At 51.7% G+C, this 45,031-nt stretch carries 51 protein-coding genes, 1 pseudogene and 2 riboswitches; of the genes and pseudogenes, 37 read left to right on the top strand and 15 right to left on the bottom strand.

All coding sequences use genetic code 11. The features are described 5' to 3' along the window. Positions 1-53: 53 nt before the first annotated feature. The 5 genes from ACI7RC_RS24635 to ACI7RC_RS24655 all read left to right on the top strand — a co-directional run bounded on the left by ACI7RC_RS24635 (position 54) and on the right by ACI7RC_RS24655 (position 4,700). Positions 54-962, top strand: coding sequence for an ABC transporter permease (locus tag ACI7RC_RS24635; RefSeq protein WP_408110879.1), 909 nt, complete (start codon positions 54-56; stop codon positions 960-962). Positions 963-977: 15 nt separating this feature from the next. Further along, positions 978-2,276, top strand: a complete 1,299-nt coding sequence (locus ACI7RC_RS24640; protein WP_408110830.1) for an ABC transporter permease — start codon at positions 978-980, stop codon at positions 2,274-2,276. Between the two features lie 13 nt (positions 2,277-2,289). Continuing rightward, on the top strand, positions 2,290-2,967 hold the full coding sequence (locus ACI7RC_RS24645) for an ABC transporter ATP-binding protein (RefSeq protein WP_408110831.1): 678 nt from the start codon (positions 2,290-2,292) through the stop codon (positions 2,965-2,967). 16 nt (positions 2,968-2,983) lie between these two features. After that, the gene (locus ACI7RC_RS24650; protein WP_408110832.1) at positions 2,984-3,655 is read left to right on the top strand and encodes a response regulator transcription factor; all 672 of its coding nucleotides are present in this window, start codon (positions 2,984-2,986) and stop codon (positions 3,653-3,655) included. Between the two features lie 376 nt (positions 3,656-4,031). Beyond that, positions 4,032-4,700, top strand: coding sequence for an RNA-guided endonuclease InsQ/TnpB family protein (locus tag ACI7RC_RS24655; RefSeq protein WP_408110833.1), 669 nt, complete (start codon positions 4,032-4,034; stop codon positions 4,698-4,700). On the opposite strand, the gene ACI7RC_RS24660 is transcribed toward ACI7RC_RS24655, so the two are convergent. Then, on the bottom strand, positions 4,681-4,920 hold the full coding sequence (locus tag ACI7RC_RS24660) for a hypothetical protein (protein ID WP_408110834.1): 240 nt from the start codon (positions 4,918-4,920) through the stop codon (positions 4,681-4,683). The genes ACI7RC_RS24655 and ACI7RC_RS24660 overlap by 20 nt on opposite strands. Before the next feature lie 168 nt (positions 4,921-5,088). Between ACI7RC_RS24660 and ACI7RC_RS24665 the strand changes: the two are divergent. After that, positions 5,089-5,466, top strand: a pseudogene (locus tag ACI7RC_RS24665) (IS1595 family transposase); the annotation flags it as partial. A gap of 207 nt (positions 5,467-5,673) precedes the next feature. Here the strand turns inward: ACI7RC_RS24665 and rlmD are convergent. Beyond that, entirely contained in the window at positions 5,674-7,065 is a 1,392-nt protein-coding gene (gene rlmD / locus ACI7RC_RS24670) for a 23S rRNA (uracil(1939)-C(5))-methyltransferase RlmD (RefSeq protein ID WP_408110835.1), read from the bottom strand. Positions 7,066-7,183: 118 nt separating this feature from the next. Between rlmD and ACI7RC_RS24675 the strand changes: the two genes are divergently transcribed. The 3 genes from ACI7RC_RS24675 (at position 7,184) to ACI7RC_RS24685 (ending at position 8,571) form a co-directional block, all read left to right on the top strand. Next, positions 7,184-7,546, top strand: a complete 363-nt coding sequence (locus ACI7RC_RS24675) for a hypothetical protein (protein WP_408110836.1) — start codon at positions 7,184-7,186, stop codon at positions 7,544-7,546. 206 nt (positions 7,547-7,752) lie between these two features. Continuing rightward, a complete protein-coding gene (gene yhfH / locus ACI7RC_RS24680) occupies positions 7,753-7,905 on the top strand; it encodes a protein YhfH (RefSeq protein ID WP_408110837.1) in 153 nt (50 codons plus the stop codon). Between the two features lie 120 nt (positions 7,906-8,025). Next, positions 8,026-8,571, top strand: coding sequence for a hypothetical protein (locus ACI7RC_RS24685; protein WP_408110880.1), 546 nt, complete (start codon positions 8,026-8,028; stop codon positions 8,569-8,571). A 79-nt stretch (positions 8,572-8,650) separates the two neighbouring features. Here ACI7RC_RS24685 and ACI7RC_RS24690 read toward each other — a convergent pair whose 3' ends face one another. From ACI7RC_RS24690 to ACI7RC_RS24700, 3 genes are all read right to left on the bottom strand, one after another. Further along, on the bottom strand, positions 8,651-9,991 hold the full coding sequence (locus tag ACI7RC_RS24690; RefSeq protein WP_408110838.1) for a sensor histidine kinase: 1,341 nt from the start codon (positions 9,989-9,991) through the stop codon (positions 8,651-8,653). 1 nt (position 9,992) lies between these two features. Beyond that, entirely contained in the window at positions 9,993-10,715 is a 723-nt protein-coding gene (locus ACI7RC_RS24695) for a response regulator transcription factor (RefSeq protein WP_408110839.1), read from the bottom strand. A gap of 172 nt (positions 10,716-10,887) precedes the next feature. Continuing rightward, the gene (locus tag ACI7RC_RS24700) at positions 10,888-11,373 is read right to left on the bottom strand and encodes a C40 family peptidase (protein WP_408110840.1); all 486 of its coding nucleotides are present in this window, start codon (positions 11,371-11,373) and stop codon (positions 10,888-10,890) included. 12 nt (positions 11,374-11,385) lie between these two features. Further along, a riboswitch (cyclic di-AMP (ydaO/yuaA leader) is annotated at positions 11,386-11,516 on the bottom strand. Positions 11,517-11,800: 284 nt separating this feature from the next. On the opposite strand from ACI7RC_RS24700, the gene ACI7RC_RS24705 reads away from it, so the two are divergent. The 7 genes from ACI7RC_RS24705 (at position 11,801) to prpE (ending at position 17,101) form a co-directional block, all read left to right on the top strand. After that, on the top strand, positions 11,801-12,211 hold the full coding sequence (locus tag ACI7RC_RS24705) for a hypothetical protein (protein ID WP_408110841.1): 411 nt from the start codon (positions 11,801-11,803) through the stop codon (positions 12,209-12,211). A 63-nt stretch (positions 12,212-12,274) separates the two neighbouring features. Next, positions 12,275-12,988 (top strand): PspA/IM30 family protein, encoded by a 714-nt coding sequence (locus tag ACI7RC_RS24710; RefSeq protein ID WP_408110842.1) that lies wholly within the window; start codon positions 12,275-12,277, stop codon positions 12,986-12,988. A gap of 64 nt (positions 12,989-13,052) precedes the next feature. Next, positions 13,053-13,607: a class I SAM-dependent methyltransferase gene (locus ACI7RC_RS24715; RefSeq protein WP_408110843.1), complete on the top strand. Its 555-nt coding sequence runs from the start codon at positions 13,053-13,055 to the stop codon at positions 13,605-13,607. A gap of 37 nt (positions 13,608-13,644) precedes the next feature. Next, positions 13,645-14,403, top strand: coding sequence for a cell wall-active antibiotics response protein LiaF (gene liaF / locus ACI7RC_RS24720; protein ID WP_408110844.1), 759 nt, complete (start codon positions 13,645-13,647; stop codon positions 14,401-14,403). A gap of 13 nt (positions 14,404-14,416) precedes the next feature. Next, positions 14,417-15,541, top strand: coding sequence for a sensor histidine kinase (locus tag ACI7RC_RS24725; protein WP_408110845.1), 1,125 nt, complete (start codon positions 14,417-14,419; stop codon positions 15,539-15,541). After that, entirely contained in the window at positions 15,538-16,167 is a 630-nt protein-coding gene (locus tag ACI7RC_RS24730; protein ID WP_408110846.1) for a response regulator, read from the top strand. The genes ACI7RC_RS24725 and ACI7RC_RS24730 overlap by 4 nt, the downstream gene beginning before the upstream one ends. 103 nt (positions 16,168-16,270) lie before the next feature. Beyond that, positions 16,271-17,101, top strand: coding sequence for a bis(5'-nucleosyl)-tetraphosphatase PrpE (gene prpE / locus ACI7RC_RS24735; RefSeq protein WP_408110847.1), 831 nt, complete (start codon positions 16,271-16,273; stop codon positions 17,099-17,101). A 1-nt stretch (position 17,102) separates the two neighbouring features. Here prpE and ACI7RC_RS24740 read toward each other — a convergent pair whose 3' ends face one another. Then, the gene (locus tag ACI7RC_RS24740) at positions 17,103-17,870 is read right to left on the bottom strand and encodes an N-acetylmuramoyl-L-alanine amidase (RefSeq protein WP_408110848.1); all 768 of its coding nucleotides are present in this window, start codon (positions 17,868-17,870) and stop codon (positions 17,103-17,105) included. 147 nt (positions 17,871-18,017) lie between these two features. On the opposite strand from ACI7RC_RS24740, the gene ACI7RC_RS24745 reads away from it, so the two are divergent. Next, positions 18,018-18,245 carry a YneF family protein gene (locus ACI7RC_RS24745; RefSeq protein WP_408110849.1) on the top strand — a complete coding sequence of 76 codons (228 nt, stop codon included), beginning with the start codon at positions 18,018-18,020 and terminating at the stop codon, positions 18,243-18,245. A 21-nt stretch (positions 18,246-18,266) separates the two neighbouring features. Next, positions 18,267-18,455, top strand: coding sequence for a hypothetical protein (locus ACI7RC_RS24750; RefSeq protein ID WP_408110850.1), 189 nt, complete (start codon positions 18,267-18,269; stop codon positions 18,453-18,455). 184 nt (positions 18,456-18,639) lie between these two features. Here the strand turns inward: ACI7RC_RS24750 and ACI7RC_RS24755 are convergent, their stop codons facing one another. Both ACI7RC_RS24755 and ACI7RC_RS24760 read right to left on the bottom strand, forming a co-directional pair. Beyond that, a complete protein-coding gene (locus ACI7RC_RS24755; protein ID WP_408110851.1) occupies positions 18,640-19,752 on the bottom strand; it encodes a GerAB/ArcD/ProY family transporter in 1,113 nt (370 codons plus the stop codon). Positions 19,753-19,949: 197 nt separating this feature from the next. Beyond that, complete coding sequence (locus ACI7RC_RS24760) at positions 19,950-20,720, bottom strand: TSUP family transporter (protein WP_408110852.1); 771 nt, start codon at positions 20,718-20,720, stop codon at positions 19,950-19,952. A 244-nt stretch (positions 20,721-20,964) separates the two neighbouring features. On the opposite strand from ACI7RC_RS24760, the gene ACI7RC_RS24765 reads away from it, so the two are divergent. Then, a complete protein-coding gene (locus ACI7RC_RS24765) occupies positions 20,965-21,573 on the top strand; it encodes a superoxide dismutase (RefSeq protein WP_408110853.1) in 609 nt (202 codons plus the stop codon). 71 nt (positions 21,574-21,644) lie between these two features. Here ACI7RC_RS24765 and ACI7RC_RS24770 read toward each other — a convergent pair whose 3' ends face one another. Next, the gene (locus ACI7RC_RS24770) at positions 21,645-22,646 is read right to left on the bottom strand and encodes a metal-dependent hydrolase (protein WP_408110854.1); all 1,002 of its coding nucleotides are present in this window, start codon (positions 22,644-22,646) and stop codon (positions 21,645-21,647) included. Between the two features lie 198 nt (positions 22,647-22,844). Here ACI7RC_RS24770 and ACI7RC_RS24775 point away from each other — a divergent pair, with 198 nt between their 5' ends. Both ACI7RC_RS24775 and mutY read left to right on the top strand, forming a co-directional pair. Next, positions 22,845-23,165 carry a hypothetical protein gene (locus tag ACI7RC_RS24775; protein ID WP_408110855.1) on the top strand — a complete coding sequence of 107 codons (321 nt, stop codon included), beginning with the start codon at positions 22,845-22,847 and terminating at the stop codon, positions 23,163-23,165. Further along, entirely contained in the window at positions 23,158-24,267 is a 1,110-nt protein-coding gene (mutY, locus tag ACI7RC_RS24780; RefSeq protein WP_408110856.1) for an A/G-specific adenine glycosylase, read from the top strand. The genes ACI7RC_RS24775 and mutY overlap by 8 nt, the downstream gene beginning before the upstream one ends. 64 nt (positions 24,268-24,331) lie before the next feature. On the opposite strand, the gene ACI7RC_RS24785 is transcribed toward mutY, so the two are convergent. Then, entirely contained in the window at positions 24,332-24,493 is a 162-nt protein-coding gene (locus ACI7RC_RS24785; RefSeq protein ID WP_408110857.1) for a YrzI family protein, read from the bottom strand. A 1,279-nt stretch (positions 24,494-25,772) separates the two neighbouring features. On the opposite strand from ACI7RC_RS24785, the gene ACI7RC_RS24790 reads away from it, so the two are divergent. The 4 genes from ACI7RC_RS24790 to ACI7RC_RS24805 all read left to right on the top strand — a co-directional run bounded on the left by ACI7RC_RS24790 (position 25,773) and on the right by ACI7RC_RS24805 (position 30,024). After that, positions 25,773-26,186, top strand: a complete 414-nt coding sequence (locus ACI7RC_RS24790) for a GNAT family N-acetyltransferase (RefSeq protein ID WP_408110858.1) — start codon at positions 25,773-25,775, stop codon at positions 26,184-26,186. A 53-nt stretch (positions 26,187-26,239) separates the two neighbouring features. Continuing rightward, positions 26,240-26,776 (top strand): DUF402 domain-containing protein, encoded by a 537-nt coding sequence (locus tag ACI7RC_RS24795; protein WP_408110859.1) that lies wholly within the window; start codon positions 26,240-26,242, stop codon positions 26,774-26,776. 109 nt (positions 26,777-26,885) lie between these two features. Then, positions 26,886-28,688: an ABC transporter ATP-binding protein gene (locus ACI7RC_RS24800; RefSeq protein ID WP_408110860.1), complete on the top strand. Its 1,803-nt coding sequence runs from the start codon at positions 26,886-26,888 to the stop codon at positions 28,686-28,688. A 124-nt stretch (positions 28,689-28,812) separates the two neighbouring features. Continuing rightward, entirely contained in the window at positions 28,813-30,024 is a 1,212-nt protein-coding gene (locus tag ACI7RC_RS24805) for an MFS transporter (RefSeq protein WP_408110861.1), read from the top strand. Positions 30,025-30,090: 66 nt separating this feature from the next. On the opposite strand, the gene ACI7RC_RS24810 is transcribed toward ACI7RC_RS24805, so the two are convergent. The 3 genes from ACI7RC_RS24810 to ACI7RC_RS24820 all read right to left on the bottom strand — a co-directional run bounded on the left by ACI7RC_RS24810 (position 30,091) and on the right by ACI7RC_RS24820 (position 32,482). Continuing rightward, a complete protein-coding gene (locus ACI7RC_RS24810; protein WP_408110862.1) occupies positions 30,091-30,771 on the bottom strand; it encodes a zinc metallopeptidase in 681 nt (226 codons plus the stop codon). A 209-nt stretch (positions 30,772-30,980) separates the two neighbouring features. Continuing rightward, a complete protein-coding gene (locus ACI7RC_RS24815; protein ID WP_408110863.1) occupies positions 30,981-31,121 on the bottom strand; it encodes a hypothetical protein in 141 nt (46 codons plus the stop codon). Positions 31,122-31,186: 65 nt separating this feature from the next. Beyond that, positions 31,187-32,482 carry a glutamate-1-semialdehyde 2,1-aminomutase gene (locus tag ACI7RC_RS24820; RefSeq protein WP_408110864.1) on the bottom strand — a complete coding sequence of 432 codons (1,296 nt, stop codon included), beginning with the start codon at positions 32,480-32,482 and terminating at the stop codon, positions 31,187-31,189. Positions 32,483-32,640: 158 nt separating this feature from the next. Between ACI7RC_RS24820 and ACI7RC_RS24825 the strand changes: the two genes are divergently transcribed. The 4 genes from ACI7RC_RS24825 to ACI7RC_RS24840 all read left to right on the top strand — a co-directional run bounded on the left by ACI7RC_RS24825 (position 32,641) and on the right by ACI7RC_RS24840 (position 36,277). Continuing rightward, positions 32,641-33,651: an ABC transporter ATP-binding protein gene (locus ACI7RC_RS24825; RefSeq protein WP_408110865.1), complete on the top strand. Its 1,011-nt coding sequence runs from the start codon at positions 32,641-32,643 to the stop codon at positions 33,649-33,651. Continuing rightward, positions 33,644-34,438, top strand: coding sequence for an ABC transporter permease (locus ACI7RC_RS24830; RefSeq protein ID WP_408110866.1), 795 nt, complete (start codon positions 33,644-33,646; stop codon positions 34,436-34,438). The genes ACI7RC_RS24825 and ACI7RC_RS24830 overlap by 8 nt, the downstream gene beginning before the upstream one ends. 2 nt (positions 34,439-34,440) lie before the next feature. Further along, positions 34,441-35,229, top strand: coding sequence for an ABC transporter permease (locus tag ACI7RC_RS24835; protein ID WP_408110867.1), 789 nt, complete (start codon positions 34,441-34,443; stop codon positions 35,227-35,229). Positions 35,230-35,297: 68 nt separating this feature from the next. Continuing rightward, positions 35,298-35,447, top strand: a riboswitch (FMN riboswitch). 227 nt (positions 35,448-35,674) lie between these two features. Then, a complete protein-coding gene (locus tag ACI7RC_RS24840) occupies positions 35,675-36,277 on the top strand; it encodes an ECF transporter S component (protein WP_408110868.1) in 603 nt (200 codons plus the stop codon). Between the two features lie 58 nt (positions 36,278-36,335). Here ACI7RC_RS24840 and ACI7RC_RS24845 read toward each other — a convergent pair whose 3' ends face one another. Beyond that, positions 36,336-36,965 carry a helix-turn-helix domain-containing protein gene (locus ACI7RC_RS24845; RefSeq protein ID WP_408110869.1) on the bottom strand — a complete coding sequence of 210 codons (630 nt, stop codon included), beginning with the start codon at positions 36,963-36,965 and terminating at the stop codon, positions 36,336-36,338. 200 nt (positions 36,966-37,165) lie between these two features. Here ACI7RC_RS24845 and bcp point away from each other — a divergent pair, with 200 nt between their 5' ends. The 7 genes from bcp (at position 37,166) to ACI7RC_RS24880 (ending at position 43,376) form a co-directional block, all read left to right on the top strand. Then, entirely contained in the window at positions 37,166-37,633 is a 468-nt protein-coding gene (bcp, locus tag ACI7RC_RS24850) for a thioredoxin-dependent thiol peroxidase (RefSeq protein WP_408110870.1), read from the top strand. 30 nt (positions 37,634-37,663) lie between these two features. After that, complete coding sequence (locus ACI7RC_RS24855) at positions 37,664-38,716, top strand: M42 family metallopeptidase (protein WP_408110871.1); 1,053 nt, start codon at positions 37,664-37,666, stop codon at positions 38,714-38,716. A gap of 13 nt (positions 38,717-38,729) precedes the next feature. Further along, the gene (locus ACI7RC_RS24860) at positions 38,730-39,494 is read left to right on the top strand and encodes a class I SAM-dependent methyltransferase (protein WP_408110872.1); all 765 of its coding nucleotides are present in this window, start codon (positions 38,730-38,732) and stop codon (positions 39,492-39,494) included. Positions 39,495-39,529: 35 nt separating this feature from the next. Further along, on the top strand, positions 39,530-40,078 hold the full coding sequence (locus ACI7RC_RS24865) for a cob(I)yrinic acid a,c-diamide adenosyltransferase (protein ID WP_408110873.1): 549 nt from the start codon (positions 39,530-39,532) through the stop codon (positions 40,076-40,078). Positions 40,079-40,152: 74 nt separating this feature from the next. After that, positions 40,153-40,872 (top strand): endonuclease III, encoded by a 720-nt coding sequence (gene nth, locus ACI7RC_RS24870; RefSeq protein ID WP_408110874.1) that lies wholly within the window; start codon positions 40,153-40,155, stop codon positions 40,870-40,872. 138 nt (positions 40,873-41,010) lie between these two features. Next, positions 41,011-41,472: a peroxide-responsive transcriptional repressor PerR gene (gene perR / locus ACI7RC_RS24875; protein WP_408110875.1), complete on the top strand. Its 462-nt coding sequence runs from the start codon at positions 41,011-41,013 to the stop codon at positions 41,470-41,472. Positions 41,473-41,708: 236 nt separating this feature from the next. Next, positions 41,709-43,376, top strand: a complete 1,668-nt coding sequence (locus tag ACI7RC_RS24880; protein WP_408110876.1) for a glycosyl hydrolase family 18 protein — start codon at positions 41,709-41,711, stop codon at positions 43,374-43,376. A 55-nt stretch (positions 43,377-43,431) separates the two neighbouring features. Here the strand turns inward: ACI7RC_RS24880 and ACI7RC_RS24885 are convergent, their stop codons facing one another. Further along, the gene (locus ACI7RC_RS24885) at positions 43,432-43,779 is read right to left on the bottom strand and encodes a DUF2614 family zinc ribbon-containing protein (RefSeq protein ID WP_408110877.1); all 348 of its coding nucleotides are present in this window, start codon (positions 43,777-43,779) and stop codon (positions 43,432-43,434) included. A gap of 146 nt (positions 43,780-43,925) precedes the next feature. Here ACI7RC_RS24885 and ACI7RC_RS24890 point away from each other — a divergent pair, with 146 nt between their 5' ends. Next, positions 43,926-44,792, top strand: a complete 867-nt coding sequence (locus ACI7RC_RS24890; RefSeq protein WP_408110878.1) for a nucleotidyltransferase-like protein — start codon at positions 43,926-43,928, stop codon at positions 44,790-44,792. Positions 44,793-45,031 lie beyond the last annotated feature (239 nt).

Below are 45,031 nucleotides of genomic sequence, written 5' to 3' on the forward strand. Positions count from 1 at the left end.
AAGATAAGGGGGTATGACTCAAATCCAATTTCGGGGCTTAAAAGCCGGAACGTATCGAGAATTTTGCCAACGGGAAGTGGGAAGTGATTGATGGCCGCTTCTACAATGAAGCAGAGCAGAAAAGCGGTGCCCCCGTAGTGGTGATTGATGAAGAAATGGCGAACCGCTTTCAGCTAAAAGTAGGGGATCGCTTCGGCATCTATTTTTATGATGCGGATGCGACAAAAGAAGTGACCGTGATCGGCATTTATCGAAAAAATGCGGAAAAGGTAAACCTTAATCTTTTGACCAATATGTACACGCCTTACCGTTTTTTGAGAAACGTATTAACAGAAAGCGGAATCAATCAAATCACGATTGGCAGTGCCACTTTCTATCTGAAGGATGTCTCGTTTGTCGATCGCTTTATCGAACAAGGCAAAGAAAAAGCAGGCCCCAAATTTCAATTTACGGCAAATGATGTAATGTTAAAACGCCTTTTGGCTCCGTTCGAGAATATACGTTCGTTTGCTGATCTTGCCATAAAAGCGGTTCTGATTGCCGGGGCGGCTGTGATGATGTTGCTCATGGCCATAATTACGCGTGAACGGAAAAAAGAGATTGGGATCTTGCGTTCTTTGGGATTCAAGAAATCGACCGTGATGCTCCAGTTTGTGACAGAAGCACTGGCAGTTGAGTTGATGGCGCTCGTAATCGGTTTGGCTGTGGGGCAGGTTGCCTCTGATGCCGCAAGCCAGCAGCTATTGAACCAGGGGATGAAAGTGAATGAACAGATGCAGCATTCGATGCAAGGCTTCGACCTCAGCGGGCAAGTCATTGAAGCAGTCTACCCGTCGCTCGGAATCTCCACCTACCTGCTGGTCGTATGGATGGCTTTGCTGATCACAAGCGCGGGAACACTTACGTCCTGTTCTATGATTGTGCGTTATGAACCGATCAAAATTCTTGCGAGCGAAAAGTAAAAGGGTGTGATAAACATGAATTTGGTATCCAGGTCGATGAAAAACCTGCTTAGATTATACGGCCGCAGCGCTTTAATGATTGCGGTGCTATCGATCGTGGTCATTCTCTCGGTGATCGGTTTTACCGTGAAAGAGGGAGCGGAACAGAGCATCAGGAAAATTCGCAATGAAGCAGGGAATCAAGTCCAACTTTATCCCGATTCCAGTTTTGAAAAGAATGAGCTGACGGATGAGATAGCGAAAAGTGTCCTCACGGAGGATGTAGGTGATTACGACTTTTTCATGGGGGATTCTGTCTCGATTGATCTGCCCGGACTGGAGGATTTTGTTTTTGCTACTGTCAACATGCACGGGAAGGAGCTTCCGGTCAACGGCAGTATATTAACCAGCCAAAAACCAGACCGGATCGAGAACTTCGCCAACGGAAATTGGAAGGTGGTTGACGGCCGTTTCTATAACGAGGAAGAGATGAAAAAAGGCTCGCCCGTCGTCGTCATCGACGAGAATATGGCAAAACACGCCAAGCTGAAGGTAGGCGATACTTTTAAGGTCCATTTGATTAGTATAGACGCCGTCAAGGAAGTGAAGGTGGTGGGGATCTTCAGGCAAAATGCCGAAACATCGCAAAACCCTCTCGCCATGCTCTATGCGCCCTACGGCTTTTTGAAGAACGCAAAAGAAGAGAGCGGCCAAAAGGATTTGACGATTGCTTACGCCACCTTTTATCTGAAGGACGCCAACTATATTGATCGCTTCATCAAACAAGGAGAAGAAAAACTGGGTACAGACCATTACTACTTTGTCTCGAATGACATCATGCTCAAACCCCTGTTAGCGCCGCTTGAAAACATGAAATCATTCGCCGAACTGACCATCAAATCGGTTTTGATTGCAGGAGCAGCGATAATGATTTTGATCATGGCGGTAGCGGCCCGTGAGCGGAAGAAAGAGATCGGGGTCTTACGCTCATTAGGATTCAGGAAACCAACGATCGTGTGTCAGCTAATCGCAGAATCGCTGGTGATTACCGTACTCGCGCTGGCGATTGGCTTGGGCGTCGGGCATGCTGCCGCGGGAACGGTGAATGGGCAGCTCATGAAGCATGAGATTGCCGCCAATGACCAGCTGCAGGCGTCGATGCAGGGCTTTGATTGGAGTGCTCAAGGGCTCCAGGCAGTCGATTCGTCACTGGATGCCAGCACTTATCTGCTCATCGTGTTAATGGGCTTGCTCATTACCACTGCCGGAACCGTTACCGCAAGTTATATGATTGTGCGTTACGAGCCGATCAAAATCCTGGCGAGCGACAAATAGGAGGGGACCAGCAATGGATAAAGTTATCACTTTGAATCATGTGAAATACAGGTATGCGCAATCCAAAGGTGCATCCTACGTCATTCAAGAAGCAACCGGCGAATTCGTCCAAGGGAAGACCTATGCGATCGTCGGACAATCGGGGTCCGGGAAGACGACCTTGCTGTCATTGCTTGCCGGATTGGATCACCCGACAGAGGGCGCCATCTATTTTAAAGAGAAGAATCTGCGCGAGATCGATCGCGACGAATACCGCAGCAGCAAGATCAGCATTATTTTCCAGCACTATAATCTGATTGCCCATTACACTGCGATTGAGAACGTACAGTTAGGGCTTACCGTTAATGGATATCCAGGAGATATGAACAAGAAATCTGTCGAGATCTTGGAGCAAGTAGGGATCGATAGGCAGAAGGCACATAAACGCTCCGTTCATCTAAGCGGCGGAGAGCAGCAGCGTGTTGCGATTGCCAGAGCCTTGGTATCCCAGTCTGATCTGGTACTGGCCGATGAACCTACGGGGAATTTGGACGAAGCAAATCAAGAGATGATTATCGACTTGTTGAAAAAAATAGCCCATGAGGAAAAGAAATGCGTGATCATTGTGACTCACTCCAAAGAGGTAGCTGCAAGCTGCGATGAAATATGGACGATTCAGAACGGGCGACTGCTTCCCTTAAAAGTGGAATGAAAGGAGGGGAGATTACATGCGCGTTCTGGTGATCGAAGACGAGAAAGAACTGAATGATCTTTTGGCTCTCGGGCTTAGAAAACAAAAATTCGCCGTCGATGTCTCTTATGATGGGATCGACGGTGAGGAGAAAGCACTGGTCAACGAATACGATCTGATCATCCTGGACATCAATCTTCCCGGCAAAACAGGACTGGAGGTATGCAAAAGCATCAGGGCACATGAGGTTAATTCAGCAGTCATCATGCTAACGGCCAATGATAAAGTGTCGGATCGAATCAATGGCCTGGATATCGGCGCCGATGATTACGTAGTCAAGCCATTTGATTTTCGTGAACTGCTCTCGCGCATGTATGCGGTACTGAGAAGGAGCTTCAATAAAATGAGTCCCGTCATCCGTATCGGCCCATTGGAAATTGATCCAGGCGCTCATCGAGTCACCTACGACGGTCAAGAGATTGAACTAACCTCGAAGGAATTTGATGTTTTGCAGTATATGTCTTATCGCCATCCCGAAATTGTCTCGCTGGAAGATATGCTGGAACATATCTGGGGGGAACAGGTAAATCCTTTCACTAACGCAATTCGCGTGCATTTGAGCAATGTAAGACGCAAGCTAAAGAAAGCGGCGGGGGTCGATATCATTGTGAATATAATAGGAAAGGGATACAAGTTTCAAATGGAGTGAAGCTTGCTGCCATGATGTCGATCCTCTTCCCGGCGGCCCGCCGGCTTCGCCAGTAGCTGTCCTTCCTCCGGATTGTCCTGGGCAGCTGCAAGGCCGAAGGTAGAACCGTAGTTCAACTAGTAAATATAGAAAAAGATGTTCTAAATCTGAGGACCAGGGATTGAATTCTGGTCTTTTTTTAATATGTTTCCGAGATTCATCCCCTTCCTCTGCAGGTAGGGGATGAATCTCGGTTAGGCGAAGCCTACATGCACTTGTCTATTGCCTGAGTCGTCCAGCGTCAAAAAAGCTGTCTCATTTTCTAAGAGAGAGACGACTGACGGAGGTTTTTGTGGTATGATAGGAATGTATGTTCCTATTAAGGTGGTGATCCTTCGTGCAGATCACGTTTCCGTTTCGACTCGATCCGACTCCCGAACAGGAACAGCTCATGATTCGAACGTTGGACTTGTGCCGGAAGTTGTACAATCGGGTCAAGGAACAACGGGATACCGCCTACAACCAAGAGGGCAAAACCGTCACTTATGCCATGCAGCAGAATGAATTGCCCGCCTTCAAGAGGGAATTCCCCGCATACAAGGAAGTTCATTCGCAAGTGCTCCAGGATTGCTTGCGGCGTCTGGATGATGCTTATCAGCGTTTCTTTCGCGGGGAGGCGGGCTTTCCCCGTTACAAGGCGACTGACCGGTACCTCTCCTTTACGCACCCGCAGCCTGGTGCGGTAAGCAAGACATTCGCCCGCGACGGATTCGTCTATCTGCCCAAAATCGGCTTTGTCCGCATGCATGCACACCGTCCTTTCGACCGGACGAATGTGACGCAAATCAATGTGAAACGGTATGCGGACGGGTGGATGGCCAACATCGGCGTGAAANCGCGACGGATTCGTCTATCTGCCCAAAATCGGCTTTGTCCGCATGCATGCACACCGTCCTTTCGACCGGACGAATGTGACGCAAATCAATGTGAAACGATCGTCGAAACAAGAAGCCCCCGATTCTTCAGGCGGTGGGAGCATTCACTAATTATACTGCCTTTTTGTTGATTAACTTGGTAGTACCAAAAGCAATTCCCAAAGCGATTAAGGATATAACAAGGGGCGGAATAGAACTTGTAGTTCCAAACTCAACTTGGGACGATAAAGTTGATGCCTTTTCCCATGGCATGCTGGGTGTGTAAAACATCGTTAATAATATTCCTGATAATATTTGGACTACTAAAAAAGCTATACTAAAACTCCCTGCAAACAATAAGTATTTTTTCAACGTAATACCTCCTTCCTTAAAAATCACTACGATTTAGGTCTTGGAAGGTTTCGGAATGTTCTATTTGGGACTGTAAAATATTCTGTGTAAACTCTCAAACCCTATTACAATAAGAGAAGGATGGTTTGAGAGGATGACACCCATGGCGAGATTTAGTAAGGAACAAGTGAAGTGATTCAAGATGTGATAGGTAAGACGCTGGTTGAGTTTGCGAAACTGCACATCGAGCCAGGTTCATCGATCAGTAGCGACGCATATCGGTCTTATAACGCACTCGCTGAAGAATTTGACCACCAACCAATCAAGTTCAATGTAAAGGATAATCCTGATCACTTGAAGTGGCTGCATACGATGATTTCCAACGCCAAAGCCTTTATTGGCGGCACATTTCATGGATTAGATTCCAAGCATCTGCAATCCTATTTGAATGAATTCTGCTTTCGAACCAATCGTCGGCAGTTTGGAGGTCAGATGTTTAACCGTTTGCTAACTGCTTGTATCTCTACCGATACCATCACCTACGGCGATCTGACCGCAAAGGTTTAGCAGCGGTGCTAACTTGATATTCAAATTTGCAAAAATGTCAGGCGGGTATGATAAGCCTTACCTTCGGCTCAGAAGCAATAACGATTTCGTTAGGACTAGGTGAGGGTACAACAAAGGACGACTATCAATAGCCGCCCCTAATTGAACTTATGGTCAAAAAAAGAAGCGGGACAATTCCCGCTCCGTTGCTGTATACGCCAATACACCTCAACTATTAGTCTTTCTGACTAACAGTGAGCAACACTCCACATGCGCCGTATGCGGAAACATATCAACCGGCTGCACATACTTCAACTCATACCTCCCCAGCAGCCGGCTCAAATCCTTCGCCAGCGTCGAAGGATTGCAAGAGACGTAAACAATTCGCCCCGGTCGAACATCCAACAGACTGTTGATCAGAGCGGCATCCAAACCGGTCCGCGGCGGATCAACCACCACGACATCCGGCTTCACTCCTTGTTTGGCCCACTTGGGCATGAGGACTTCTGCTCGTCCCACGTAAAAATGAGCGTTGCCGATGCCGTTGTTCTTGGCGTTTCGGCGGGCGTCTTCCACCGCTTCGGGGATGATCTCGATCCCCCTGACTTCCCGGGCATAGGGGGCCAGCCACAGGGAAATCGTCCCTGTCCCGCAGTACAGGTCCAAGACGTTCTCCTCGCCGCCAAGTCCGGCAGCTTCCTTCACTTCATTGTACAGCTTGGCTGTCTGCTCCGGATTCAACTGAAAAAAAGCCCGCGCCGACAGGTCGAACGACAAATCGCCCAGCTTTTCGGCAATCGACGGTTTCCCCCACAGGACTTTGGTGGTCTCTCCGAAGACGAGCGAGGTTTTTTTCGGATTGACGTTCTGCACGATGCTGACCAGCGACGGCAAGTGGTAGCGCAGCTCCAGGATCAGCTCCTTCAGGTGGGGAATCTCATCGGTCGCCGTGACCAGCGTGAGCTGTGTCTCACCAGTGGAGAAGGCGACGCGGGAGACGATCGTGCGAATGACGCCTGTCCGCTTCCGCTCGTCGTAGCTGGGGATGCCGAGTGCGGTTATGACCTGCTTGGCTTTCTCGGTAATCTCGTTGGTGGCGGGGTGCTGGATCAGACAGCCCTCCAGGTCGACAAGCTCGTGACTGCCACTTTTGTACAATCCGGCCACCAGCCTCCCGGCTTGCTGCCCGACTTGTAATTGCGCTTTATTCCGGTACTTCCAGGGATCCGTCATGCCGATTGTCGGCCGCACCGGAGGATCGTTCAGCTTTGCGTACTTTTGCAGCGCTTCGACAACCAGGGCTTGCTTGCTCGCCAGCTGCGCCTGATAGTCGAGATGCTGCAGGCTGCAGCCCCCGCAGGCTTCATACAGCGGGCAGGGGGGCTGAACGCGGTCCGTGGAGCGCTCTTTCAGTTTGACCAGTCGTGCCGTGGCGTAGCGTTCCTGCACGCTGGTGATTTCCGCATATACCACTTCCCCGGGGAGAGCTGCGGGGACGAATACAATTTTTTTCTTGTAATAGCCGATGCCTTCTCCATTAATGCCGAGGCTTTTTATGGTTAAGGTCACCTGCTGTCCCGGACGCAGCGGGGCATCGGTCTCTTGTAGGCGTTTGTTCATCAGGCTGTTCGCTCCTTCATCCATTTGCTTCATTATTATACAGAAACTTGGGCTGATTCTCCTAGTACAACGGAATAGACTTTCCGAGGCATTTTCAATATAATGGGTTGCAGAGCAAATGAAAGGGATGGGTTGGATGGTAGACGCTTTATTTGACCAAATGAAAGAATTCCTGAACATGGATACCGAGATTTCTTTCGAGGAATTTGACCGCTATTATAAAGAGGTCGTCAGCTTTTTGAATGATGGATGGCAGCAGCTCGATGAGGAACAAGGCTTGAAGATGCTGTTTATCCTCGATAACCTGAAGGCGAACAGCGAAGATCGGGCGAAGCGCCGCACCAAGGACGCGAAGAAGTACAAAAAAATGGAGGAGCGCACCGGGATCTGGACGGGAGCAATGATCAACCGGCTGCGTGAACTGGGTTTGAGCCAAGAGGAGATCAGCAAGCGTTACGAAGAGTTATACGAGGCAGTGTAGGGCGGAGTACTTTACAGTATTCCGCTTTTTTGTATTAATACAGAAAGAAAAAACTTAACTTAGTTACAATACAGAGTGCAGCAAAGAATAACGAAGATTCTGCACGTTTTGCGGCGATAAACGGCTGTAATGTAATATAACAAGGTTTTGAATAATCCCTGTTGTTATAATACAATGACATCAAGATCAACTGAGGGGGCCTTAACATGATGGCTGTTCGTACTTTCTTCGCTACGTTGCCGAAAAAATGCTGTGTCGTCTGCGGAAATCCGATGGTGGACCAAGCGGAATCCTACATGCCGGAATGCTTTCACTGCCAGGAAGAGCGTTTGGAAAAAGAAAATGTACGCGGACGCTAAGCGAAATGCCGCAAAACACCACTTTACCCGGACCCGGGAAGTGGATTTTTTTTGCTTGCCGGCGCCTGTGAAAGCGGGCATGATAAAAAGACCACACTTCGTCAGGAGAGGAAAATGCAGATGTTTCACCCCCTTGTGTTTGACAATATCAAAGTTGTTTTGGAGGGAGCGGTATACGACCGCGATTTTGACGGTGACATCCTCGTCACATCCCGTGCCGATCTGATTGATACAGCGGTGTACCAGCGGCTGTTTCAAATCGATTTTCGCCTGCCTGAGGGAGCACCAGCCGGCAAACGAGAGGTGACAGCGCAATTCCAACTGCGAACATCACTGGCCGATATCGCCGGGGAGCTGCTGGAACAGCCGCTGACAGAACATATCGGCTGCACGGTTTGTATCCATTTTTATACATATGTTCAAGATGTAGAGGGAGAGACGAGTGAGATCGTCGGCATTTTAAACGAGATTTGGGGAGACCGCCCGCACATCACCCAACGGATCTCGGCGAGGCTGGATGAGCATAGGCCGTTGCGTTGGCCTCCCGACATCTATGAGAACAAAATCACGCTCGACTTTCACCGCAAGATCGATGAGGGCAACATCGGCGATTTGCGCGATCTGATTGACCACACCGTGGTGTCGCTGGTTCGCCTCAGCGAATGAGCCTGCTGCTCCAGACAAAGAAAACGGCATCTCCGTCAGGTCGGCTGCGGAGATGCCGCGTGCGTGCAAGGCCACATTCTTACTGGTGGAAGGGAAGCGTAAAGGAGAAGCAGCTGCCTTCCCCCAACTGGCTGATGACAGACAGCTCGCCGCCGTGCCGCTGCACAATGCTTTGGCAAATGGCCAGCCCCAGCCCCGTTCCGCCGGTATTTCGATTGCGCGACTTGTCTGCGCGGTAAAACTTGGCAAATACCTTGTTGATGTCCTCCTCGGCAATTCCTTCCCCCTTATCGATGACAGAGAACAGCACGTAACGTTCCCGCTGATCACAGGTCAAAAGGATGGCCCCCTCCGGCTTGTTGTAGTAAATGGCGTTATTTAGCAAATTTTCCAAAACCCTGCGGAGCTTGGTCTCATCTGCTTCAATGCGCAGTTCTTTGGACACCCGGATCTTGCATCCAAAACGCAAACCGGCTTCCTGCGCCTTCGCCTCGTATTCCTCGGCGATGTTTTGGACAAAAGGCCACAGGTGAATCCGGCTTAGCACAAGCGGGAGCTGCCTGCTTTGGTAGCTGAAATCCTGCAGTTCATCCAGCAGTTTTTCCAGATCGTTTACTTTTCCCCCGATCTTTTTCATCTGGTTTTGAATCCGTTCCATATCCGTGACCCTTCCAGAACCGATGAAGGAGGCGTACCCTTTGATCGTCGTCAGCGGCGTGCGAAAGTCGTGGGCGATGGCAGCGATCAGTTCCTGCTGCCGCTCTTCGGCGTTGCGCAATTCTTCCACCATATCGGTAAAGTATTGAAACAATTGGCCGAATTCGTCATTCGCCTTGTAGGAGAAGGAGACGTACCGTTTGCCGTCCTTGATCTCCTGTGTGACCAGCGAAAGCTCGCCGACCGGGCGCAGGATCCAGCGAACCAGTATGAACATGAAGACCAGTCCGAGGAGCAGGATGCTGCCGTAGATGTACCAGACCGACATCGAAACCCCTTTGGAGGCGAGGATGTCTGATTCATCGGTATAGAATGTGATCACGGTGCGCTCCTGGCTGCCCGGGTCATGCTGAAAGTAGTATTCTGCCACTTCTTTTTTGTTGGGCCCCTTCAGACTGTAGGCTTGGGAGACCTTTGTATAGAGGGTCGTCCCATTGGCGTCTTCCACCGTAACCTTGTACATCAGATCTTCTGGCAGCTCAGAGCTGAGTTCATGCATTTCAAGCGGGTCTTTGAAAGAGTTCGTCCGCATCAGCTGATTGATTTGCACGCGCTGGGCCGCCACTTTTTCGCTTAAAAACTGCTCGTAGCGGTCATTTTTGATCTGCTCGACGATGATGTTTTTAAAGATGAGTTGATACGTTAACAGATGAAACAAAATAATCGCAAAAAAAGACAAGAACAGCTTCGTGCCGATTCTCATCTCAAATACGCTCCCCTATGAAAACGTAGCCGGTTCCCCATTGGGTCTTGATAAATGTCCGATCCTTTTCCAGCTTTTCGCGCAGGTTTTTGATGTGTACCGTGACCGTGTTGAGCGAGCCGTATCCGTATCCCCAGACGCGGTCGTAGATTTCCTCGCGGGTAAAGACGATGCCCGGATTCTCGGCTAAAAAGGCCAATAGCTGAAATTCTTTTGTCGAAAGGTCTACCTTTTCGTCATTGACGTAGACGGTATACGTTTCTTTGTTGATTTCGAGCCCCTTAAAGGAAAGCTGGCTCATCGCCGCTGCAGCTTCCTGCTTGGTGTTTTCGCGCTGCCCGATATGGCGAATCCGTTCAAACCGTCGCAGGTGGGCGCGAACTCTTGCTAGCAGCTCCTCGGTATCGAAGGGCTTGGTAATATAATCGTCGGCTCCGATTTCAAAGCCCACCACCTTGTCGACAGCCTTTCCTTTTGCGCTTAAAAAGAGGATGGGCATTTCCCACTCGCGGCGAATTTGGGCGCAAAGCTCGTATCCGCTGATGCCCGGCATCATGATATCGAGCAGGATGAGATCCGGATGCAGTCCGTTTTCCAACAAGGAAAGCGCTTGGGCGCCGCTGTTTGCAATCGATACCTTCATACCTTCGCTCTCGAATATATCTTGGAGAAGATCGGTGATCTCCTGATTGTCGTCAACCACAAGAATGTGTTCTTCTTTCAATCTATATCCCCTCCAACTGCAAAGTCACATTCTCATTCCCATCATATCACGAAACGAAAGAATACACAGTGGTAATAACAGTCTGTAGGGGAATTCCTATGAGGTTATCTTGGGATCTGGTACTAAATTTCGTCAGAAAAAGCCAGAGGCGCTTACCCTCTGACTTCTAAAGTTAGTTTTCCGTTTTCTCTTTGCTATCTTCTTGTGCTTTTTCCAGTGCCGGAATAGCTACTCGTTTTGCTCCGACGTAACGCTTGCTCCAGTAGTAGGGATCGTTCAGCGAAGTCTTGGTAACCCCTTTACCGGTTTCGGAGTGGGCGAACATGTTGTCGCCGATGTAGATTCCCACATGGGAGATGCTGTGGCCATTGGTGTTGAAGAACACCAGATCTCCTGGCTGCAATTCGTCTTTGGAGACAGCGGTCCCTAACTCGTACTGTGATGCGGAAGAGTGGGGAATCTCGACGTCTAACGCTTGAAAGACGTATTGTGTAAAACCGGAGCAGTCAAACCCTTTGGTGGTGGTTCCTGCCGTTTTATACGGAACGCCGTAAAGGTTTTCGATGGTGCCCATAAGCGGGTTTTCCGCTGCAAACACCGAACCGGCTCCGCTGGCAAGCACTCCAGCCAAAATCAATGAACAAACAAACTTACGCATACGCAATGAAGCTGCTCCTTCCTTAAGCCTGCGAGGTTAGCTGAAGGGTTCGGGCGAAAGGATTCCCTAAACTGTCGAAACAGCTACTCACCCCAAAACATTGGTTCCCCCGCTTCCATGATGGAATTCGGCTTTTTTCGATTTTTTTTTACACAATGAACAAAATAATTCGAGGTTGTCCAAGGATTTCCTCTATTTTGCGTAATCGTTCAAAATTTCGTCACAATTTCCTGTCATATTACCGAAACGCACAGCAGGTTTCTTCGTCGCTTGACGCTTTCGGCGGGCTTGTCCGATTTTGGCAGGACGTGCTTCTCCGCCTTCGGACGGACGCAAAAACCAATCGCCCGTCCGTTATACTCGCAAAACAGGTCGTCTACAATAAAGTTGTGAGCAAGAGTTAAAGAAGAAAACGGAGGGATGTTCGATGAGTGAGCGGTCGGGGAAGCTGCTTCTCGGAACCGCGCTGCTGTTCCTCGGAGTAGTCATCTTGCTTGGCCACTTGGGGTTTGTCAAAGGACTGCTGGGCTTTCTCATCTCGGGAGCTGTCATCTTCTGGGGCGGGAGCAAGCTGCTCGCAGCCAAATCGACAGGCGGCCGCATCTGGGGGGCATTCCTGGTCTTCTTCGGCATCTTGATGCTGACCGGCAAGGTTCATCTGCTGTTCAGCACATTGATCGCCGTCGGGATACTCTATCTCGGGTATCGCCTGATCAGGAGCCATCCGGAACCGTCTGCAGAAGAGGTTTCGTACTATGAACGCAAGTGGGCGAGGAGCGTACTTAAGGAGGACACCCTGGATTCGTGGGAAGACGATCTGCGGTCTCGCCGTCCTTGAAAAATGTAGAAGGAAAATATCTTGACCCGCTATACCGTAATGATAAAATGAGGAGGAATTTACATGGGTATCATAAAGAGATTGCGTGATTTAACAGTAGCTTCGGTCAATGATGTGATCGATTCGATGGAAGATCCGGCAGTGATGCTGACCCAGTATATGCGTGACATGGAGTCGGAGATTGGACGAGCTGAAGTAGCCGTGGCCCGGCAAGTCGCGCTGGAAAAGAAGTTTCGCCAGCAGTGGGAAGAAGCCTTGAGGATGGTGGAGAAGCGGGAGCGGCAGATCAACCTGGCGCTTGGCGAAGGGGAAGATGAACTGGCCCGCCGCGCCCTGATTGACAAAAAATACTTTGAAACCCGGGCTTCCGAAAACGAAGCGCTGTACCACTCGGCCCGAGAAGCAGCAGGGCAAATGCGAGAAAAACTGGCGCAGTTAAAAGACGAGTTCTACAAGATGAGAGCGAAAAAATACACGTTGATGTCCAGGGCGCAAGTAGCCCGTACCCAAAAGCACCTGAATCACGTAATAAATGGTATAGGCTGTGAAAGCGCGACCCGCGGCTTTAGCCGTATGGAAGAAAAAGTCATGCGGATGGAAGCGGAAGCAGAGCTCACCGGACATTGGAACGAAGGCCGCCGCAGTCTGCATTCTTCACTCGACGCGTTAGAAGCAGACGATATCGATCAGGAGCTGGCGTTGCGCAAAGAGCGGCTGTTCGACAAAAAAACAGACGAAACCAGACAGGAAGAGCAAGGCGATCACCTGTCCCGATAGCAAGATTTGATAGTCTCGGCAGCCCGTAAAAAGCGGGCTGCTTTTCCCCTAGGAGGTTTGCCCTGTGTCAGATTTTCTCGTCTTCTTGCGACGTTTTTTCTCTAATCCTACCCGTGTGGGAAGCGTTGCTCCCAGTTCGAAATTTTTATGCCGGCTAATGATGAAAAACGTTCCGTGGGTCTCTGCCAAAACCATTGTCGAATTGGGGCCGGGAACGGGTGTTTTTACGGAAGCGATCCTGCGGCTGAAGCGTCCGGAGACGAATTTTTTTGTCGTGGAACAGGACCCGCGGTTTCAGCAGATGCTGAAAGAACGTTTTCCGGGAATACTCATTCAATCGGAAGCGGTTCATTTGGCCAGCTATGTAAAAGAGATGAACCTGCAGCCTGCGGACGCGATTATTTCCGGGCTGCCGTTTGCCGTATTTCCAGTCGAAGTGCGGACGAAAATTCTCGACAATGTGGTGGAAACGCTGGATCCGGAAGGTGTATTCGTCACATTTCAGTACTCGCTGCAGATGAAAGCAGAATTGGAAGAACGATTTAAGAAGGTGAGCATCAGCTTTACGCCTTTCAATGTTCCGCCTGCTTTTGTGTACACCTGCCGGTTGCAGGAATAATGGATTGCTTCTGGCTGCGTTTGGAGGGAAAGACCCTGTGAAACTATCGCGATTAAATCAATTGATTGCTGGCATCATCCTCGTATTTATTGGTTTTGGTCTTTTTCTTGACGCGCTTAATCTGATTGATTTTAACTTATTTAGCCTGTTCCCGCTGTTGATCGTCTATCTCGGCATGCGCTGGTGGACGAGAGGACGCCGGTGGCTGGGCGGAATCGTCGGCGGGATCGGCTTGCTCATCTTGTTGGATCAGTGGTTTCACATTGACATCGGCGATGTGATCGGGATTGCGATCGCGATCGCGTTTATTAACTTTGGATGGCGTTTGATTCGCTCTCGCCGGCAGGTGCCTGCGGAGAAGGAACCCGCTTCCGGGCAGCGGATGAGAATCGATCCCGGCTTCGCAAAAGAGGGCGAGTCTTCACATAGAGAGACCCGCAGTTCGCTGATCGGCGACTATCACTTGACATCAGGCCGCTTTGAACTGCGGCAGCTTCATATTTGGCACGGTGTCGGGGATGTGGTCATTGACCTGTCACGGGCGATTATCCTCGAAGAAGAGGCCTTTTTGTTTGTAAACGGCTGGGTGGGTGACGTGACGATCTACGTACCGGCCGATCTTCCCGCAGCCGTATCTGCGGAGGTGACCGTAGGGGATTTGGAAGTATTCGGGCATCGTCAGGGCGGATTGAACCGTCGAGTGGTCATGACCGCCGAGCACTACGACGATGCTGCGCGCAAAGTGAAAATAATCGTCTCGCTGATCGTTGGCGACGTCGATGTGAGATACATCTAAGGGGGCGTCTCACATGGCTCGTCAAAGCAGACTTGGAAGTATACAGTGGAAGTTCGTCAAGCAATTTGTCTGGCTCAGCGCCGGGATTGTCACCGCGATCTTTGCCGTGCTGTTTGCCGTTGTCCACTACCTTCGGACAAGCACACAGCTATCGCAGCTGGTTAGCGATTATCTCGGCGTACAACTGCCGGAGTCGATCAACTGGGGCCTGGTCTCCGGCCTCTTTTTGCTCGCGCTGTTGACGGCGGCCGTGGTCGGGATTGCAGGCGGCTACGTGATCGGCAACCTGCTGAAAAAGCGCTTAAATACACTGCGTCAGGCGACGATGAACCTAGAACGCGGCCTGCTCTCTTATCGGCTCCCGGAGCTGGGCACGGATGAAATCGGGGAGATCGGCTGGCAGTTTAACCGGATCGCGGAGAAGTGGGAGGATCAGGTGGCTTCCCTGCAGCGCCTGTCCAATCATAACGCCGCATTGGGCGAACAGGTAAGGCATGCCGCTGTAGTGGAAGAGCGGCAGCGTCTGGCCCGCGAACTGCACGATGCCGTCAGTCAGCAATTGTTTGCCATCGCGATGACGACTGCGGCGATCAAACGTATGATGGAGCAGAACCCGCAGCGGGCTATGCAGCAGATTGAATTGGTAGAGGAGATGGCAGCAGCGGCGCAGGCGGAAATGAGGGCATTGCTGCTGCACCTTCGCCCGGCAACGCTGCAGGACCGCCCGCTCCGCGAGGCCGTAACGGACCTTCTGGAAGAGCTGACCCAGAAGCACCCGATCAATATCACCTGGGAGCTGGAAGAGATTGAGGACCTGCCGAGCGGAATTGAAGACCACCTGTTCCGGATCCTGCAGGAGGCCTTGTCCAACACCTTGCGCCATTCACAGGCGGACAAGATCGAAGTGAAGCTGTTTACCTTAAGAGAGCAGGTCCGCCTGCGGGTCAGCGACAACGGGATCGGGTTTGATCCGGATGATGAAAAGCTGACCTCGTACGGCCTTCACTCCATGCGCGAGCGGGTAAACGAGATCGGCGGCAGCCTGGACATCATCTCGTCAACCGGGACGGGGACGCAGATAGAGGTGCGGATACCGCTGGTGATGGAAATCAATCAGAAGGGGGGAGATCAGCTGTGATTCGAGTGTTGTTGGTGGACGACCATGAGATGGTTCGGATGGGACTGGCAGCCTATCTGTCTACAGAGGAAGGAATCGAAGTCGTTGGCGAAGCTTCCAGCGGCGAGGAAGGGGTGCGGATGGCAAACGAGCTGATGCCTGATGTCATCATCATGGATCTGGTCATGGAGGGGATCGGCGGAGTCGAAGCGACCCGCAGGATCCGGGAGACATGCCCCTCCTGCAAAGTGATCGTGGTTACCAGCTTTATTGATGACGAAAAGGTGTATCCGGTCATTGAGGCCGGCGCTTTCAGCTACCTGCTGAAAACCTCTCGCGCCTCCGAAATCGCCCGGGCCATCCGGGCGGCAGCGGCCGGCGAGCCTGTCCTGGAATCACGCGTTGCCGGCAAGATCATGGCCCGGTTTCGACATGGACACGAACAGGCGCCGCATGAGCAGCTGACCCCGCGGGAATTGGAAGTGCTGCTTTTGATCGGTCAGGGGAAGTCAAATCAGGAGATCGCAGACCAGCTGATCATCGGCATTAAAACGGTAAAGACGCATGTCAGCAACATTCTGGCCAAGCTCGGGGTGGAGGATCGGACGCAGGCGGCCATCTATGTGCATCAGCACAATCTGAAGTAAGGCCTGCTCCTGTTCGCCGGGAGCGGCATGCGGCCCTTGGCGGGCGTATGTTCAGTTGGAACTGCGGCAATCCTAATAGGAACACGATAGAGAGAGGGATTCGATGAAGGCAGTCCCGCGTAAGCGTCCGTTTATCCTGCATGCGGACAACGGTGTAGATGTAATTGGTGACGTGCACGCCTGTTACGGGGAATTTATAGAGTTGGTCCAACGGCTCGGCTACCAATTCAACGAAAAAGAGAATACATATCGGCATCCAAAGGGACGCAAGCTGCTCTCGCTCGGCGACATTACCAGCAGGGGGCCCGATTCGATCAGCATGCTTCAGTTCTTTATCCGGCATGTGGAGGCCGGCTTGGCGGAGATGGTGGACAGCAACCACGGCTGGAAAATTGCTCGTTGGCTGGACGGCAGAAGGGTCAATCTGGCACATGGCGACGAAAAGGTAGAAGCGGAATTTCGCGCCTATTCCCAACAGTACGGGGCGGCGAAGGCCGACAGTCTGCGGGAGGCAAGCCGTCGTCTGCTCTTCGCCGCCCCGTCGCATCTGCTGCTGAAGCGAAATGGCAAGGTGCAGGCGGTGGTGGTGCACGCCGGAATTCGGGACGATTACATCGGAAAAGAAGGGTCGGCAATTTCCAATTTTTGCCGATATGGAGACGTGTCCGGGATCGCTGCCGACGGCCGGCCGATTCGCCTTGATTGGACTCGGCAGCACCGCACCAGTGAACTGATTGTCTGGGGACATGATCCGCGGCCGCAGCCAGAGCGTAAAAACAATACCCTGAATATCGATCAAGGATGCGTCTTTGGCGGTCAGCTTACGGCATACCGGTTCCCCGAAGACGAGCTGGTCGGCGTTCCCGCGAAAGAGAACTACTCCGGACTAGCCGACACGCCGCTTACCCGCTATAAACAGGAAGAGAATGTGTGAGTCATGAATGACTGCCGTTCGACAGTTTCTCGTAGAGACGCTTGAGCACAGTCGCCTCTGCCCACAGCGGCAAAGGCTCGTCAATACGGCTGCGCCAGGTTTGATCGATTAAGAGTCCCTCGGCGTATAACCAATCGACCCCGTCCCGTTTCCATGCGGGAAGCGAGCTCCAATTAACGGGAACCGGGTCGGCCGCCGGCAGATTGGCGACGGGAGGTTTATACTCCTTGCCGACGAACTCCGTGAAGCCTCGCACGACAGATTCAGCCAATTTTTCCCAATTAATCTCCAGCAAGCTGGCATCAACGGGATTGTCGGCGAACCCGTACTCGAGAATGACTGTCTCGACACTTCCGGTTTCACGGTGCATAAAGTAGTAATCGAGCTTGGGATTGCCCGGATAGGTTCGGGTATAGACTCGGCGGGCAGGCATGCCGGCGATTTCCAGCTCCTCGATCAGCTGTTTGGCGAGGGCGGCTTGCGAGTATATGGAGTAAATCGCTTCGGCTCCGTGGCCGCCGCCGGAGTTGATGTGGTTGGAGATGCAATAGCGTGCTCCACTGTTTCGGACAATGGCCGTACGTTGGTCGCTTGAGAGTGTAGTATCTGTCGTCCTGGTCAGGGTCGCGGGTATGTTCAGTTCCTGAAAGCGGCGTGCTTGGTATAAGGATATTTGCAAAGTCTTATCCTTTTCCTTAAACTTCGCGTTGGAACCGCCCCCGGGATCCAGGCCACCGTGGCCGGGGTCGATGATAAGCAGTGGACTCATTTATATCACCTCTGATTTAGCAGTATGCAAGCCTGCAGGAAAATGTATGGTTGGAAGTACCTACTTCGGGAAAAAACGACGTGGACAGCATGGTCTGGTATGGTAAAATGAACGGGACAGATTGAAGAAAAGGATGGTTGCACAGCTATGGCATGGAATTGGATTATTCCGATTGTTACCTTAATCATCGGCTTGGTGGGGGGCTTTTTTGGAGGCACGTACTACCTCAAGCAGCAAATCAGCAAGATGCAAATGGATGAGAAGCAAATTCAGGCGATGGCTCGCTCTATGGGTGTCAATTTGAACCAGAAGCAGTTGAAGCAGATGAGCCGAAACATGAAGAACGCAAAAATGCCCTCCAAGTTTTCCAAATAAAGGGGTAGAGGGGTGCAAAGCGTGGGATCTACGCGGTTGCGTTACACCATGATCGGTTTTATCGCCGGGGTGCTGCTGATGTACATGCTGCAAAACTCATCGGTTGGAACCGGTACGCGGTTTGCCCTGCCTGTTTACGGGGTGGGCATTGGACTTTTGATTGACGGAATGATCCTGCGAGTCAAGCAGCGGAAAGGCAAAGATGAATGACAGCGACGGTGAAACACCAGTCCGGCCGGGACGGTCGGATCGTTTCCCGGACACTTTTCAAGGGGGCACTTGCCGGTCGGCGGCAAGTCAGCCGCCTTTTCTTACTGAATCAGAAAGTATAAACTTCAAGGATTCGCTTTCCTGATTCAGCAAGAATAACCTACCGCTATAACGCGGTCGCTCATCATTGAATTGGCCTCGATAGAGGTTTTCTTATTTTCCGCAGAAAAGCAACCGCTACCAGACATAATGGGAACAAGACGCTGTAAGTCATATCAAAAAGCGGCCAATAACTTGCAATTACCTCATTGTAGTAACTGATATTCGGGGAAATGATAGACGCCAGCGCAAGCAAAATCATGCCCATAGGCAAAATGAGCGCACGGTATTCCTTGAGTGTCAGCAGCTGAGCCAGACCGATAATGAAAGCCAAAAAGTATACCGCGATCTTAAAATAGGTGGTGAGAATCCAAAAGAAGGCGAGAATCGCTTCTACCCGCTGAAAAAAATGGCCGATACTGATCTTTTTGGCTAAGGCATAGGTCGGGTATAAATGGCGTGCCGTAAGCTCGGGGCCAAGAACCATGATGGCTAAAACCATAACGACGATCAAAACAACGCCTCCCAGCATTGCCCCGCATAAAAACCTCTTTGTTACTTTATCCGTTTGTTCTACATAAGGAAGCACCATCAAAAACACGACAAGCTCCATAAACGGAAAAGCCGTGAAAGTAATGGACCCGCGAATGATGGGTTTCATCCCTTCTTCAAGGATCGGGAGAATCCTTTCCCCATGGGCCAGCGGGAGGATTGCCACCAACGGAATCAGGAACAAACTGACGAGTAAGGGGATAAAGATTTCCCCTGTACGGGCGATTGCTTCCAGGCCAAGCCAGGAACCGAGTACGATAATGTAGAGAAATAGAATGTGGATTGCTGCATACGGTGTTTTCGTCAATATCTCAGTGGTCATAAAATCACCGATCTCCCTGATGTGGGCAGCTGCTGAGAGAAAAAGGTAACCCAGGAACAGCAGGGATACCGCTCCTCCGAGCCATTTTCCGAGGATGATTCGGCTGGATTCAATGAATGTCAAACGAGGCTGCAAGGCCCAGGCCTTGCAGAGGAGATAGACAATAACCAAGCCTGCGGCCAATCCGACCAGACCGGAAATCCAGGCGTCCTGTTTTGCTACAAGAGCAGGAACCGCGGGCAGCACCAAGATGGAATCGCCTATAGTAATCAGTACTGCCAGAACGGTAAACTGACGCAAACTTATTTTAACGTCATCGAGCATCGGGCCTCACCTTATTCCTCGTTTTGACATGCGAAGCAAGCAGCATATCTAGTATTCCTAAGAACGCTGGTAAACACTCCGAAGAATGCTAAATCATTCCATCCCCAAAGGAGTATTGCCCATGCCGGTATAAGTGAGAATTCAGCTAAAATGGGTTCCGCAAGCTTTTTCAAAGCGGGAGGCAAGGAGCGATCGCTTCAGTGGGTGAACATCAATTCGAATACCATTTTGCCCATAAGTGACAGGGAGACGATCAAGAACAGCGGCCGGACGTAGCGAACGCCGGTTTTCACCGCCATGCGGGCGCCGAGCGTCGCCCCGAACAGCATCGCGGCCCCCATCGTCAGGCCGGTCAGCCAGACAACTTTGCCCTGCAAAAGAAAAACCCCCAAAGCGGCAATATTGCTGGCGAGGTTGAGGATGCGGCCGTTCCCGGCAGCGACGACAAAGTCATATCCAAACAACAGGACCATCATAAAAACGAAGAAGGAACCGGTGCCGGGACCGAAAAATCCATCGTAAAAGCCGATGAGAAACGTCAGCGGGATTCCCCAGCTCAGGGTAAACGAGGTGAGACCCTTAAATTCCGGATTGCGGCCAAATTTTTTGTTGAACAGGGTGTACACAAAAATGACCGCCATCATGAAGAGGACAAGCCCTTTTAAAATATCCTGGGGCACGAAAAGCACTGTTTTTGCGCCAAAAAAAGCCCCGGCAAAGGAGACGGGAAACAAGTACAGCATCAGTTTTTTATCAAACTTCCCAAGCCGGATAAAGGTGAAGGAGCTGGTTGCCGACGACATCGTGCCGGCCAGCTTGTTTGTGCCGAGGGCCAGATAGGCCGGCATGCCGAGTCCCAGCAGTGCTGGCAGGGAGATCAGTCCGCCGCCGCCAACACAACTGTCGATGAATGCAGCGATAAATCCGAATAAGGCCAGGAGCAGTACAGTAGATACGTCTAATTCCACGAATGATCACCTGATTTGTACGAGTTTGTTTGATGAGAGTGAATTTTATTTTACTTTATTAAGTCTAGCACGCCTTACCCTGTTTTCAAGAGAATGTTCAAAAAAAAGCAAGAGTAAAGAACTTCCAGAACAAAGTGCTTCTTTCCGATACTTTCAAAACTCTTTTGTTGCGTTAGTCACAGGGTTGGGGTATAATAGTCCGTGGAAGCAATAACCAATCTTACATACCAAGGAGGAGTTTATCATGGCATACCAACTTCCTGCTTTGCCTTATGCATTTAATGCACTGGAACCGCATTTTGACGCACAGACCATGGAAATTCACCATGATCGCCACCACGCAACCTACGTAAACAACCTGAATGCAGCACTCGAAGGACATGCTGACCTCGCGTCCAAGTCCATCGAAGATCTGATCAGCAACATGGATGCAGTACCGGAGGCGATCCGTACAGCGGTCCGCAACAACGGAGGAGGCCATGCCAACCACTCCATGTTCTGGGAAATCCTCAGCCCGAATGGCGGCGGTGCTCCGACTGGCGCACTGGCTGACGCGATCAACAGCGCATTTGGCAGCTTCGACAACTTCAAATCCGAGTTTGCCAAAGCAGCTGCAGGCCGTTTTGGTTCCGGCTGGGCTTGGCTGATCGTAGACAACGGCAACCTGGCGATTACTTCCACGCCAAATCAAGACAACCCGCTGATGGAAGGCAAAAAGCCGGTTCTGGGTCTGGACGTATGGGAGCATGCTTACTACCTGAAGTATCAAAACAAGCGCCCTGACTACATCGCTGCTTTCTGGAATGTCATTAACTGGGAAGAAGTAGGCAAGCGTTACGAAGCTGCCCGCTAATAGAAGATAAACAGGCAAAACCCGCTCCTGCATTTGCAAGGGCGGGTTTTTCACATTTTGCCAAAGGGGTTTTACCCGAGTTGGATTTCCTTTTCCGGATCAAGCTTTTTCGCCAGCTGCTCTTCGCCGCGATGGATCCAGCCGGTGAATGAGTCGCGAATCTGCCCCTCCTTATCCAGGTAAACACAAGCGACCAACATGTAGTGGCTCCGCCCCAGATTGCGGGCCCGGTAGCGCAGGTCGAACCACCTCACCTCGTAACCGAAGCTTTGTTCGCGCACTTCTACGTGGGCGAGGCTGGTAAAGTACAAAAACGATTGTACTTTTTTATCTGCCTTGGCCGCCCTTATCCATTCATTTTCCGATTTGATCGTAAACGTGTCCAGGACGATCGATTCGGTTCCATGCACTTCCCCGACGTACCAACGGGCGGCTGTCTTGACGACAAACGTCCACTGGTTCAGTGATATGGTCGGGATGATGGTGTATTCACCTTCGACCTTGAGCGAACGGACCACAGCTTCGGTTGCCCGCTTGTGCATGCGGTAGCGGAGGTAGTAATACCCGGCGATCAGCAGGTAGATGTACATGAATACTTGCCCGGGTTGGGCGCCGGACATCCATAGCATAAAGCCGACCAGGTGGGAGCCGAAGATGAACGGATCAAATATGAAGATCCAATTTAGCGCTATCCATTTTTTGCTAAAAGGAGAAAGGCCTTGTGTGCCGTATGCATTAAACAGGTCGACGAATACATGCAGACAGACGGCTAAAAAGATCCATGCCAACAGATGTCCCCAGTACGCTTGGGTCATAAAGGATTGGATGAAAAGAAAGATGGCCGTGGTCCAAAGAAACAGGGCGGGAATGGAGTGGGATACCCCTCGGTGATTGCGAATGTAGGCGGAACTCCCGAGCAGGCGTGTTAGGCCGTCGAGGTCAGGTGCCTGCGACCCGATTACGGTTCCGAGCATGACAGCTTCAGCCAAACCGGGTGTGGCTGCGACTACGGGGTCAAGATGAGCCAGAGCGGCCAGACCGAATCCCATCGCAAAATGTGTGGCGGTGTCCAAGCGGTGAGTCTCTCCTTTCATCCGGACGTAATGTGGCGATTATTTTTGCCGATTCACTTCTTATTATAACGATTCAGCGGTGAGAATTCCGCTGCTTTGCAAAAAATCGTTTCCCCTGTCTGGTTTTTGCAAACCTGTACTTGCCGCGTGAAGTTGAGGTGGTAAGATGAAAGGGAGTCAATTGGGAGGTTGAGCGGCATGCTGACGATTTTCATTGAGTATAAAATAGCGGATGGGAAAAGGGAAGAGGCAATAGGAGTGATAGCCGAGATGGAGCGGCAAATACAAAGCCGGGGCGGCATGAACTACCGCTTTTTTGAAGGATTTGACCAGCCCGGCTTGTTTGTCGAGATGTTTGAGGTGGCTGACGAGTCGGCCTATCGCGATATCAAGCAATGGCGGACAGCGGGCGGACCGCTGGAAGACTGCATCGCAGGCGGATCCGCTAAAATCCACGTCTGGGCCTTTCAACCGATAGAAGTGAAACAACAGGAGGAGAAGCGAAGAGGCGATGGCTAGGAAAACGACAGGAAGACCGGCAGTGAAGCTGCCAGATGAATTTCACGCTTTTGGGTTTCACCAAGATTTGCTCGCTTGGTACGACCAACAAAAGCGGGATCTGCCATGGCGGATCAACAGCGATCCCTATCGGGTCTGGGTGTCGGAAATCATGCTGCAGCAGACGCGGGTAGAGACAGTCAAACCGTACTACGAGAATTTTATGCAGCAATTCCCCAATGTGGAAGCCCTCGCAGATGCGCCGGAAGACCAGGTGCTGAAGGCCTGGGAAGGGCTCGGTTACTACTCGCGGGCCCGCAACCTGCAGGCTGCCGCCCGTCAGGTGAAAGAGGAGTACGGCGGTTACGTCCCTGACACGATCGAGGAGATTTCTACGTTAAAAGGAGTCGGCCCCTATACAGCCGGAGCTATTTTAAGCATTGCCTACGGAAAACCGGAGCCTGCTGTCGACGGCAATGTCATGCGGGTCTTTTCCCGCCTCTTGTACATGGAAGACGACATCGCCAAGCCTTCCACCAGAGTGATCTTCGAAGAGCTGGTACGCCAGACGATTCCTGCCGATAGAGCTGGGGACTTCAACCAGGCGCTGATGGAGTTGGGGGCGTTAGTCTGCGTGCCTCGCAATCCCCAGTGCCTCACTTGTCCGGTCTTCGACTACTGCCTGGCCCGCAGGGAAGGCGTTCAGGATAGGCTGCCGGTCAAAGGAAAAGCGAAGCCGCCGCGGCCTGTACACTACCTGGTGGCTGTCGTGCGCCGGGGAGACGAATTGCTGATCAGCAGGCGGCCTGAGCAGGGCCTGCTCGCGGGAATGTGGGAGTTTCCGATGGTGGAGGCCAAGCCCCGCCTGGACCCGGCGGACCTGCTGGAAGAGGTGCTGCAGGACCGCTACGGGATCACCGCTGCCTATGGCGGAGAGCTGACCCGCGTCCAGCATACATTTTCCCATTTGCACTGGGAGCTGGACGTGTATCTGTACGAGTACGAAGCGGGCGCCGTCACCGCTGATTCCGCCAGGTTCGTTCCGCAGGACGAGCTCCAGGCCTACGCTTTTCCGGTCGCCCATAGTAAAATCATTCAAGCCCTGATAAAAACAGCTGATTAATAGCAACCGGCTCCCCGTTTGGCGGGAGCCGGTTTTTTAGTGAAGGCTTCTCGAGAAGCTTTTCTTACAGTCTGGTACAGTATCCAGGATATTCGGCAGCCTGGCGATACCGCTTCGCTTCCAGCTCCGCGATCGCCTTCTCCTGTAAAAAGGATTGCAGCTTTTCCTGAGAGCTTTTCCGTTTGCGCTCAATAACAATGGTAAAAAAGATCATTGGGATTCGCATGGAAAGCCTCCTCTCATGTATAAGTCACTAGTCAGTCAGGTTCCGTCGATCGATTTTACTCCTGTGAATCTCATCAGTTGGCGTCGGTATTTTGGTCTCATACGGCATTCCTCCTTCTTTGTTCAGGTGCAAAAGGTACATGAATACTCCCGCCACTTACCATCGCTGAGGCTCTGTTTGAAGTGGGGGTTTCTGGTGTATCAATCGTTCTACCGAATGTGTAACACCAGTGGAGTTGACACGTTGACGGACTGACTACCGTCCAACCCCTCTATCCCATGTGCCGAAGCNAGTGGGGGTTTCTGGTGTATCAATCGTTCTACCGAATGTGTAACACCAGTGGAGTTGACACGTTGACGGACTGACTACCGTCCAACCCCTCTATCCCATGTGCCGAAGCGGTTGGGACTACTTTTCGCAGAAATACATGATGCCCTTATTAGATGCAGATTTGTAACGTTTAGTACATGATCATCCGGTTTGGTTTCACCTCCTTTCGATAGAACATTTGTTCCCCTCCTCTTTTTTTATTTTACCAAATTTTGTCCGAAAGTGGTAGGCTTTTTTGCTCCACTTCACGAACCTGCTAAGCAAAGCCAGTATTTCAAAAGGATGATGTCACCGACTGATCTTCACTTAGCCACTTGGGCGCTTGAAGAGGGGGCCTCAACGGTGGGTATGATAGAAAAAGACCGCAGAATGGAATAATCCTACGGCCTTCATCTAAAAAAGGGTATAGAAAAACCGTAAGCAGCAACACGCCACCTACGGTTTGATCACGTTTCACACGTATATCTAAAATGGGAATGCGTTAAAAGCATACCCACCGGTCGGAGGAAGTGCTGCCATATGAAATTGGTCTGATTGGCCGATTCATGTTCATATGTCGTTCCTCCCTTCAAAGTATATATAAGATATCATATGGCAAAAAATTCCCTGTGTAAAGATATTTTTGAAAACAAAAGCTTATTTTTTTTTTCAGGAATGCCTGGCCTATTCATGTCCAGGGGCAGCAGAGAAATACGGTACATACAGAAATAGCAAAGCGTTGTTATTTTGTGTCCGTGAAGAGGCTAAACTAAGAAGGAAGACAGGCATTTTTCCCGCAGAACCCAATTGCAGCAGCCTTTGGCTGAGCGGACATGGCCGGACGCTTTTCACACGTAACCCGGAGAATAAAACAGTCAGACCGGCGAACGCATTGATTCGCCCGCGCAGAAGACAAACTGTTTCTTGTGGTGTACAATAGAATGAGAAGCCAGCTAAGGAGGCCTTACTGATGCAGATCCGTTCATTTCGCCTCGGTGACTACGCTGCAATAACTCGTATTTGGCAAGAAACCGGCCTCAATGAGACAGAGTCGGAGACGTTTGATGCCCTTGCGAAACAGCTCGCTTGGGACAGCGAACTTGTGATGGTTGCTGAGCAAGATGGAGAAGTGGTGGGAGTCGTTGTCGGAACGATCGACGGGACACACGCGTACTTTTACAGGCTTGCCGTCCGCCCGGACCTGCAGGGATCGGGGATTGGGCGACAACTGGTACAGGCGATCGAGACCCGGTTCCAACAGCGCGGGGTAAACAGGGTTCTGATTATGGTCAATCAAGAAAACCATAAGGTACTGCCGTTCTATCGCGCGCTTGGCTACGAAATGCAAAAATATGTTACACTTTCCAAAAAGCTCTCTTCGTGAGAAACTGGCGCGTTTCCTCACTATAGATAGAGAAGAGAAGAAAGGGGAGAGTCATGTCGCCAGCACCTGGAACAACAATCCGCATTGAAAGCTATAAACACGATCAATCCTTGCATCGTTCTTGGGATAAGACTACCTTGATCCATACGAGTGATGCGGTGGTTATCGGGGGCAACGACCGGGTAAAGGTAACAGAGTCGGACGGGCGTGAGTGGCGAACGCGCGAACCGGCGATATGTACATTTGGCCGGGGGCAGTGGTTCAATACGATCGCGATGATTCGCGACGATGGCATTTACTACTATTGCAACATCGGCTCCCCGTTTAGTTTAAAGGGAAATCTGCTCAGCTACATCGATTACGACCTGGATGTAAAAGTGTATCCTGACTTGACCTACTCGATTCTCGACGAAGAAGAGTTTGCACTTCACAGCCGCAAGATGAACTATCCGCCGCAAGTGACGGAGCGGGTGCGTCAGGCTGTACAAGAGGTGATCGATTGGGTTCAAGCGAGGCGCGGTCCATTTCAAAACGGGTTCGTCGAACGGTGGTACGAGCGGTACCTGCTCGTGCGAGTCGACGAAGGATAAATCCTTCTCCCGGAATTCCGGGGGAAGGATTTTTTCTAATGTCAGGGAGACAAAGCGGGAGGAAAGGTGTAAAATCGAATAATCGAGGCTTTGATAGAGGGGGGATGGCATGAAGAGCATCAAGCGCTATCTGGCCTTTGTAAAGCCGTATTCCAGCAAGATTCTGCTGACGATTTTGATCGGAATCCTGAAGTTCGGAATACCGCTGCTCATGCCTTTGATCCTGAAATACGTCATAGATGACCTGCTTCCCGGCAATCTGTCAACGGATGAAAAGCTCCGACAGTTGTTTTGGTTGATGGCTGCTGCGATCTTCGTGTTTACGGTAGTCAGGGCTCCCGTGGAGTACTGGCGGCAGTACTACGCTCAGTGGGTGTCCAGCCGTATCCTTTACGATATCCGCAATCAATTGTTCTCCCATATCCAGCGCTTGTCGCTGCGCTACTACAACAACCATAAGGTGGGGGAAGTGATCTCCCGCGTCATAAACGATGTCGAGCAGACCCGGAGTTTTATCGAAACAGGGTTGATGAACATCTGGCTCGACTTGATCACGATCAGCTTGACCGTCGTGATCATGCTGACCATGGACGTCTCCCTGACGCTTGTCGCACTGATCGTCTTCCCGCTGTATGCAATCGCCGTGAAATTTTTCTACAAGCGGCTGCGCCAGCTGACACGGGATCGTTCGGCGGCTTTGGCCCAGGTACAGAGCCATTTGCACGAGCGGGTCAGCGGAATTTCCATCATCCGCAGCTTCGCTTTGGAGAAGCATGAAGAAAAACAGTTCGACAAACAGAACAAACATTACCTGAACAAGGCGATGGCGCAGACAAGTTGGAATGCTTACACCTTTTCAGTAGTCAATACAGTGACTGACATCACTCCGCTGCTCGTCATCGGTTATGCCGGCTATCATGTCATTGGCGGCGATCTGTCTGTAGGGACGCTGATTGCGTTTTACGCCTACCTGGAGCGCCTATACACACCGCTCAGGAGACTGGTCAACTCGTCTACGACATTGACGCAGGCAACGGCGTCGATGGATCGAATGTTTGAGTTCATCGATGAAGAGTACGACATCCAGGATCGGCCAAATGCCGGAACGCTGCCGGTTGATCCGGATACGGGCCGGATACGCGGGGAAATCCGCTTTGAGGATGTCTCATTCCGCTACCGCGACCAGGGCGAGATGGTGCTAAAAGACATCAATCTAACCATCCACCCCGGCCAGACAGTGGCGCTGGTGGGCATGTCAGGGGGCGGGAAGTCCTCGCTGATCAGCCTGGTGCCCCGTTTTTGGGACGTGACTGAGGGGCGGATTCTCATAGACGGAGTGGATGTTCGCAATGTACAGCAGCAAAATCTGCGCAGCCATATCGGTATGGTTTTGCAAGACAACATCCTGTTCAGCGATTCCGCCAGAGCCAACATCCTGATGGGCCGGCCGGACGCCTCCGAAGATGACGTGATTGCTGCGGCAAAGGCTGCCAACGCTCATGACTTCATTACGGATTTGCCGGACGGCTACGACACCGAGTTGGGAGAACGCGGCGTCAAACTCTCCGGAGGCCAGAAGCAGCGGATCGCGATTGCCCGCGTGTTTTTGAAAAACCCGGGAATCTTGATTCTCGACGAAGCCACATCCGCTCTTGACCTGGAGTCAGAGCACATGATTCAGGAGTCGCTGTCTCATCTTGCCAAAGGGCGGACGACAATTATCGTCGCCCACCGGTTGTCGACGATTACCCACGCAGATGCCATCGTGGTCTTGAAAGAAGGACAAATTGTGGAAATGGGAACACATGAAGAGTTGTTGGAGATGCAGGGTGCATACTATTCGCTGTGGAGTGTACAGGATTTTAACACGACGGCACAGGAAACGCCGTTGGAAGAATACGAGCATTGCTAAGAACTGGGCATGTACCGGCTGAATCTAAGCCGGTGCATGCCCGGAACTGTTTGCCACTCTTGGGCTGCTGAGATCGCGACGGCAGCTTTTTGCATTTTGGTTGTTTGGTTTGGAGGGATGCTGCATGGAAATATGGAAGCGTAATTTATTTGTCATATCGTTTGCCCTGTTTATTGTCATGTCCGCGATGAGCATGGTGATGCCGTTTCTGCCCTTGTTTATCCAGGAGGAGCTCGGCGTGGAGGACCCGCATCAGGTAACCGCTTGGGCTGGCATCGTCTTCGGAGCCAATTTTCTGACGGCAGGATTGATCTCGCCGCTGTGGGGCAATCTGGCTGACAAGTACGGCCGCAAAATCATGATTTTGCGCTCCGGCTATTGCATGTCGGTAATCATTGCGCTGACCGGATTGGTCGGAAATGTTTGGCATCTCTTGGGATTGCGCCTATTAAACGGCACTGTCGGAGGGATTATTCCCGCCGGGACGGCCTTGGTCGCCTCGGCAACGCCAAAAGAAAAGGTAGGCTGGGCGCAGGGAGTCCTGCAGTCATGTACCGTTGCGGGAACGATTATGGGACCGCTTTTTGGCGGGCTCTTGGCCGATATCATCGGTTACCGGCTGATTTTCGTCATCACCGGTGTCCTGGTGCTGCTCTCGACGATTTTGGTGACGGTTACCGTCAAGGAAAACTTTACACCGCCGCCGGCACGTGAGCAGACCAGTGTGCGCGAGGATGCCAGGCTGATCTTTTCGACTCGGCCGCTGCCAGCCCTGTTCCTGGTTACCGTGATGATTCAGTTTGCGCTCTTAAGCGTCAATCCGGTGCTGCCGATGTACGTAAAAAGCTTGCTCGGGTCGCCCGATCGGGTGGCGTTTTACGCCGGTTTGGTCACGGCCGCGATGGGGGTGGCCAACGTCATCGCTTCGCCTCAACTGGGCAAACTGGGGGATCGCTTTGGCTCGCAAAAAGTTTTGTTATTCTGTCTGATCGCATCGGCGCTGATCTTCATCCCGCAGGCCATGGTGACACAGGTGTGGCAGCTGGTGGTGCTGCGCTTCCTGCTGGGGATGTTTATCGGGGGCCTGCTGCCGTCCGTCAACTCGCTTTTGCGCAGGGCGACGCCGACCCATATGATCAGCCGCGTTTACGGCTTCAACAACAGCTTTCTCGCCTTCGGGAGCATGCTTGGACCGACGATTGGCGGTCTTTTAGCCGGTTATGTGAGCTTGAAAGGCGTGTTTTTGATGACGGGCCTGCTGCTTTTGATCAACTCCGGCTGGGTCGCATACAGTTTGTGGCGGCAGCCGCTGCCCCGCGACGTCAGTCCGATGTAAGCCAAGGCCTTCCATAAAAAAGAAAGGCCTGTTCCCGTAAGCGGGCCAGACCTTTCAAAATGGTTATTAATCCCTGTTGTTGGCGAAAATCATTACGAACTTCAGCAGCTGCAAGACAGAGATTAATGCTGCTGCCACGTACGTGAGCGCCGCGGCGTTTAACACTTTGCCGACGCTTTCTTCTTCGGCGTTGCGGATAAAGCCCATCTGTACCATCACCGTCCGAGCCCGGCTGCTGGCGTTAAATTCCACCGGCAGGGTGATGAGCTGGAAGGCGACTGCGGCACTGAAGAAGATAATGCCGAGCAGTACCAGATTCATCCAGTTCATCAAAAATCCGGCGATCAACAGGATGGGAGCCATTCCCGAGGCAAAATTGACCACGGGGAAGATGTAGTGTCTGGCCACCAGCATCGGGTACGCCACTTTGTGCTGGATCGCGTGGCCCACCTCGTGGCAGGCGACCGATACGGCAGAAATGGAGCTGCCGGAGAAAACCGGGTCTGACAGGCGAACCGTCTTGGAAATCGGATCGTAGTGGTCAGTCAGCGTACCGGGAATATGCTCGATCGGAATGTTGCCGAGCCCATTTGCATCCAGCATCCTGCGTGCCGCTTCAGCGCCGGTCAAACCGGTCGATACGGGAACCTCGGCAAACCGGTTGAACGTCGAATTGACCCGAAACTGAGCCCAGAGCGACAATCCAAAGGCAATGAGAATCAGAAAGTCCATCGGGTGGAAAAACATACAAAATCAACTCCTCGTCCTCAATCTATCTTGTATCCAGGATTATATGGCAAACAAAAGATCTGCGGGGTAGTCCCACACAATCAATAATACGCGAAAACAACATATAAGTTTCATCTTATTTGAAAGATTTTTTGTTCAAATTGTGAAAAGGAAAACAGGAGCACTCCCGTATCGGGAAAGGGCTCCTGTTTCTTCATGCAGGCATCCTAACGGTCGTGCCGCTGTGTTTTGTGTTGCTCGGTCAAGCGCGGGTTTTGAAACCCGACGACCTCCATCATTTTCGAGCTCATCTTCGAATCCAAGGTCTTCTCAGGTGCTTGCGGATACGTTTTTTCGCCTTTGGACATGGGGTACCTCCCGCGACGTATTTGCGCTTATGCGGCGTCATTGATAGTATGGCCGCAAGCAGCTGTTACCCTAGTTGTAGTTTTTGGAACGAACGCTCCACGGCGGCGATCGTCTCCTGGATGTCCGCTTCGGTATGGGCCGTCGTGATGAACCACGCTTCGTATTTGGATGGGGCAAGGCAGATGCCTTCGTCAAGCATCAGGCGGAAGAAGCGGCCAAAGAGCTCTCCGTCGGCATTCTGTGCCCCGTCGTAATCGATGACAGGCTGATCGGTGAAGTACACCGCCAGCGCTCCTTTGATCCGATTAAGCTGAATCGGGGTTCCGTACCGCTTGGCAGCAGCCCTGATCCCCTGCTCGAGCAGCCCGCCGAGCCGGTCCAGCTCCTCATAGACGCCAGGCTGCCCCAGGACCTCCAGGCAAGCGATCCCGGCCTGGATCGAGGCTGGATTGCCGGCCATTGTTCCCGCTTGGTAAGCAGGCCCTAGCGGCGCCACCTGTTCCATAATTTCGCGCCGTCCGCCATAGGCGCCGATCGGCAGCCCGCCGCCGATGATTTTCCCCAATGCGGTCAGATCGGGTTCTACACCCAGCAGGTTTTGCGCCCCTCCGTAGCAGAAGCGGAATCCGGTGATGACTTCATCGTAGACGACCAGCATCCCGGCTTCGTGGGCGATGCGGTTTACCGCCTCGAGAAAGCCGGGGCGGGGAGCGACAATCCCAAAATTGCCGACGATCGGTTCCACCAGCACGGCTGCTGTTTCGCTGCCCCAGCGTTTGACCGCATCGGCAAAAGCTTCTGCGTCGTTAAACGGCACGGTGATCACTTCGTCGGCGATGCTCTGCGGGATGCCGGCGCTGTCCGGTATTCCCAGCGTCGACGGGCCGGAGCCGGCGGCAACAAGGACGAGGTCAGAGTGGCCGTGGTAACAGCCGGCGAATTTCATGATCTTGGTTCGTCCGGTGTAGGCACGGGCGACACGAATGCAGGTCATTACTGCTTCTGTGCCAGAATTGTTAAAGCGGATGCGCTCCATTGAGGGAATCGCTTCCCTGATCATCCGGGCAAACTGTATCTCCCACGGGGTAGGTGTGCCGTACAGTGTGCCGTTTTCCGCCGCCTTCGTGATCGCTTTGGTGATGTGCGGATGGGCGTGTCCCGTGATGATCGGCCCGTATGCGGCCAGGTAATCTATGTAGCGGTTGCCGTCCACATCCCAGAAATAGGCGCCGTTTGCCTTTTCCATCACGACCGGAGCGCCGCCGCCTACTGCTTTAAACGAGCGGGACGGGCTGTTCACGCCGCCGACGATCACTTCGAGGGCCTGTTCATGCAGCTGGGCAGACCTGTCTCGATTCATTATGCATTCCTCATTTCCTTCAAAAAATTCATTCCTTATCATAACACACTTTGCTGTTTTCCTTTTTTTCCTGCACATTCAATTTTGCAGAAATGGTCGTACTCATATAAACTAGCTAATGGATTCACAAAAAATCACAATGAAAAGGACGTGCAGTGATGATCAAAGTCAGTCAGCTGCAAAAAGTTTTTCGCATTCATCAAGCGCGATCCGGGTTAGCGGGAGCATTTCGCGACTTGTTCAATCGCCAATATAAAACGGTAAAAGCAGTCGACGGCGTCTCCTTCCAGGTGGAGGAAGGCGAATTTTTTGCCTTGATCGGTGAGAATGGAGCGGGTAAATCGACGACCATCAAGATGATGACCGGGATCCTGACGCCAACCGATGGCGAAATCACCATCAACGGCTTCATCCCGTATAAGCAGCGTGAGGATTACGTCAAGTCTATCGGAGTGGTCTTCGGCCAGCGCTCCCAACTGTGGTGGGACCTCTCGCCGACAGAGTCGTTTCGCCTGCTTCAGCGCGTGTATAAAGTTGAAGGGGAGGACGGGAAGCGCTGGCTGGATCGCCTGGTAGAAGAGCTGGACATCGGCGGATTTATCAACCAGCCTGTCCGCAAGCTCAGCCTGGGCCAGCGGATGCGCTGCGAGATCGCTGCGTCCTTGATCCACAAGCCCAGACTGCTGTTTCTCGACGAGCCGACCGTGGGACTGGATGTGCTGGTGAAACAGAAAATCCGGGAGTTCTTGCGCAACCTGAACGAGTCGGAGCGGACGACGATTCTGCTCACCACCCATGACGTGTCCGACATCGAGGCCTTGTGCAAGCGCGTGATCGTGATGGACCAGGGGAAACTCATTTTTGATGGAATGCTGAGCGATTTAAAAGAAAAGTGGGGCAACGGAACCGAGATCGCATTTCAATTCAAACACCGCATTCCTCTGGAGGAGCTTCGCAGTCTGCTTGGCGAGTATCCGTGCGAGCTGTTTGCGGAAAACGAATACGCGGTCCGGGTCAAGCTGCAGCGCAGCAGGGAAATGCTTCCGCTCGTGCTGTCCACCGTCATGGCCTCCTATGAGGTAAGCGATGTGAAGGTGATGGAGTCGAGTACGGAGGACATCGTCCGCAATATTTATTCGGTCGACAGCGGGGTTGCGGTCAATGGTTAAATTGTATGCAGAACTGATTCGCATCCGCTTTTTGACGCTGTTGGCGTACCGGGTGAACTACTACAGCGGGATTATCATTTACGGAATCAATATCGGGGCGTACTACTTTTTGTGGGGAGCCATCTACGGCGATCAGCAGAGCCTCGGAGGCATGACCGCGGAGCAGATGACGGTATATGTCGCGATCGCCTGGATGTCGCGGGCGTTTTACTTTAACAACATCGACCAGGAAATCGCCCAGGAGGTCCGTGAAGGAAAAGTGGCCATTGAGCTGATCCGCCCCTACAACTACCTGTCAGTAAAACTGGCCCAGGCCCTCGGCGAAGGGATGTTTCGCATGTTGTTTTTTGCCGTTCCGGGCATGATTCTGGCCGGCTTGATTCTGCCGATACACTTTCCGCCGACACTGCAGCACTGGGGCGTCTATTTGCTCAGCTTGCTGATGGCCTTTATCATCAATACGCAGATCAACCTGCTGACCGGCATCCTGACCTTTTTCCTGTTTCGCAACGAGGGCATGATGCGGGCTAAACGGGTGGTTGTCGACCTTTTGTCGGGTCTGATTTTGCCGATCAGTTTTTTCCCTGTCTGGGCGCAGACCTTGATGGGCTTCCTGCCGTTTCAGGCAATCAACTACTATCCGAGCAAAATCTTTTCCGGAGCCATAGCGATGAGTGATGTGGCGGGTGTGCTCTGGCTGCAGTTCGCCTGGATCGCGATCCTGTACCTGCCGATTACCCTGTTGTGGCGCCGCGCACGACGCAACCTCGTGGTGCAAGGAGGTTAGTGATGAAACAGATCGTCCGTTTGTTCAGCGATTACCTCAGCCAGTATTTCAAGACACGCCTGGCGTATCGGGCCGACTTTGTCGGAGATTTTCTCTCGAACCTGGTCTCCGAGTTAATCAATCTGGTATTTATCGTGGTCGTCTTCCAGCATGTCTCTTTGCTGAAGGATTGGAGCCGGGACGAAATCATCTTCATTTACGGTTATTTTCTGATCCCGTTTGCGCTCTTCTCCATGTTTTTCGGGTTTTGGGACTTTAACGAACGCTACATTATCCGCGGGGAAATGGACCGCATCCTTACCCGTCCGGTGCACAATCTGGCTCAGGTCTGCCTGGAATCCATGGCGCCAGACCGGATCTTCGGCATCATCACCGGACTGTTGATCATGGGCTATGCCGCAATCCGTCTGCACTTGTCGTTCACCTGGTATGACATCCTGCTGTTTATCCTGCTGGTCATCAGCAGCACGCTCGTCTATGCAGGGGTGTACACGGGCATCGCCGCGATCAGCTTCTTCTCTGATTCGCGGACCGGCATCTCGCCGATGATCTTCAATATTCAAAACTATGGCCGTTACCCGGTCGACGTATACAACAAGGCGATTCGCATTACGCTGACCTGGATTTTGCCCTTTGCGTTCGTCGGAACTTATCCGGCCGCTTACTTTTTGCGCAAGGAAATGTGGTACACCTACACCATGCTGACGCCTGTTGTTGGCATCGTCTTCTTCGCGATCGGCTTGTCGGTGTGGAACTGGGGGGTAAAAAAATACCAGGGAGCAGGTTCGTAGAGGGCAGCAGCACTCTCTTCCCTTGCCAAAAACCCGGCGGAGCCTTATAATGATTTTCGTATAACTAAACATTCCTTCGGGGCAGGGTGAAATTCCCGACCGGCGGTGATCACTTCGGTGTAAGCCCGCGAGCCCCTCGTCCGCAAAAAAAGCGGCAGGGTGCAGGATCTGGTGCGAATCCAGGGCCGACAGTACAGTCTGGATGGGAGAAGGATGACGACAGTGCGTTTATTGACGTGCTTGTTTGCTTGTGCGAATGGCATGAGCGGCAGTGGGGCTGGCCTGAAAAGGCAGACCTTTGGTTCGCCGTGCAGTCGCAGTCAAGAGATGTCGTGTGTGCCCTGGAGACGAATTTTTGTCTTCAGGGCTTTTTGCATTCGACGGCGGGCCGTCTGAACGATGCTGTTGCCATTCCTCAGAAGGAAAAAAATGAGGAGATGGTCGCATGCAGCAACAACATCTTTACCCGCAGCAGATGATGCAGACCAAGAGGTTGGTCTTCATATCCTTGCTGTCTGCAGTCGCTTTTGTCTTGATGTACCTGGAGTTTCAGGTGCCGTTGTTTCCCACCTTCCTGAAGCTGGACCTCAGCACGCTGCCCGGCTTGTTGGGCGGACTTGTGTTCGGACCGGCGGCCGGATTGACGATTGAGTTGATCAAGAATGTTCTGCACCTTCTGTTGAAAAATACCGATGGTCTCTTGATCGGGGAACTGGCCAACTTTCTTGCCGGATCCAGCTATATTCTGGCTGCGGTCTGGGTGTATCGCAAGCGCAGCAGCAAGGCCGGGTTTGCCCTTGGATTGTCGCTGGGAACCCTGTTGATGACCGTCATCATGTCGGCTGTCAACTACTACCTGCTGATTCCCGCTTATGCCGTGTTGTACAACATGTCGGTACCCGACCTGCTTGCCATGTTCCACATGAGCAGCTTATGGTCACTGATCATCTACGGGATTGCCCCGTTTAACGTAATCAAAGGGATCGTGATCGCGCTCATTGCCGCACCGATCCTGATGAAGATCATGCCGCACCTGCGGGCCAAATAAAAGAAAGGGGAGCAGCCGCGACAGGCTGCTCCCCTTTCTTTTGATCTTGTGACCTGCTTTACTTGATGGCTCTATTCAGCTGGGACATTTCCGCAAACAGCTTCTCTTCCGCCGGGTCGGCTGCCGTCAGCGGGAATAAGATGTTCAGGTACTTGAATTTGCGCCTGCCTTCCCCGTTCTTCAATTCCTTGTACTTGTCCAAAATTCCGCCAATTTCAGCGATGATCTGGTTGCGCTCTTCTTTGGTCAAATATAGCTCGCCTACGTCGAAGGCAAAGGTATCGGAATACTCCTTGCGCACGTCGACATCGCTTGCGACGAAACGATTGATCGTTCTGAGCAGGTCCTTTTCCGTCGTGCGGATCGGCGAGAGCATCACATCACCCAGCTGCTGTGCGTTCTCCTCGATCATGACCCGCAGGTTTACCTGTATGACTTTCGCTACTGGCTGGTAATACTTTTCAATAATCGATCCTTTTATCCTGGTGTCCACCTGTTCGAGCAGACCGACGCGCAGTAATTCTTTGACGTGGTAGTGGAGCCTGGCGGCATTTTCCCCCAGCTCCGTAGCAATTTGCTTGGCTGTCCGCGGTTCTAAATCTTCAAATAACTCAAGGATCTTGACACGCTCCGGAATCGCCAGCGACTTGAGGGCTTCAGGATCTGACACGTATAAAAACTCTTTCACTTATTCATTCACCATCCGTTTTATGCACAGTTGATCAGGAGTGCTTATTTTTAAAATTCGTTTACATTTTTTTATTTTTCATTTTACCCTTTTAACCGGGTAAAGCGCAATGAAGAAGTTGGAAACATCCGGTTTACTTTCGGGACAGACAAACTTTTGTTAAAATAAGACAACAACGTTAGCGAAGGAAGGGATAATACATGATTACAGTAGGTCAAGAGGCACCGGCTTTTTCGCTGCCGGCAAGCAACGGCGAAACGATCTCGCTTGATTCCCTGCGGGGGAAAAACGTCGTGCTGTATTTCTATCCGAAGGACATGACTCCTGGATGCACCACCGAAGCATGCGATTTCCGCGATTACCATCCCGAATTTGAAAAATTGGACACCGTCGTATTGGGAGTAAGCCCTGATGACCTCAAATCCCATGACAAATTCATTGCCAAACACGATTTGCCGTTCGTGCTGCTGGCCGATACCGAACACAAGGTGGCAGAGGATTACGGTGTATGGACTTTGAAAAAAATGTACGGAAAAGAATACATGGGCATTGAACGAAGCACGTTTCTGATCGACAAAGAGGGAAAAATCGCCAAGGTCTGGCCGAAGGTGAAAGTAGCGGAACACGTTCAGGAAGTACTTCAGTACATCAAAGAGCATCTGGGTTAAGACCCGGGTCGGCAGAGGAGGAATGATTCGATGAGCCTGTCCGTGGATTACATGATCGAGACGTTTGCCAAGCTCGCCCGAATTCCCAGTCCTTCAGGAAATACGGGTAAGGTGATGAAATGGGTAGAGCAAGAACTGAAGCGATTGGGCATAGGTTACACTGTCACCAATAAAGGGGCGATTCTCGCTACCCTGCCTGGGAAGTGCGACGAGCGGCAGCGTCTGCTCTCCGCTCACGTGGACACATTGGGAGCGATGGTGAAGGAGATCAAGGCTAACGGCCGTTTGCGCATGACGATGATTGGCGGCTTTGCCTGGAATGCCGTTGAGGGGGAGTACTGCGAGATCGAGACAGGAGATGGCCGCGTCTACACCGGGACGATTTTGACGACCAAGGCATCCGTTCACGTCTACAGCAGAGAGGCTGGCAAAATGGAGCGCACCGAAGAAGTGATGGAGGTGCGTCTTGATGAGCGGGTGAACAGCAGGGAGGATGTGCTGGCGCTGGGCATCCAGGTGGGGGACTTCGTCTCCTTCGATCCGCGGGTGACGATTACGTCCAGCGGTTTTGTCAAGTCCCGCCATCTGGATGACAAGGCGAGCGCAGCGATTGTATTTGGCGTTTTGGCCTATCTGCGCGAAGCAGGCATAGAGCTGCCCTTTACCACTCATTTTCTCATCAGCAACAATGAAGAGATTGGCTACGGCGGCAACGCCAGCATACCGGAGAAGACTGTGGAATACCTGGCTGTCGATATGGGAGCGATCGGGGAGGGGCAGGCTACCGACGAATACTGCGTCTCCATCTGCGCCAAAGACTCATCCGGCCCTTACCATTACGGCTTCCGCAAGCGTTTGACCCAATTGGCGGAGGAAAACGGCATCTACTACAAAGTGGACATTTACCCGTTTTACGGTTCTGACGCCAGCGCAGCACTGCGGGCCGGTTTTGACATCGTCCACGGCTTGATCGGACCAGGGATAGATGCCTCCCATTCCCATGAGCGGACACACTGGGATGCCTTCGAGAATACGGCCAAACTGCTGCTCGCCTATCTTGCGTCCACTGAGCTGGCCGTGTGAGGGGGGCAAATCCATGAGCGTAAGCACCTACCGCTGGGCGGACTACTATGATGTGACGAACCGGGGCGTTACCGGTGATATTTCGTTTTATACCAAAATGGCCGAGCAGGCTGGCGGCGAAGTGCTTGAATTGGCCTGCGGCACCGGGCGGGTGACGATCCCTTTGGCCCAGGCTGGGGTAAAGGTGACAGGCCTTGATCTGTCCGAAGAGATGCTGGCGAGGGCAAAACAGAAAGCCGAGCAGATGTCAGTTGCCGGCCGTATCGACTTTATGCAGGGAGATATGCGCCAGTTTAAGCTGGATCGGCAATTTCCTTTGATCATCATCCCGTTTCGCTCCTTTCTGCACCTGCTGCATATTCAGGAGCAGATGAAGGCGCTTGGCTGCATTCGGCGCCATCTGCAGCCTGGCGGGAAGTTTATCATGAACGTGTTCGTACCGCGCATCTCTGACCTGTACGAAGAAAGCGAAAAGATGTCCCTCAGAGGGATGTTTCCGCTCGAATCGGGCGAGCAGATCGCCATGTGGGATTTTACCCGCTATGACCACTTTCAGCAGCTGTCTGAGGTGACGCGGACCTACGAACGGATCAATCAGGATGGCCAGGTTGTGGAAAAACTGGTCAGCAGATTTACCCTTCGCTATATCTTTCCGGCAGAACTGCATCATTTGCTCAGGCTGAATGGCTTTAAGGTCGTACAGCGATACGGCTCTTTTGACCAGGCTCCGTTTGACAGAGGGAGTACGGAGCTGATCATCGTAGCGGAAGCTGTGTAATTTCCCGGAAAATAATTGAAAAGGGGAACGGTGTCATGAGAATCTACACAAAGTCAGGAGATAAAGGCGAAACGTCACTTGTCCACGGTGTCAGAGTGCCTAAATACGCTGCCCGGGTTGAAGCCTACGGAACGTGTGACGAGGCCAACTCTGCGATTGGCCTTGCCATCTCTTTCCTGCCGGAGGACGGGGAATGGAGCCAGTTTCGCCAGACGTTTCACGTGATTCAGACGAAACTGTTCCACATCGGTGCCGAATTGGCCACACCGCAGGGAAAAAAGGTAGGCTGGCCAATCGAGGAAGCAGACGTTGCCTTTCTGGAACAAAAAATTGACGAGATGGATGGAGAGCTCGAGACGCTGACCAATTTTATTCTGCCGGGAGGTCATCCGGCCGCTTCGGCCCTGCACGTCGCCCGTACCGTCGTGCGCCGTGCGGAACGCCGTTCGATTCAGATAACCCAGGAAGAGCCGGTGAATGGCATCGTGATCAAATACCTGAACAGATTATCAGATTTCTTGTTCGTAGCCGCACGCTGGGTCAACCATAAACTGGGCAAACCAGAACTTCATTTGCATGAATAAATCAACTCGGCACGAGAGGTTAGCCTGACTCTCGTGTTTTTTGTTATATTAGGATGAAGGGGGAGATGTATAGAATGAAACAGTCGGATTCGCAAGTAAAGGTATCGGGCGGGCGGCGAAAGGTGCCTGTTGACAAGATTCTCGACACGCTCCACAATTTGTACCCTGACGCCCATTGCGAGCTGAATTACACGACTCCGTTTGAGCTTTTGATTGCGACGATTCTTTCTGCACAGTGCACAGACAAGCGGGTCAATGAGATCACGGAACCGCTTTTTGCCAAGTACAATCAGCCTGAGCATTTTTTGCACCTGTCACAGGAAGAGATGGAGGAGCTCATAAAGGGGCTTGGTTTGTATAAAAATAAAAGTAAAAACATCTTGGAGACATGCCGGATCCTATATGAAAAATACAACGGTGAGGTGCCCCAGACCCATTCCGAACTGGAGGCCCTTCCCGGTGTCGGCAGGAAGACGGCCAACGTGGTGCTGTCAAACGCGTTTGGCGTACCTGCCATTGCCGTTGATACACACGTATTCAGGGTCGCCAACCGACTGGGACTGGCGAACAGCGACAACGTAGATGAGACGGAAAGACAGCTGATGAAGCGCATCCCCCGGGAAAAATGGTCAGACGCCCATCATTGGCTCATCTGGCACGGACGTCGGCTCTGTTCGGCGCGAAACCCGCAGTGCGGCTCGTGCCCGCTCCGGGAAGACTGCAAGTTTGCCCGGTCAGCGGCCAAAGAGCAGAAGAAAACCGTCAAAAAAACAAAGGCTCCGCAAAAAGGATAATATTCCCAGGTGATTTTTCGTTGCGGGGGATATTGACACGATGGGTTGTAACGGCGTACACTTTTTATAACAATTCTTATTAAAAGATCGTTATTATCAAAGAATTTTATCCTTCAATTACCAAGTAAGGGATTTTCTATGGAAAGTGAGGTGCATGACGAGGTGACGGAACGGGTCGAAAAAGCCGTTGAAGTTCTCAAAAATACAGGAGTTCGTATGACTCCGCAGCGTCATGCCATATTAGCGTACCTGCTTGAATCAATGAGCCATCCTACTGCCGATGAAATCTACAAGGCGCTGGAGGGCAGGTTTCCCAATATGAGTGTAGCTACGATTTATAACAACTTGCGGGTTTTTAAAGAAGCGGGATTGGTCCGCGAATTGACCTATGGCGATTCGTCCAGCCGCTTTGATGCCAACACCCATGAAGAGCACTATCACGTGATCTGTTCGGAATGCGGCGCGATTCACGATTTTCATTTCCCCTATCTGAATGAGGTTGAGAATGCTGCTGCCCAGACCGCAGGATTTAAAGTGACGGGTCACCGCATGGAAGTGTACGGCGTTTGCGAGAAGTGCCAGAAGGAAAAGTCTCATTAGAATAAGCAGCTGCAGATAGCTCCGGCGTTAACCCGGAGTTATTTTATTGTATGGAGTTACATTTTTTGTTTTTGTGCGTCTTAGTAAGGAGAGAAAGAAAAGCGAGGGTGAGTAGAAGGAATGTTGTTGTTAAAAAAAGACCCGGCAAGCCAAAAGGGATTGAATAAGCAATGAATGTGCCGTTGCATGTACGAACCCGACCGAGACGAAGGAAAGCTCCGCTGAAGACTTTTGGAATGCTCCTGCTATTTGTTGGATTGGTGATTTTCAGTATTTTCGTGTGGCTGCAGCTTCCGTCTACTGAGCGAGTCGCTCCGTACGACGGGCGGGAAAACGTCATCCTCTACCACGGAAAGGCTTATTCGCAGCCTTTTCAAGTGGTTGACGAACAAATTCTGCTGCCGTTTGACTTTATCCGGGAGAATATGGATGAATATCTTTACTGGGACGAACCTTCCCAGTCGGTGATCGTTACGACAAAGGACAAGGTGCTGCGAATGGAGAGCGACAAGCTTGTGGTGTTTTTAAACCGCAAGCCGGTCGATTTGCGAGTTGGAGTGACGGAGATAGACGGAGTTCGGTACATCCCGTTCTCTCCGCTGGAAAAACTGTACCCCTTCCGCTTGGAGTACATCGAATCAAATCATGTCCTGCTGGTTGAAAAGGCCGGAGATGCCATTCAGCAGGGGAAGATCTCCAGCGGAAAACAGACGGAGGTATTGCGGACCGGACCGTCAGTGAAGCAGCCGATCGTCGGCGAGGTGAATAACGGCGATGAAGTATTCATTCTGGATGAGGAAGCGGACTGGTACCGCCTGCAGACCAAGGATGGACTAACAGGCTATATGCCCAAGGGAAAGGTGTCGCTTGCCTCGATCTATCAGGTGGCCATGCCCCAACTGGAGAAAAACGCAGCTGATACAGCGTGGCGGCCAATGGGAAAAAAGATTTCGATGGTCTGGGAACAAGTCGTAAACAAGACGCCCAATGCGGCAAATATCGGACCGATGCCAGGCTTGCAGGTCGTTTCGCCTACCTGGTTCGAAGTGGTTGACGAGAAGGGCACACTGGCCAATAAGGCTGATCCGGCCTATGTAAAATGGGCGCATGCACGGGGATACAAAGTGTGGGGACTGGTATCAAACGGGTTTAATCCCGACATGACAAAAGCCTTTTTGGCAGATTTTCGCCTGCGCGAGAAGTTGATCGTCCAGATCCTGCACTATGCGAATCTGTACGATTTGGACGGTATCAACCTGGATTTCGAGAATGTCTACCTTGACGAAAAAGAGCCGCTGGTTCAATTTGTCCGCGAGCTGACCCCGTATCTCCACGAGCAAGGCTTGACTGTTTCCATGGATGTAACAGTGAAGTCCACCAGTGAACGCTGGTCCATGTTTTACGACCGGCAGGCCCTGGGAAGTGTCGTCGATTACATCGTCATCATGGCTTATGACGAGCATGGCGGGTCAAGCCCGGTTGCCGGCTCGGTCGCTTCCTTCCCCTGGACTGAAAAAGGGCTGCAAGGGGTATTGGAAGAGGTCCCTGCCGACAAGGTGATCCTCGCTGTTCCGTTTTACACTCGCCTGTGGAAAGAAACGAAGCAGGCTGACGGTTCGGTAAAAGTGACGTCAAAAGCACTCTCCATGTCAGGAGCAGAGAACTGGATAAACGAAAAGAAATTAACTCCACAGCTGGATGAACAGACAGGTCAGTATTTCGTCCAGTACGTCGATAAGACAGAAGGGGCGACTTACAAAATGTGGCTGGAAGGCGAGGATTCACTGCTGAAGCGAATGGAGCTGATCCACCGGTATAACCTCGCCGGATTGGCCGGCTGGCGCCGCGGTCTTGAAAAGGACGATACGTGGTCCAAAATCGATAAAAATCTGCAGCGGCATTAACGTGAAAACCCACCTGTTATGGATAAGGACAGGTGGGTTTTGTATACGCGAATATTCACGCTTTGCTGGGGTGATCTTCGGCAGGCAATAAAAGCGGTTGGCCGCAGAACATGCAGGCGTCTTCTTTGCCAAGCATCTTTGTGACTTTGCCGCAAGTAGGGCACTCCACCTGGGGAGTCGACATCGAGACCATTCCGGAGATCATAAACAAAACAGTGCTTCCCATCATCAGGATAAAGCCGATCAACAGCGCGATCGTCAGCAGGATATGGGCGAAAATTTGGCCGCGGAAGCCCAAAAAGACAGCCAAACTGGCGAACATCAACACCAGGCTGATTCCCATTCCCCAGTTTCCCCAGGTGCGCAATCGCTTTATTTTACTGATTCGGTCAGTATTTTTCATGGGCTGGCTCCTCCTTCGTTCAGAAGACTACACCCCAGTATACCACAACTGGGCATTCGTGAAACGAGCTTGACAATGTTGCAGGCAGGAAACTGGCGGCTCGCGTAGAATCCTTACCAGTAATCACGTAGGTAGGGGGAGCATCGATGGACGCAAGTCTGCGGTTTTACCATGAGCGAATGATTCGCCAAGAGCACGTGCTGTCCGTATTGCTTGTTGCGCGGCGGGAGAATTCCAGTATGGCAGTCTGCGATGCCGAACTATTGTATGTGATTATCCTCAACCGTCCGGAACCGCGCTGGGAAACCAAGCATTTTGTTCTGGATGACCGCAAAATTGTGGAGCATCGGGTCAGCCAATGGCAGGTCGAACAGTGGGCTGTCAACGGTACAGATGAGCGAATGGTTTCATGGATATGCGATGCCGATATCCTGTACGATACGCGGGGGTATATCGGCCGGATCAGAGACCGCTTGGCCCGATACAGCGAGCAGACACAGAAGCGGAGAGTATGTGAAGAGTACTCTCATCTGCTCGAGCACTATTTGGATGCCAAAGACTTTTGGCAGAACCGCATGGAACTGGATGCCTATCACTCTGTCCTCAAGGCCCTCGATCACTGGGCAAAGCTGGTCGCATGTGAAGCAGGAGAGCCGCCTGATCCTGCCTTATGGACTCAAGTAAAACGGCTTGAGCCATCTGTCTACAAATTATACGAAGAGCTTATTGCCAGCCACGAACCCCTGGAAAAACGCATAGAACTTTTGCTGCTGCCAATCGAACTTCACGTCATGTCCCGAATGAAAAAATGCGTTCTATTTTTGCAGGAAATTTTGCAATCAAAAAATCGGCCCTGGTCTTTCGAAGAGCTGCGCCGGCATCCGGAGATCGAGGTAACGGATATAAACCTGGGGCTTCTCCTGAACCGAATGGTAAAGAAATCGTTGGTTCGGGAAGTCATCATTAGACAGGATGGTGACGTCCTGGAAAAGGGGTATTTTCCGGCTGGATAAAAACAAAAAATACTATTGACTAAAGATGCGTGGACATGTTATATTAGCAAACGTCGCTTCTAAGACACGCGATTACATCTCAGATGGTTTCCGGTTTGGCTGAAATGAAAAGATAAAAAAACTCTTGACCATCTGGGCAAAACGTGTTATATTAAAAAAGTCGCTGTTCCGGACCGAGACGTTCGGAAAGATGGCGAAAATGCTCTTTGAAAACTGAACAGCGAAGCGTTTTAGTGAGT

It is taken from the genome of Brevibacillus sp. B_LB10_24 (genome assembly GCF_046036945.1).
Lineage (GTDB): Bacteria > Bacillota > Bacilli > Brevibacillales > Brevibacillaceae > Brevibacillus_C.

Coding starts and splice junctions, on each gene's coding strand:
- ACI7RC_RS24640 (WP_408110830.1), top strand. CDS start 978: ATGAATTTGGTATCCAGGTCGATGAAAAACCTGCTTAGATTATACGGC.
- ACI7RC_RS24645 (WP_408110831.1), top strand. CDS start 2,290: ATGGATAAAGTTATCACTTTGAATCATGTGAAATACAGGTATGCGCAA.
- ACI7RC_RS24650 (WP_408110832.1), top strand. CDS start 2,984: ATGCGCGTTCTGGTGATCGAAGACGAGAAAGAACTGAATGATCTTTTG.
- rlmD (WP_408110835.1), bottom strand. CDS start 7,065: ATGAACAAACGCCTACAAGAGACCGATGCCCCGCTGCGTCCGGGACAG.
- ACI7RC_RS24675 (WP_408110836.1), top strand. CDS start 7,184: ATGAAAGGGATGGGTTGGATGGTAGACGCTTTATTTGACCAAATGAAA.
- yhfH (WP_408110837.1), top strand. CDS start 7,753: ATGATGGCTGTTCGTACTTTCTTCGCTACGTTGCCGAAAAAATGCTGT.
- ACI7RC_RS24685 (WP_408110880.1), top strand. CDS start 8,026: ATGTTTCACCCCCTTGTGTTTGACAATATCAAAGTTGTTTTGGAGGGA.
- ACI7RC_RS24690 (WP_408110838.1), bottom strand. CDS start 9,991: ATGAGAATCGGCACGAAGCTGTTCTTGTCTTTTTTTGCGATTATTTTG.
- ACI7RC_RS24700 (WP_408110840.1), bottom strand. CDS start 11,373: ATGCGTAAGTTTGTTTGTTCATTGATTTTGGCTGGAGTGCTTGCCAGC.
- ACI7RC_RS24705 (WP_408110841.1), top strand. CDS start 11,801: ATGAGTGAGCGGTCGGGGAAGCTGCTTCTCGGAACCGCGCTGCTGTTC.
- ACI7RC_RS24710 (WP_408110842.1), top strand. CDS start 12,275: ATGGGTATCATAAAGAGATTGCGTGATTTAACAGTAGCTTCGGTCAAT.
- ACI7RC_RS24725 (WP_408110845.1), top strand. CDS start 14,417: ATGGCTCGTCAAAGCAGACTTGGAAGTATACAGTGGAAGTTCGTCAAG.
- prpE (WP_408110847.1), top strand. CDS start 16,271: ATGAAGGCAGTCCCGCGTAAGCGTCCGTTTATCCTGCATGCGGACAAC.
- ACI7RC_RS24740 (WP_408110848.1), bottom strand. CDS start 17,870: ATGAGTCCACTGCTTATCATCGACCCCGGCCACGGTGGCCTGGATCCC.
- ACI7RC_RS24745 (WP_408110849.1), top strand. CDS start 18,018: ATGGCATGGAATTGGATTATTCCGATTGTTACCTTAATCATCGGCTTG.
- ACI7RC_RS24755 (WP_408110851.1), bottom strand. CDS start 19,752: ATGCTCGATGACGTTAAAATAAGTTTGCGTCAGTTTACCGTTCTGGCA.
- ACI7RC_RS24765 (WP_408110853.1), top strand. CDS start 20,965: ATGGCATACCAACTTCCTGCTTTGCCTTATGCATTTAATGCACTGGAA.
- ACI7RC_RS24775 (WP_408110855.1), top strand. CDS start 22,845: ATGCTGACGATTTTCATTGAGTATAAAATAGCGGATGGGAAAAGGGAA.
- mutY (WP_408110856.1), top strand. CDS start 23,158: ATGGCTAGGAAAACGACAGGAAGACCGGCAGTGAAGCTGCCAGATGAA.
- ACI7RC_RS24785 (WP_408110857.1), bottom strand. CDS start 24,493: ATGCGAATCCCAATGATCTTTTTTACCATTGTTATTGAGCGCAAACGG.
- ACI7RC_RS24790 (WP_408110858.1), top strand. CDS start 25,773: ATGCAGATCCGTTCATTTCGCCTCGGTGACTACGCTGCAATAACTCGT.
- ACI7RC_RS24795 (WP_408110859.1), top strand. CDS start 26,240: ATGTCGCCAGCACCTGGAACAACAATCCGCATTGAAAGCTATAAACAC.
- ACI7RC_RS24800 (WP_408110860.1), top strand. CDS start 26,886: ATGAAGAGCATCAAGCGCTATCTGGCCTTTGTAAAGCCGTATTCCAGC.
- ACI7RC_RS24805 (WP_408110861.1), top strand. CDS start 28,813: ATGGAAATATGGAAGCGTAATTTATTTGTCATATCGTTTGCCCTGTTT.
- ACI7RC_RS24810 (WP_408110862.1), bottom strand. CDS start 30,771: ATGTTTTTCCACCCGATGGACTTTCTGATTCTCATTGCCTTTGGATTG.
- ACI7RC_RS24815 (WP_408110863.1), bottom strand. CDS start 31,121: ATGTCCAAAGGCGAAAAAACGTATCCGCAAGCACCTGAGAAGACCTTG.
- ACI7RC_RS24820 (WP_408110864.1), bottom strand. CDS start 32,482: ATGAATCGAGACAGGTCTGCCCAGCTGCATGAACAGGCCCTCGAAGTG.
- ACI7RC_RS24825 (WP_408110865.1), top strand. CDS start 32,641: ATGATCAAAGTCAGTCAGCTGCAAAAAGTTTTTCGCATTCATCAAGCG.
- ACI7RC_RS24830 (WP_408110866.1), top strand. CDS start 33,644: ATGGTTAAATTGTATGCAGAACTGATTCGCATCCGCTTTTTGACGCTG.
- ACI7RC_RS24835 (WP_408110867.1), top strand. CDS start 34,441: ATGAAACAGATCGTCCGTTTGTTCAGCGATTACCTCAGCCAGTATTTC.
- ACI7RC_RS24840 (WP_408110868.1), top strand. CDS start 35,675: ATGCAGCAACAACATCTTTACCCGCAGCAGATGATGCAGACCAAGAGG.
- bcp (WP_408110870.1), top strand. CDS start 37,166: ATGATTACAGTAGGTCAAGAGGCACCGGCTTTTTCGCTGCCGGCAAGC.
- ACI7RC_RS24855 (WP_408110871.1), top strand. CDS start 37,664: ATGAGCCTGTCCGTGGATTACATGATCGAGACGTTTGCCAAGCTCGCC.
- ACI7RC_RS24860 (WP_408110872.1), top strand. CDS start 38,730: ATGAGCGTAAGCACCTACCGCTGGGCGGACTACTATGATGTGACGAAC.
- ACI7RC_RS24865 (WP_408110873.1), top strand. CDS start 39,530: ATGAGAATCTACACAAAGTCAGGAGATAAAGGCGAAACGTCACTTGTC.
- nth (WP_408110874.1), top strand. CDS start 40,153: ATGAAACAGTCGGATTCGCAAGTAAAGGTATCGGGCGGGCGGCGAAAG.
- perR (WP_408110875.1), top strand. CDS start 41,011: ATGGAAAGTGAGGTGCATGACGAGGTGACGGAACGGGTCGAAAAAGCC.
- ACI7RC_RS24880 (WP_408110876.1), top strand. CDS start 41,709: ATGCTCCTGCTATTTGTTGGATTGGTGATTTTCAGTATTTTCGTGTGG.
- ACI7RC_RS24885 (WP_408110877.1), bottom strand. CDS start 43,779: ATGAAAAATACTGACCGAATCAGTAAAATAAAGCGATTGCGCACCTGG.
- ACI7RC_RS24890 (WP_408110878.1), top strand. CDS start 43,926: ATGGACGCAAGTCTGCGGTTTTACCATGAGCGAATGATTCGCCAAGAG.